At 76.5% G+C, this 54,105-nt stretch carries 54 protein-coding genes and 1 riboswitch (1 of these 55 cut by a window edge); of the genes, 19 read left to right on the top strand and 35 right to left on the bottom strand.

Going from position 1 to position 54,105, the window contains the following annotated elements; translation table 11 throughout:
- Both BMY88_RS17280 and BMY88_RS17275 read left to right on the top strand, forming a co-directional pair.
- Positions 1 to 192, top strand: a 192-nt coding sequence (locus tag BMY88_RS17280) for a hypothetical protein (protein WP_428978322.1), incomplete at its 5' end; no start/stop codon positions are given.
- Between the two features lie 162 nt (positions 193 to 354).
- Positions 355 to 801, top strand: a complete 447-nt coding sequence (locus BMY88_RS17275; RefSeq protein ID WP_211435697.1) for a rhodanese-like domain-containing protein — start codon at positions 355 to 357, stop codon at positions 799 to 801.
- Between the two features lie 43 nt (positions 802 to 844).
- Here BMY88_RS17275 and BMY88_RS17270 read toward each other — a convergent pair whose 3' ends face one another.
- From BMY88_RS17270 to BMY88_RS17245, 6 genes are all read right to left on the bottom strand, one after another.
- Entirely contained in the window at positions 845 to 1,357 is a 513-nt protein-coding gene (locus BMY88_RS17270; RefSeq protein WP_091946263.1) for a VOC family protein, read from the bottom strand.
- Positions 1,358 to 1,427: 70 nt separating this feature from the next.
- The gene (gene thiD / locus BMY88_RS17265) at positions 1,428 to 2,246 is read right to left on the bottom strand and encodes a bifunctional hydroxymethylpyrimidine kinase/phosphomethylpyrimidine kinase (RefSeq protein ID WP_091946260.1); all 819 of its coding nucleotides are present in this window, start codon (positions 2,244 to 2,246) and stop codon (positions 1,428 to 1,430) included.
- Positions 2,243 to 2,881, bottom strand: a complete 639-nt coding sequence (gene thiE, locus BMY88_RS17260; RefSeq protein ID WP_091946256.1) for a thiamine phosphate synthase — start codon at positions 2,879 to 2,881, stop codon at positions 2,243 to 2,245. The genes thiD and thiE overlap by 4 nt, the downstream gene beginning before the upstream one ends.
- 10 nt (positions 2,882 to 2,891) lie before the next feature.
- Positions 2,892 to 3,689: a hydroxyethylthiazole kinase gene (gene thiM / locus BMY88_RS17255; RefSeq protein ID WP_091946252.1), complete on the bottom strand. Its 798-nt coding sequence runs from the start codon at positions 3,687 to 3,689 to the stop codon at positions 2,892 to 2,894.
- Positions 3,682 to 3,775, bottom strand: a riboswitch (TPP riboswitch). (Overlaps the previous gene by 8 nt.)
- A gap of 24 nt (positions 3,776 to 3,799) precedes the next feature.
- On the bottom strand, positions 3,800 to 4,414 hold the full coding sequence (locus BMY88_RS17250) for a TenA family protein (RefSeq protein ID WP_091946249.1): 615 nt from the start codon (positions 4,412 to 4,414) through the stop codon (positions 3,800 to 3,802).
- Positions 4,411 to 5,034 carry a TenA family protein gene (locus tag BMY88_RS17245; protein WP_091946246.1) on the bottom strand — a complete coding sequence of 208 codons (624 nt, stop codon included), beginning with the start codon at positions 5,032 to 5,034 and terminating at the stop codon, positions 4,411 to 4,413. The genes BMY88_RS17250 and BMY88_RS17245 overlap by 4 nt, the downstream gene beginning before the upstream one ends.
- A 151-nt stretch (positions 5,035 to 5,185) precedes the next feature.
- On the opposite strand from BMY88_RS17245, the gene BMY88_RS17240 reads away from it, so the two are divergent.
- The 6 genes from BMY88_RS17240 to BMY88_RS17215 all read left to right on the top strand — a co-directional run bounded on the left by BMY88_RS17240 (position 5,186) and on the right by BMY88_RS17215 (position 9,728).
- Entirely contained in the window at positions 5,186 to 6,526 is a 1,341-nt protein-coding gene (locus BMY88_RS17240; RefSeq protein ID WP_091946243.1) for a purine-cytosine permease family protein, read from the top strand.
- Positions 6,523 to 7,638 (top strand): glycine oxidase ThiO, encoded by a 1,116-nt coding sequence (gene thiO / locus BMY88_RS17235; protein ID WP_091946240.1) that lies wholly within the window; start codon positions 6,523 to 6,525, stop codon positions 7,636 to 7,638. The genes BMY88_RS17240 and thiO overlap by 4 nt, the downstream gene beginning before the upstream one ends.
- A complete protein-coding gene (gene thiS / locus BMY88_RS17230; protein ID WP_091946237.1) occupies positions 7,629 to 7,841 on the top strand; it encodes a sulfur carrier protein ThiS in 213 nt (70 codons plus the stop codon). Before thiO ends, thiS begins: the two co-directional genes overlap by 10 nt.
- Before the next feature lies 1 nt (position 7,842).
- On the top strand, positions 7,843 to 8,619 hold the full coding sequence (locus BMY88_RS17225) for a thiazole synthase (RefSeq protein ID WP_091946233.1): 777 nt from the start codon (positions 7,843 to 7,845) through the stop codon (positions 8,617 to 8,619).
- Positions 8,616 to 9,209, top strand: a complete 594-nt coding sequence (locus BMY88_RS17220) for a thiamine phosphate synthase (protein ID WP_091946229.1) — start codon at positions 8,616 to 8,618, stop codon at positions 9,207 to 9,209. Before BMY88_RS17225 ends, BMY88_RS17220 begins: the two co-directional genes overlap by 4 nt.
- 96 nt (positions 9,210 to 9,305) lie before the next feature.
- On the top strand, positions 9,306 to 9,728 hold the full coding sequence (locus BMY88_RS17215; RefSeq protein ID WP_091946225.1) for an ATP-binding protein: 423 nt from the start codon (positions 9,306 to 9,308) through the stop codon (positions 9,726 to 9,728).
- On the opposite strand, the gene BMY88_RS17210 is transcribed toward BMY88_RS17215, so the two are convergent.
- Complete coding sequence (locus tag BMY88_RS17210; RefSeq protein WP_091946222.1) at positions 9,725 to 11,842, bottom strand: PP2C family protein-serine/threonine phosphatase; 2,118 nt, start codon at positions 11,840 to 11,842, stop codon at positions 9,725 to 9,727. The two genes, BMY88_RS17215 and BMY88_RS17210, sit on opposite strands and share 4 nt — an antisense overlap.
- A 1,845-nt stretch (positions 11,843 to 13,687) precedes the next feature.
- Between BMY88_RS17210 and BMY88_RS17200 the strand changes: the two genes are divergently transcribed.
- Positions 13,688 to 14,635, top strand: coding sequence for a nucleoside hydrolase (locus BMY88_RS17200; protein WP_091946216.1), 948 nt, complete (start codon positions 13,688 to 13,690; stop codon positions 14,633 to 14,635).
- 10 nt (positions 14,636 to 14,645) lie between these two features.
- Here BMY88_RS17200 and BMY88_RS17195 read toward each other — a convergent pair whose 3' ends face one another.
- A complete protein-coding gene (locus tag BMY88_RS17195) occupies positions 14,646 to 15,335 on the bottom strand; it encodes a GAF and ANTAR domain-containing protein (RefSeq protein ID WP_091946213.1) in 690 nt (229 codons plus the stop codon).
- A 138-nt stretch (positions 15,336 to 15,473) separates the two neighbouring features.
- Between BMY88_RS17195 and BMY88_RS17190 the strand changes: the two genes are divergently transcribed.
- On the top strand, positions 15,474 to 15,971 hold the full coding sequence (locus BMY88_RS17190) for an ATP-binding protein (protein WP_091946211.1): 498 nt from the start codon (positions 15,474 to 15,476) through the stop codon (positions 15,969 to 15,971).
- 12 nt (positions 15,972 to 15,983) lie between these two features.
- Here the strand turns inward: BMY88_RS17190 and BMY88_RS17185 are convergent, their stop codons facing one another.
- The 14 genes from BMY88_RS17185 to efeU all read right to left on the bottom strand — a co-directional run bounded on the left by BMY88_RS17185 (position 15,984) and on the right by efeU (position 34,756).
- Positions 15,984 to 17,600: a GTPase gene (locus tag BMY88_RS17185; protein WP_091946208.1), complete on the bottom strand. Its 1,617-nt coding sequence runs from the start codon at positions 17,598 to 17,600 to the stop codon at positions 15,984 to 15,986.
- A complete protein-coding gene (locus tag BMY88_RS17180) occupies positions 17,597 to 19,297 on the bottom strand; it encodes a P-loop NTPase family protein (RefSeq protein ID WP_091946205.1) in 1,701 nt (566 codons plus the stop codon). Before BMY88_RS17180 ends, BMY88_RS17185 begins: the two co-directional genes overlap by 4 nt.
- Positions 19,298 to 19,326: 29 nt before the next feature.
- Complete coding sequence (locus tag BMY88_RS17175; RefSeq protein ID WP_091946201.1) at positions 19,327 to 19,983, bottom strand: PilZ domain-containing protein; 657 nt, start codon at positions 19,981 to 19,983, stop codon at positions 19,327 to 19,329.
- Between the two features lie 133 nt (positions 19,984 to 20,116).
- Positions 20,117 to 21,370, bottom strand: a complete 1,254-nt coding sequence (locus tag BMY88_RS17170; RefSeq protein WP_091946198.1) for a GGDEF domain-containing protein — start codon at positions 21,368 to 21,370, stop codon at positions 20,117 to 20,119.
- A gap of 81 nt (positions 21,371 to 21,451) precedes the next feature.
- Complete coding sequence (locus BMY88_RS17165) at positions 21,452 to 22,153, bottom strand: NYN domain-containing protein (RefSeq protein WP_244524750.1); 702 nt, start codon at positions 22,151 to 22,153, stop codon at positions 21,452 to 21,454.
- 131 nt (positions 22,154 to 22,284) lie between these two features.
- Entirely contained in the window at positions 22,285 to 24,372 is a 2,088-nt protein-coding gene (locus tag BMY88_RS17160) for a putative bifunctional diguanylate cyclase/phosphodiesterase (RefSeq protein ID WP_244524749.1), read from the bottom strand.
- A gap of 141 nt (positions 24,373 to 24,513) precedes the next feature.
- Positions 24,514 to 26,133, bottom strand: a complete 1,620-nt coding sequence (locus BMY88_RS17155; protein WP_091946190.1) for an acyl-CoA dehydrogenase family protein — start codon at positions 26,131 to 26,133, stop codon at positions 24,514 to 24,516.
- Between the two features lie 50 nt (positions 26,134 to 26,183).
- Positions 26,184 to 26,570, bottom strand: coding sequence for an SRPBCC family protein (locus BMY88_RS17150; protein ID WP_091946188.1), 387 nt, complete (start codon positions 26,568 to 26,570; stop codon positions 26,184 to 26,186).
- A complete protein-coding gene (locus tag BMY88_RS17145; protein WP_091946185.1) occupies positions 26,567 to 27,850 on the bottom strand; it encodes a competence/damage-inducible protein A in 1,284 nt (427 codons plus the stop codon). Before BMY88_RS17145 ends, BMY88_RS17150 begins: the two co-directional genes overlap by 4 nt.
- A gap of 33 nt (positions 27,851 to 27,883) precedes the next feature.
- Entirely contained in the window at positions 27,884 to 29,404 is a 1,521-nt protein-coding gene (locus tag BMY88_RS17140) for a serine/threonine-protein kinase (protein WP_091946183.1), read from the bottom strand.
- 100 nt (positions 29,405 to 29,504) lie between these two features.
- Positions 29,505 to 31,103: a protein kinase domain-containing protein gene (locus BMY88_RS17135; protein WP_091946181.1), complete on the bottom strand. Its 1,599-nt coding sequence runs from the start codon at positions 31,101 to 31,103 to the stop codon at positions 29,505 to 29,507.
- Positions 31,104 to 31,249: 146 nt separating this feature from the next.
- On the bottom strand, positions 31,250 to 32,632 hold the full coding sequence (efeB, locus tag BMY88_RS17130) for an iron uptake transporter deferrochelatase/peroxidase subunit (RefSeq protein ID WP_091946178.1): 1,383 nt from the start codon (positions 32,630 to 32,632) through the stop codon (positions 31,250 to 31,252).
- The gene (gene efeO / locus BMY88_RS17125) at positions 32,632 to 33,786 is read right to left on the bottom strand and encodes an iron uptake system protein EfeO (RefSeq protein WP_091946176.1); all 1,155 of its coding nucleotides are present in this window, start codon (positions 33,784 to 33,786) and stop codon (positions 32,632 to 32,634) included. Before efeO ends, efeB begins: the two co-directional genes overlap by 1 nt.
- Positions 33,773 to 34,756 carry an iron uptake transporter permease EfeU gene (efeU, locus tag BMY88_RS17120; protein ID WP_091946173.1) on the bottom strand — a complete coding sequence of 328 codons (984 nt, stop codon included), beginning with the start codon at positions 34,754 to 34,756 and terminating at the stop codon, positions 33,773 to 33,775. The genes efeO and efeU overlap by 14 nt, the downstream gene beginning before the upstream one ends.
- Positions 34,757 to 34,926: 170 nt before the next feature.
- Here efeU and BMY88_RS17115 point away from each other — a divergent pair, with 170 nt between their 5' ends.
- The 3 genes from BMY88_RS17115 to BMY88_RS17105 all read left to right on the top strand — a co-directional run bounded on the left by BMY88_RS17115 (position 34,927) and on the right by BMY88_RS17105 (position 38,501).
- A complete protein-coding gene (locus BMY88_RS17115; RefSeq protein WP_244524748.1) occupies positions 34,927 to 35,919 on the top strand; it encodes a cyclase family protein in 993 nt (330 codons plus the stop codon).
- Positions 35,920 to 35,926: 7 nt separating this feature from the next.
- Complete coding sequence (locus BMY88_RS17110) at positions 35,927 to 37,582, top strand: AMP-binding protein (protein WP_091946166.1); 1,656 nt, start codon at positions 35,927 to 35,929, stop codon at positions 37,580 to 37,582.
- 142 nt (positions 37,583 to 37,724) lie between these two features.
- Entirely contained in the window at positions 37,725 to 38,501 is a 777-nt protein-coding gene (locus tag BMY88_RS17105) for an enoyl-CoA hydratase-related protein (protein ID WP_091946163.1), read from the top strand.
- A 90-nt stretch (positions 38,502 to 38,591) separates the two neighbouring features.
- On the opposite strand, the gene BMY88_RS17100 is transcribed toward BMY88_RS17105, so the two are convergent.
- Positions 38,592 to 38,816: a hypothetical protein gene (locus BMY88_RS17100; RefSeq protein ID WP_091946159.1), complete on the bottom strand. Its 225-nt coding sequence runs from the start codon at positions 38,814 to 38,816 to the stop codon at positions 38,592 to 38,594.
- Between the two features lie 115 nt (positions 38,817 to 38,931).
- Between BMY88_RS17100 and BMY88_RS17095 the strand changes: the two genes are divergently transcribed.
- Positions 38,932 to 39,570 carry an MBL fold metallo-hydrolase gene (locus BMY88_RS17095; protein WP_091946155.1) on the top strand — a complete coding sequence of 213 codons (639 nt, stop codon included), beginning with the start codon at positions 38,932 to 38,934 and terminating at the stop codon, positions 39,568 to 39,570.
- 21 nt (positions 39,571 to 39,591) lie between these two features.
- Here BMY88_RS17095 and BMY88_RS17090 read toward each other — a convergent pair whose 3' ends face one another.
- From BMY88_RS17090 to BMY88_RS17080, 3 genes are all read right to left on the bottom strand, one after another.
- Positions 39,592 to 39,873, bottom strand: a complete 282-nt coding sequence (locus BMY88_RS17090; protein ID WP_244524747.1) for a GlsB/YeaQ/YmgE family stress response membrane protein — start codon at positions 39,871 to 39,873, stop codon at positions 39,592 to 39,594.
- Between the two features lie 173 nt (positions 39,874 to 40,046).
- Complete coding sequence (locus tag BMY88_RS17085; RefSeq protein ID WP_091946152.1) at positions 40,047 to 40,514, bottom strand: SRPBCC family protein; 468 nt, start codon at positions 40,512 to 40,514, stop codon at positions 40,047 to 40,049.
- Positions 40,511 to 40,981 (bottom strand): MarR family winged helix-turn-helix transcriptional regulator, encoded by a 471-nt coding sequence (locus BMY88_RS17080; RefSeq protein ID WP_139220505.1) that lies wholly within the window; start codon positions 40,979 to 40,981, stop codon positions 40,511 to 40,513. The genes BMY88_RS17085 and BMY88_RS17080 overlap by 4 nt, the downstream gene beginning before the upstream one ends.
- Before the next feature lie 59 nt (positions 40,982 to 41,040).
- Here BMY88_RS17080 and BMY88_RS17075 point away from each other — a divergent pair, with 59 nt between their 5' ends.
- Together BMY88_RS17075 and BMY88_RS17070 are read left to right on the top strand one after the other, a co-directional pair.
- Positions 41,041 to 42,237 carry a phosphotransferase gene (locus BMY88_RS17075; protein ID WP_091946146.1) on the top strand — a complete coding sequence of 399 codons (1,197 nt, stop codon included), beginning with the start codon at positions 41,041 to 41,043 and terminating at the stop codon, positions 42,235 to 42,237.
- Between the two features lie 81 nt (positions 42,238 to 42,318).
- A complete protein-coding gene (locus BMY88_RS17070; protein WP_170861150.1) occupies positions 42,319 to 42,906 on the top strand; it encodes a TetR/AcrR family transcriptional regulator in 588 nt (195 codons plus the stop codon).
- Here BMY88_RS17070 and BMY88_RS17065 read toward each other — a convergent pair.
- Both BMY88_RS17065 and BMY88_RS17060 read right to left on the bottom strand, forming a co-directional pair.
- Positions 42,903 to 44,135: a metallophosphoesterase gene (locus BMY88_RS17065; RefSeq protein WP_244524746.1), complete on the bottom strand. Its 1,233-nt coding sequence runs from the start codon at positions 44,133 to 44,135 to the stop codon at positions 42,903 to 42,905. The genes BMY88_RS17070 and BMY88_RS17065 overlap by 4 nt on opposite strands.
- A gap of 44 nt (positions 44,136 to 44,179) precedes the next feature.
- A complete protein-coding gene (locus BMY88_RS17060) occupies positions 44,180 to 45,775 on the bottom strand; it encodes a CYTH and CHAD domain-containing protein (RefSeq protein WP_091946347.1) in 1,596 nt (531 codons plus the stop codon).
- A 197-nt stretch (positions 45,776 to 45,972) separates the two neighbouring features.
- Between BMY88_RS17060 and BMY88_RS24710 the strand changes: the two genes are divergently transcribed.
- Positions 45,973 to 46,941, top strand: coding sequence for a PRC and DUF2382 domain-containing protein (locus BMY88_RS24710; RefSeq protein ID WP_091946140.1), 969 nt, complete (start codon positions 45,973 to 45,975; stop codon positions 46,939 to 46,941).
- 42 nt (positions 46,942 to 46,983) lie between these two features.
- Here BMY88_RS24710 and BMY88_RS17050 read toward each other — a convergent pair whose 3' ends face one another.
- Positions 46,984 to 47,613, bottom strand: coding sequence for a TetR/AcrR family transcriptional regulator (locus BMY88_RS17050; RefSeq protein ID WP_091946137.1), 630 nt, complete (start codon positions 47,611 to 47,613; stop codon positions 46,984 to 46,986).
- A 74-nt stretch (positions 47,614 to 47,687) separates the two neighbouring features.
- Here BMY88_RS17050 and BMY88_RS17045 point away from each other — a divergent pair, with 74 nt between their 5' ends.
- Together BMY88_RS17045 and BMY88_RS17040 are read left to right on the top strand one after the other, a co-directional pair.
- Positions 47,688 to 48,053 (top strand): DsrE family protein, encoded by a 366-nt coding sequence (locus tag BMY88_RS17045; protein WP_091946134.1) that lies wholly within the window; start codon positions 47,688 to 47,690, stop codon positions 48,051 to 48,053.
- 81 nt (positions 48,054 to 48,134) lie between these two features.
- Complete coding sequence (locus tag BMY88_RS17040; protein ID WP_091946131.1) at positions 48,135 to 49,739, top strand: Na+/H+ antiporter; 1,605 nt, start codon at positions 48,135 to 48,137, stop codon at positions 49,737 to 49,739.
- Positions 49,740 to 49,758: 19 nt separating this feature from the next.
- Here BMY88_RS17040 and BMY88_RS17035 read toward each other — a convergent pair whose 3' ends face one another.
- The 6 genes from BMY88_RS17035 to BMY88_RS17010 form a co-directional block, all read right to left on the bottom strand.
- Complete coding sequence (locus BMY88_RS17035) at positions 49,759 to 50,520, bottom strand: nitrilase-related carbon-nitrogen hydrolase (protein WP_091946128.1); 762 nt, start codon at positions 50,518 to 50,520, stop codon at positions 49,759 to 49,761.
- 34 nt (positions 50,521 to 50,554) lie between these two features.
- On the bottom strand, positions 50,555 to 52,069 hold the full coding sequence (locus tag BMY88_RS17030) for an RNB domain-containing ribonuclease (protein ID WP_244524745.1): 1,515 nt from the start codon (positions 52,067 to 52,069) through the stop codon (positions 50,555 to 50,557).
- A 76-nt stretch (positions 52,070 to 52,145) separates the two neighbouring features.
- Positions 52,146 to 52,361 (bottom strand): RNA-binding S4 domain-containing protein, encoded by a 216-nt coding sequence (locus tag BMY88_RS17025; RefSeq protein WP_170861149.1) that lies wholly within the window; start codon positions 52,359 to 52,361, stop codon positions 52,146 to 52,148.
- Between the two features lie 5 nt (positions 52,362 to 52,366).
- Positions 52,367 to 53,101, bottom strand: coding sequence for an MOSC domain-containing protein (locus tag BMY88_RS17020; protein WP_244524744.1), 735 nt, complete (start codon positions 53,099 to 53,101; stop codon positions 52,367 to 52,369).
- Entirely contained in the window at positions 53,094 to 54,035 is a 942-nt protein-coding gene (locus BMY88_RS17015; protein WP_091946122.1) for an aldose 1-epimerase family protein, read from the bottom strand. The genes BMY88_RS17020 and BMY88_RS17015 overlap by 8 nt, the downstream gene beginning before the upstream one ends.
- Positions 54,036 to 54,082: 47 nt before the next feature.
- On the bottom strand, positions 54,083 to 54,105 hold the final stretch of the coding sequence (locus BMY88_RS17010) for a GNAT family N-acetyltransferase (RefSeq protein ID WP_244524743.1). It continues 454 nt past the right edge of the window; 23 of the gene's 477 nt are visible here — the last part of the coding sequence; its start codon lies off the right edge, out of view — the gene reads right to left on this strand; its stop codon occupies positions 54,083 to 54,085.

Raw genomic sequence — 54,105 nt, 5'->3', positions numbered from 1 at the left:
CTCACCGTCATCCCGCACGGCACCGTGACCCTCGGCCGGCACCTGATCCGCCTGGGCGCCGCCTACGGCGGCGCCCAGGTCACCGCCCTGGTCAACGGCCCCCAGGTCAGCTTCCACGCCCTCAGCGGCGACCTGATCGGCCAACTGACCCTGAACCCGGCCAAGCGTTACGCCACACTCTGCGCGGCCTAACCGAAGTGCGACACATGTCCTCAGACATCGCTGCGACAGAGGTCCGGAGACACGACAGCGAGGTTTCCTCGCTCCTCGCACTCCGTCGACCTGGCAGGAACGGTGCGGACGACGGCAGTCCGGCTCCTGTCCCGGCCGGCGCCGGTCGGCCACGCTCGGCCCGTGACCCTGGACTGGACGACCGCCCCCGCCGACGCCGCCGCGCACTTCGCCCGCCGGCTGGCGGTGGAGACCGACGTGAGCGACGTGCACGCGGCGCTGGAGTCCGGGGCCCCGGGCTTCGTGCTGCTCGACAGCCGCAGCGACGAGGCGTGGGCGCAGGGGCACGTGCCCGGGGCGGTGCACCTGCCGGGCCGGGAGATCGCCGCGCGGGCGCCGGCGGAGCTGGACCGGTCCGTCCCGGTCGTCGCCTACTGCTGGGGTCCTGGCTGCAACGGCGCCACGCGGGCCGCCCTCGCGCTGGCCTCCCTCGGCTTCCGGGTGCGGGAGATGATCGGCGGCTTCGAGTACTGGGCGCGCGAGGGCCTGCCGGTCGAGACGGCGGACGGCGTCTCCCGCCCCGCCGTCGACCCGCTCACGGCCCCGGCCGGCGTCGCCTGCGACTGCTGAGCGGAGTCGCTCGAGTGCGCTCTCCGCGCTCGCGCGACTCCGTTCACACGGGGATGGAGACGCCGACCCCGCCGCGGGTCCCGGCGCCGTAGCGGGCGATCTCGCCGGGCAGGTCCAGCCGCCCGATCCGGGCCCGGGCATCGAGCGCCTCGGGCGTGATCAGGTCCGCCGGGACCAGCCAGGAGACCTCGAACTCCAGCCCGTCGGGGTCCTGGGCGTAGAGCGCCTTGGTCGTGCCGTGGTCGGAGGCGCCGACGAGCGCGGCCGCCTCGAGCAGCGCGTCCTGGATCCGGGCCAGCTCGGCGAGCGTGTCGACCTCCCACGCCAGGTGGTACAGCCCGACGGTGCGCCGGCCGGCCTCGGAGGCCCCGGCGCGGTCGCCCAGGGCGAACAGCCCGAGGTCGTGGTCGTTGGTGGACCCCTCGGCCTGCAGGAACGCGGCCCGCCCCGGGATCTCCATCACCGCCCGGAAGCCGAGCACCTCGCGGTAGAAGGCGACGCTGCGGTCGACGTCGCGGACGTAGAGGACGGCGTGGTTCAGGCGCTGGACGGGCACGACGGGCTCCTCGGGTGGCGTGACCCCAGTGTGCGCCCGGATAGATGAAAGCTCAAGTACCTGCCGGGGATCAGCCGGCGGGCCACCAGCGGGCGAAGTGGTGCACCGGACCGTGGCCGGAGCCGATGCCGAGGAACCGGCCGGCCTCCAGCGCCTCCTGCAGGTAGTCGCGGGCGGACTCGACCACCGGTTCCCACGCTCCCGGGCCCCCCACCCCGCGCGCGACCAGGGCCGCGATCGCCGAGGAGAGCGTGCAGCCGGTGCCGTGCGTGGCCGTCGTCGCCACCCGCGGCCGCCGGGTGACGACGACGTCGCCGCCCGAGGCCAGGACGTCGACGCTGTCGGGCCCGCCCAGGTGCCCGCCCTTGAGCAGCACCGCCGCGGGGCCCAGCTCCAGCAGCGCCCGCGCCTGCTCGACCATCTCCTCCACCGACGTCGCCGCCGGCCCGTCCAGCAGCGCGGCCGCCTCCGGCACGTTCGGGGTGATCAGGTCGGTCAGCGGCAGCAGGTCGGCGCGGATGGCGTCGACGGCGTCGGCACCGACCAGCCGGTCGCCGCTCGTGGCCACCATGACCGGATCGCAGACCACCGGGCCGGGCCGCCGCTGCGCGAGCACCGCCGCCACCTCCCGGACGACGTCCGCGGTGCCGAGCATCCCGAGCTTGGTCGCGCCGACCCCGACGTCGTCCAGCAGCGTGCGCAGCTGCTCCCCCACGAACGCCGCCGGGACGGCGTGCACCCCGGTGACCCCGCGGGTGTTCTGCGCGGTCAGCGCCGTGAGCACCGCGGTGCCGTAGACGCCGAGCGCGCTGAAGGTCTTGAGGTCGGCCTGGATCCCGGCGCCGCCGCTGGGGTCGCTGCCGGCCACGGTCAGGGCGACGGCGGTCACCGGGCCACCACCGCGCGCAGCCCGCGGGCCGCCGCCGCGGGATCGGCCGCCGCGCAGATCGCCGACACCACGCAGACACCGTCGACGGCGCCGAGCGCGGCCGCGTTGCCGGCGTCGATGCCCCCGATCGCCACCGACACGAGCCCCGCGGCCCGCGCCCGCGCGCCCAGCGCCGCCACGCCGGCCGGCCCCAGCGCGGCACCGGCGTCGGGCTTGGTGGCGGTCGACCACACCGGCCCGATGCCGACGACGTCGACCGTTCCCGGCGGCAGCGCGAGCGCGGCCGCCATCTCCGCGGGGGAGCCCGCGGAGAGGCCGAGCAGCCGGTCCGGGCCGATCAGGGCGCGGACCTCGGCCGGGGGGAGGTCGTCCTGCCCCACGTGCACGCCGTCGGCGCCGGCCAGCAGGGCGACGTCGACGGCGTCGTTCACGAACAGGGCGACCCCGGGGGGCAGCACGGCCCGCACGGCGAGGGTCAGCTCGTACAGCTCGCGCCGGGAGGCGTCCTTGTCCCGCACCTGCACCGCGGTCACCCCGCCGGCGACCGCCGCGCGGACCACGTCGGGCACGGTGCGCGGGCGGGAGAGGGCGGTGTCGGTGACGAGGTAGAGCGTCGGGTCGAACGCGGACCTCACGGCGCCCTCCTCACGACGCGTCCCGGACGTCCGCCCGCCGCAGGTCGTCGGGGGTGACGGCGTCGAGGGCGTCCACCCACGCCGCCGCGAAGGTGCCCGGGCCGGAGCACACCGCCGCCGCGGCCTCGGCGGCCAGCGCCACGTGCGCGTGCGCCGCGACGGCACCGGTCAGCCGGTCCCCGGCCGCGGCGACGTACGCGGCGGTCAGCGCGCCGAGCGCGCACCCGGCGCCGGTCGTGCGGGTCAGCAGCGGGTTCCCGCCACCGACCCGGATCACCCGGGAGCCGTCGGTGACGACGTCGACGGGGCCGCTGACCGCCACCACCCCGCCGGTGCGCGCGCTCAGCGCGACGGCGGCCTCCAGCGCGTCGTCGGCGGACGCCGTGGAGTCCACGCCCCGCCCGCCGGCGCCGGTGCCGGCCAGCGCCATGACCTCCGACGCGTTGCCCCGCACCACGGCCGGCCGGCCCAGCGCCAGCTCGACGGCCAGGTCGGTGCGGAACCGCAGCCCGCCCACCGCGACCGGGTCGAGCACCCACGGCGTCCCGGCGGCGTCGGCGGAGCGGACGGCGATCCGCATCGCCTCGGCCGAGCGGCCGTGCACCGTGCCGACGTTCACCAGCAGCGCCGAGGCGACGGCGGCGAAATCCCCGGCCTCCTCGGGCGCCTCGACCATCGCCGGCGCGGCGCCGACCGCGAGCAGCACGTTGGCCGTCAGCGTCTGCACCACGGTGTTGGTGAGGCAGTGCACCAGCGGGCTGGTGCTGATCAGTGCGGCCCGTGCGGCCGCGAGCGCGTCGGCGTCCACGCCGTGACATCCCTTCGCCAGCATGACCTGGGCAGGTTCGACGGGTGTCCTCTCAGCCCGGCGCGCGGGCACCCCGTGTCGCCGACGAACCTAGCAAGCCGCCGGCGCGGTCAGTCCGCCCAGGCCGAGGCGAAGAAGGCCAGCTCCAGCTCCATCGCGCGCCGGTAGGCCCGCGCCACGGCCGGGGTGTCCCCGGCGTAGGTGTCCAGCAGCTGCTCCAGCGCGACCGCCAGCGCCTCGAAGCCGGGGTCGGCGTAGGCGGTGACCCACTCCTCGTAGGTGCCGGCCGCCCGGCCGGCCAGCGACTGCCCGAGGAAGGCGTAGAGCCGCATGCACGGCGTCATCGCCGCGCAGACCTCCCCCAGCCCGCCGGTGGCGGCGGTGGCCAGCAGGAAGTCGGTGTAGGCCGACGTGGCCGGCACCGGCGCCACGGCCGCCAGGTCGATGCCCCAGCGGGCGGCGTAGCCGTCGTGCAGCCGCAGCTCGTCGCGGACCCCGGCCAGCAGGCCGGCGAACGCATCCAGCCCGGCCCGGTCGGGGCTGCGGACGACGGCCATCGCGTAGCCGCGCGCGAAGGCCTGGAGGAAGAAGGCGTCCTGCGCCACGTAGCCGGCGAACCGCTCCCGCGGCAGCGACCCGTCGGCCAGGCCCCGCACGAACGGATGGGCGAGGGCGGCGTCGGCGAGATCGGCGGAGTCGGCCCAGAGCCGGCGGGCGAGGCTCATCGGGGCCCGGGCGGGATGGCGGGCACCGCGCCGTCCCCGAGCGCCATGTCCCAGAACGCGACCTCCGCGTCGAGGACCGCGAGGACGACGTCGTCGTGCCGGCCGCCCAGCGCGTCCGCGGCCGCCGCCAGCCCGTCGACGTACGCGGCGAACCCCGGCGTCGTCCAGTGCGCCACGTACTCGGCGTACTCCCGCGCGCCCGGGGCGGCGGCGGTCCACGCGTCCAGGTAGACCCGCTCCACCGCCCACAGCGCGGTGAGCGCCGCGGGGACGTCGGCGCCGTCGAGCCGGCGCAGCAGCTCGCCGTACGCGGTCGTCGCCGGGAGCCGGGGCGCGGTGAGGTCCAGGCCCCGGCGCCCGGCGAGCTCCGCGAACCAGTCCAGCTCCTCCACCAGGGCGACCGCGCCGGCCGCGAGCACCGCCTGCGCGGCGCGGGGCGCCCGGGCGAGCAGCCGGGCCTGGAAGGTGAGCAGGTCGGCGACGTAGTGCGCGTCCTGCACCAACCAGGTGTCGAACGCCCCCGGCGCCAGCGTGCCGTCACGGACCCCCAGCAGGAACGGGTGGCGGGTGGCGCGCTCCCACGGGCCGGGGTGGTCGCGGCGCAGGTCGGCGGTGGGCACGGCACGACACCGTACGGGTGCGGCTACAGTGGCCGCGCACGTGTGCGGGAGCTCGGGCGAACCGGGCTGAGAGGGCGGCTCCTCCCGATCGGGAGCACTGCGCCGCCGACCGCTGGAACCTGTCCGGGTAATGCCGGCGTAGGGAGCAGCCATGAGCGACACCGTCCGCACGCCCCCCACCGGCGGGGACGCCCCGCTGACCCTCACCGAGGCGCCCGGCCGGTCGCTCGGCCTCCGCGACTCCCTCGGCCTGTGGGGCAACCTCGGCGTCAGCCTGCTGCTGCCGGTGGCGGCGGTCTTCGTCGTGCTGCCGGGCCGGCCGCTGGCGCAGACGCTGGGCGCCGTCGTCGTCGGCGCGGTCGTCGGGGCGCTGCTGCTGGGCATCGGCGCGGCCGCCGGTGCCCGCGAGGGCGTGCCCGCGATGGTGCTGCTGCGCGGGCTGCTCGGCCGGCGCACGTCCTGGCTGCCGACGGCGTTCAACCTGGTGCAGTGCGTCGGCTGGGCGACGTTCGAGATCGTGATCATCGCCGAGGCGGCGTCGCGCGTCCTGGACGCCCCGCGCTGGCCCTTCGCGCTGGGCGCCGGCGTGCTGGCCACCCTCATGGCGCTGCGCCCGCTCGGCGTGGTCCGGCTGCTGGCCCGGTACGCGATCTGGGCGGCGGTCCTCGCGATCGGCTACCTGTACGTCGAGGTCCTGCTCGAGCCGCTGCCGGAGCTGACCGAGGGCGCCGCGCCGTCCTTCTGGACCGCCGCCGACATCGTGATCGCGCTGCCTGTCTCGTGGTTCCCGCTGGCCGCCGACTACACCCGGCACGTGCGCAGCGGCCGGGCCGCGTTCGCCGGCGCCGGCATCGGCTACGGGCTGGCCACCATCGTGATGTTCACGCTCGGCGTGCTGGCGCTGGCCGCCTACGGCAGCTCCGGGCTCGACGTCGTCGACGCGCTGCTGGCCGCGCCGCTGGGGGCCGTGGCGGTGCTGGTCCTGGTCGCCGTCGAGCTCGACGAGGCGTTCGCCAACCTGTACTCGACCGCGGTCTCGGCGCAGAACGTCGCCCCGCGGGCCGACCGCCGGGTGCTCGCCGTCGTCGTCGGCGCCGTCGCCACCGTCCTCGCCCTGACCTTCGACATCGCCGCCTACGAGCCGTTCCTCTTCCTCATCGGCGCGGTGTTCGTGCCGCTGGTCGGCGTCTTCGCCGTCGCCTACGGGGTCACGCCGCGCGGCGCGTGGGACACCTCCGACACCGCCCGCGCCCGCCCGCTGTTCCTGCTCCCGTGGGCGGCCGGGTTCGTGGCCTACCAGCTGACCCTGCCGACCTACTTCGGCGGCCCGGGCAGCGGCTGGACGGCGTGGTGGACGGCGCGCCAGGAGCAGCTGGGCATCGATCCGGCCAACGGCTGGTCGGCGTCGCTGATCGGCCTCGGCGTCGCCGCGGCGCTGACCGCGCTGCTGTGCCTGCCGTCCGTACTGGGCCGCCGGCGGTCCGCGCGGTGACGTGCGACGTGGCCGTCGCCGGCGGTGGGCTGGTCGGGCTGTCGGTGGCCTGGCACGCGGCCCGGCGGGGGCTGTCGGTGACCGTCGTCGACGACGCCCCCGGCAGCGGCGCCTCGCGCGCCGCTGCCGGCATGCTCGCGCCGGTCTCCGAGGCCGGCTACGGCGAGGAGGCGCTGCTGCGGCTCTGCCTGGCCTCGCTGGAGCGCTACCCCGCGTTCCTCGACGCGCTCGCCGCGGCCACCGGCGTGCGGGTGCCGCTGCGGACCGCGGGCACGCTGGTCGTCGGCTTCGACGACGACGACGTGCGCGCGCTGGCCGACCTCCAGCGGTTCCACGGCGAGCTCGGGCTGGAGGTGCACCGGCTGCCGGGCCGGGAGGCGCGGCGCCGCGAGCCCGGGCTGAGCCCTCGGGTGCGCGGCGCGCTGCACGTCGCCGGCGACCTCTCCGTCGACCCGCGGGAGCTGCATCCGGCGCTGCTCGCGGCCGCCGAGGCGGCCGGGGTCCGGGTGGTGCGCGCCCGCGCCGCCGGGCTGCTGCGCGACGGCGGCCGGGCGTGCGGGCTCGCGCTGGACGGCGGTGGGGAGGTCCGTGCCGGCGCCGTCGTCCTGGCCCTGGGCGCGCACAGCGGCCACCTGCCGGGCGCGCCCGCGCTGCCGGTGCGCCCGGTCAAGGGGCAGATCCTGCGGCTGCGCGGCGCCGCGGGGCTGCTCGACGGCACGGTCCGCGCGCTGGTCCGCGGCCGCTCGGTGTACCTGGTGCCGCAGGGCGAGGACGGCCTCGTCGTCGGCGCCACCGTGGAGGAGCGGGGCTTCGACGCCGCGGTGACCGCCGGCGGCGTGCACGACCTGCTGCACGACGCGATCGACGTGGTCCCCGGCGTCAGCGAGCTCGAGCTGACCGAGACCCTCGCGCGCTGGCGCCCGGGCACCCCGGACAACGCCCCGCTGCTGGGCCCGTCGGGGGTGCCGGGCCTCGTGCTCGCGACCGGCCACCACCGCAACGGGGTGCTGCTCACCCCGCTGACCGGCGAGCTGCTGGCCGAGCTGCTGGTGGCCGGCGAGCGGCCCGGGCTCGCCGCCCCCTTCGGCGTGGAGAGGTTCGGATGCAGCTGACCGTGAACGGAGCCGGGACCGACGTGCCGGACGGCGCGACGGTCGCCGCCGTGGTCGAGGGGCTGGTCGCCGGCCGGGCGACGGGGCACGGCCGGGTGGCGGTCGCGCGCAACGGCGACGTGGTCCCGCGCAGCGCGTGGGAGACGACCCGGCTGACCGCGGGGGACGTCCTCGAGGTGCTGGCCCCGACGGCAGGAGGCTGAGATGACGGGAACCGATCCGTGGATCGTCGCCGGGGAGGCGTTCTCCTCGCGGCTGGTCCTGGGCACCGGCGGCATCTCCAGCATGGAGGTCCTCGAGCGGACGGTGCGCGCCTCCGGCACCCAGCTCGTCACCGTCGCGCTGCGCCGCATCGAGGCGTCGGCGGACGCGGCGATGATGCGGGTGCTGGACCGCTGCGGCGTCCGGCTGCTGCCCAACACCGCCGGCTGCCGGACGGCGCGGGAGGCGGTGCTCACCGCCCGGCTCGGCCGCGAGGCCTTCGGCACCGACTGGGTCAAGCTCGAGGTGATCGGGGACGAGCGCACGCTGCTGCCCGACGCGGTGGAGCTGCTGGACGCCGCCGAGCACCTGGTGGACGACGGCTTCCGGGTGCTCGCGTACACCACCGACGACGCGGTCCTGGGCCGCCGGCTGGCCGACGCGGGCTGCGCCGCCGTCATGCCGCTGGGCTCCCCGATCGGCAGCGGCCTGGGCATCCGCAACCCGCACGCCATCGCCCTGCTGCGGGAGGCCGTGGACGTGCCGGTGGTGCTCGACGCCGGGATCGGCACGGCGTCGGACGCGGCGCTGGCCATGGAGCTCGGCTGCGACGCGGTGCTGCTGGCCTCCGCCGTCACCCGCGCCCGCGATCCCGAGCGGATGGCGCGGGCGATGCGCTCCGCGGTGGAGGCCGGCCGGCTCGCCCGGTCGGCGGGGCGGATCCCCCGCCGCTGGCACGCCGAGGCCTCGACGCAGTTCGAGGGGCTGCCGCAGCTGTGAGCGGCGTCCTGCCCGGGCTGCTCGTGCTGACCGACCGCACCCAGGCGGCCGCACCGCTGCCGGAGGTGGTCGCCGCCGCCGTGGACGCCGGGGCGCGGGCGGTGGTGCTGCGCGAGAAGGACCTGCCGCCGCCCGAGCGGGCGGCCCTCGCCGACGCGCTCGCCGCCGTCCTGGCGCCGGTCGGGGGGCTGCTGGTCGTCGCGGGTCCGCCCGGCCCCGCGGGGCGGACGGCGGTGCACCTCGCGGCGGCCGACCCCTTCCCGCGTCCGCGCCCGGCGCTGGTCGGGCGCTCCTGCCACTCCGCCGACGAGGTCGACCGCGCGGCCGCGGAGGGGTGCGACTGGGTCCTCGTCTCCCCGGTCTTCCCCACGCCGTCCAAACCGGGCTACGGGCCGGCGCTCGGCCCGGCCGGGCTCGCCCGCCTGGTGCGGGGCGCCCCGCCGGTCCACGCCCTCGGCGGGGTCACGCCCGGGGACGTCGCCGACTGCCTGCGGGCCGGTGCCGCGGGGGTGGCCGTCATGGGGCCGGTCATGCGCGACCCGGGGCGCGTGTCGGAGTACCTGGCCGCTCTCGGGGAACCGACCCGGTGACACCCGTCACGAAGAGGTTTGGACGGCGCTCCAGACGCGCATACGCGAGTGTTCGGTCAAACCTCGGCCGGCGCGACATTGTGAGGTAGCACGGGCGTGACACGGGAGTCGGCCGGGTCCCTCTGGCCCTCGGCGACCCCGCCCCCTGCCTCGGGGGGCCGCTCCTGGGAGCTCTCCACCATCGCCCAGCTGCCCGGCGTCCGGGCCGAGGTCCGCGCCCTGCTCCGCGACAGCACCGACGCCGAGCCGCGCGACCGCGTCGTGCTCGCCCTCGACGAGATGGCCTCCAACGCGCTGCGGCACGGGCGCGGCGGCGTGCGGGCCGCGCTGCGGCGCACCGACTCCGCCTGGCTCCTGGAGGTCTCCGACCGGGCGGTCGACGCACCGCCGACCCCGGCGGTGGGGCGGGACCCGAGCCAGGGGGGCCTCGGCCTCTACCTGATCGCGGAGCTGTCCAGCGCGCACGGCTGGTACGTGCAGGACGGCACCAAGCACGTCTGGGCCGTCCTCCCGAGCTAGGCCCCGGGCACCGGGGGGACGTGCCGGGGGCCGGCCTCCGGCGGGCGCGGGCGGTCCTCGGCGTGCAGCCGGACGGCGACCAGAGCGACGTCGTCGGCCACCCCGTGCGGGCGCAGCCGGGCCAGCAGCCCGTCGCAGAGCTCGGCCAGCGGCAGGTCCGCGAGGTCGGCCAGAGCCTCGCGCAGCGCCGCGATGCCGTCGTCCAGCTCCTGGTCGCGGGCCTCGACCAGGCCGTCGGTGTAGAGCAGCACGGTCGCCGGACGGTCGACGGTGACCGTCGAGTCGGTGCGGCGGGCGGTCGGGTCGACCCCGAGCATCAGCTCCGCGCGCGGCCCCGACAGCTCCTCCACCCGCCCGTCGGCGTGCATCAGCAGGGGCGGCGGGTGCCCGGCGTTGGACCAGCGCAGCGTCGTCGTCCCCGCGGCCCGCTGCTCGGGGCTCTGCTCGATCCGGGCGACGATCGCGGTCGCCATGGTGTCCATCTCCAGGCCGCGGACGGCGACGTCGAGGTCGGTGAGCACCGTCGAGGGGTCCGCCCCCTCGCGGAACGCGATGCCGCGCACGAGCCCGCGCAGCTGCCCCATGGCCGCGGCCGCGGCGATGTCGTGGCCGACGACATCGCCGATCACCAGCACCATCGCGCCGCCGGGCTGGAGGAAGGCGTCGTACCAGTCCCCGCCGACCTGCGCGGCCTCCACCGCCGGGAGGTAGCGGACGACGACCTCGGCGTGGTCGGGCCGGGGCGGCGCGGTGAGCATGCTGCGCTGCAGCTCCTCGGCCAGCCGGCGCTGCTGCTCGTGCAGCCGGGCGTTGTCCAGGGCGAGGGCGACCCGCTCGGCCACCTCGCGCGCCGCGGCGACGTCGTCGGCGTCGGCCGGCCGGCCGCTGTCGGAGCGGTACAGGCTCAGCGCGCCCAGCGTCTTCCCGTGCGCGGCCAGGGGCAGGGTGAGCGCGGTGCGCGGGGCGAGCCGGTCGAAGACCTCGACGACCTCGCCCGGCGGCAAGGTGGGGCGGATGACGGCCGGGACGTCGTCGACGGTCAGGGTCTGCCCCGAGCGCAGCGCACGCAGCACCGGGGCGTCGTCGGCGATGGCGGCGAGCCGCAGGGCGGCGTAGCGGGCCGTGGTCGCGCGCAGCGCCGGATCGGTGTGCCAGCTGGCGACGTCGCGCATCCGGCCGTCCGCGTCGACGAGCGTGCCGATGGCCCAGTCGGCGAACACCGGCACGACCGCCTCGGTCACGCGCTGCAGCGCCGCCCGCTCGTCCTGGACCCGGCCCAGCTGGTCGACCATCGCGCTGCTGATCTCGGCGATCGCCCGGAGCCGGGCCGCGGCCTCGCGCGCCGCCGTCTCCGCGCGACGGCGCTCGGTGACGTCGAGGAAGTACACCGACAGCCCGTCGGGCGTGGGCCAGGCCCGCACCTCGAACCAGGCGTCCAGGGGCTCGGGGTAGTAGGCCTCGAAGACCCGCTCCTGGCCGGAGGCGACCGCGCCGCGGTAGTTCGTCTCGAAGTCGCTGTCCACGGCATGCGGGAACAGCGACCAGATCTCCCCGCCGACCAGGTCGGGGCGGGAGCGGTCCAGCACCTGCTCGGCCCGGCGGTTGACGTAGGAGAACCGCCAGTCGCGGTCCAGGGAGAAGAAGGCCTCGTTCATGGCCTCCAGCACCCGGGCGACGTGCAGGTCGGCGGCGCGGGCGCTGGTGGTGTCGTACGCGGCCCCCAGGAGCCGGACGGCGATGCCCCCCTCGTCGCCCAGCGCGCGCCCGCGGCCGCGCACCCAGCGGGTCTCGCCCGACGGGAGGACGACGCGGTACTCGGCGTCGTAGGCGCCGCAGCCGTCGATGGCGTGCTGGAGGGCCGCCGTCGTGGCCTCGACGTCGTCGGGGTGCAGCCGGGCGTTGAAGGCCTGGATCGACCCGGCCCACTCCTCGCGGGTGTAGCCGAACAGCTCCAGCAGCCGGTCGTCCCAGTCCAGCCGGCCGGTGACGAGGTCCCAGTCGAAGCTGCCGATGCCGGCGGCCTCGACGGCGAGTTCGAGACGCAGGCTGTGCACCGCGTCGACGGCCTCCGCCGGGCCCTGCTCGGGGGCCGGACGCGGCGGGGGCGGCTTCACCGCGTCGCGTGCTCCCGGTTCATCCAGTCCTTTGTCCCACACCGGGCGGCCCGCGGCCACCGGTGTGGGGGAGGACACCGCCGGGCCGGGCGGCCCCCGGAACGCGAGAGGCGGGCGCCGCCCGGGGGTCCCGATCGCCGGCGGAGCGATCGGGACCCCGGGCGAACGCCCGCCTGGGGGTGCGGGTGCGGACCGGGGTCCGCGGGCCGGGGCCGGGGCGCCGTTCCCGCCTCGCACCCTGCGACCGGTCTGCGGCGACTCCGCGCTCCGCGGTCCGGGAGCCGGCGCCGCGTCGGCCAGGTGCGGCAGCCGGTCAGATACCCGTCCACGGGTACCGGCTGGACCTGTCGTCCATTCCGCGGACGGCCCCGGGTCGCCCCGTCGAGCGCTCCGCCGGCCGTCTGCGCCTCCCTGGAGGGTCCGCGCGCCGCTGCTCGAGGCAGGGCCGGCGGGGGGTCGAGGCGCGTACGTGGTGCGGTGCGGTCGAGGAGGCGGTGCGGGGGGTGCACCGTCGGGAGTGGGCCGGGGGCGCCTGGCGTGCGGGCCAGGGGAGGGAGGAGTCGGCGACCAGGGTCGTCGGTCGCGGCCGCGGAGTGCGACCGGTCGCGGCGGGGGCGGTGCCGGGAGGACGGCGGCCGGGTGGCCGGAGGTGCTGTCGGGAGGACCGGGCTAGGGAGGGGATCCCCGGATCCGGCACGGGGCCGGGTCGCCGCGCGTCCGGGCGCGGACGGGGCTCCGGGTGCCGGCCCGCGGGCCGGGAGCCTCCCGGATCGGCCAGCCGGACGGCGCTGGCAGTGCGGGGCAGGGCTCCGGTCGGACGGCAGGCCATCCGGTGGGCTCCGATGCCCGAGGCTGCGACGCCCGGGGTGGCCGGGCGGGAGCCCGGAGGAGGTGCGACCCGGCCGCCCGAGGGCGGGGGACCGGGAGAAGCGCCGCGGCGGGGGAAGACGCCGCGGGCTCGTTCGGGGGGATGCCGGGCAGCCCGGCCGCCGCGGTGGCGGGGAGGGGCGGCAGCCGGAGGCTGTAGACCCGCGGCTGGGGCGGCACGTTCCAGGCCAGGTGGGCGCCGGTGGGACCGGCGCCCCAGAGGGCGAGCCGGCGGACGCCGCGCCGCAGCCGGGCGCGCAGGGGCGCCGACGGCACGGGCTCGGGAACCGGCGCCGGAGCGGGCCGGTTCCACGCCAGGTGGGCGCCGCCGGGTCCCGCGCCCCACAGGGCGAGCCGCCGGGCCAGGCCGGAACGGCGCTGCGGCGTGGGAGCGGCCGGCCGGTCCGGGCTCCCCGCCGGCCGCCACATGGCGGACGCGGGGGTGCTGCCGGCACCGGCCGGGGGGACGGCGGCGGGCGCCGGCGGCCGCGGGCGGAGCTGCGGAACCGGCCGGGCCGCGGGGAGCGCCCGGCGGCCACGCGCGCTCGCCGCGGAGTGCACGACCGCGCGGCGCGGACGCGGCCGCCCCGCCGGCGGGCGGGCCTCGGCCCGCTCGAGGACCGCGAGCAGGCCGCTCGGCGAGTGCTCGCCGGAGGACGGCGAGGAGCTGGACCCGGGGGTCCGTCCGATCGCCATGGGTCCTCCTGAAGTAGTGACCGCGACAGGGGGGGAAGGTGCCGCGGACAAGGAGAAAGGTAGGCAGCGCAGGCCCTCCGGAGGGCCTGCCGGGACACCTCCCGGCGGGCGCGTGACCGAACCGTTGCGACGGGCTCCCGGAGGGGCCGACGACCCCGCTCCCGGACCGGTTCCTTGTCGACTCCCGACGCCCTCCCGAGCGTGGACGCCCGGATCGGGGACGTCGGTCATCCCGGGACACGGCCGGTCGCCCCCGGCGTGTCGACCGGTCAGGATGGGCGGGTGGAGCCGACCCCCCTGGTGATCGACACCGACCCCGGCATCGACGACGCGGTGGCGATCCTGCTGGCAGTGGCCAGCCCGGAGGTCGACCTCCGCCTGGTGACCACGACGCACGGGAACGTGGACCTGGCGCAGACCACGGAGAACGCGCTGCGGGTGCTGCACCTGGCCGGCCGCGCCGACGTGCCCGTGGCCGCGGGTGCCCGGGCCCCGCTGGTGCACCCGATGGCCGAGCGCGCCGGGCACGTGCACGGCGCCGCGGGGCTGGGCGGGGTCGAGCTGCCCCGCTCCCCCGCCGCGGTCGACCCGCGGCCCGCGGTCGTCGCGCTGGCCGACCTGCTGCTGGCCTCGCCGCGGCCGGTCACCGTGGCGGCCATCGGGCCCCTGACGAACATCGCGCTGCTGCTGGCCGTGCACCCCGAGGCCGCCGCGCGGATCGGCCGGCTGGTCGTCATGGGCGGCTCGGCCGGCGCCGGGGGCAACGTCACCGCGGCGGCGGAGTTCAACGCGTGGGCCGACCCCGAGGCGGCGCAGGCGGTGTTCTCCTCGACCGTGCCCACGGTGATGGTGGGCCTGGACGTCACGCTGCCGACCGTGCTCGGCGAGTCCGGCGTGGCCCGGTTCGCGGCGGCCGGCCCGCTCGGGGCGACGACGGCGGCGATCCTGCGGCAGTACATGGACGTCTCCCGGCGCCGCTACGGAGTGGACGGCGTGGTGGTGCACGACGCCCTGGCGCTGACCGAGGCGATCGTGCCGGGGACGCTCACCACGGCGCCGCGCGACGTCGTCGTCGACACCGGGCTCGGCGTCACCCGGGGGCAGACGCTGGTGGACCGCCGGGACCCCTCGGGCTCCCCGACCGCGGTGCACGTCGCCGAGCGCGTGGACAGCGCGGCGGCCGTCGAGTTCCTCGTGTCCCGCCTCGCGGCCCTGGCCGCGCGGAGCTAGTCGTGCGGAGCTAGTCGCGCCGCTGGGTGGAGGCGACGACCCCCACCGCGATGTCGCGCAGCTTGCGGTTGCCCCGCTGGGAGGCGGCGCGCAGGATCTCGAACGCCTGCTCGGCGTCGACGCCCTGCTGCGCCATGAGCACGCCCTTGGCCTGCTCGATCACCGCCCGGGACTCCATCGCGATGCGCATGTTGCGGGCCTGCTCGCCGAGCTCGTGGTGCGCCTCGGCGTTGGCGACGGCGACCGCGATCGCCTCGGCGACGTCGGTGGCGACCGACAGCGACTCCGGCGAGGCGAAGGCGGCCGGCTCCGCCGAGTAGTTGTTCAGCGCCCCGATGACGCCGCCCTGGTAGGGCAGCGGGATCGACAGCGAGCTGCGGACCCCGATCGCGGCCGTGCGCACCACGTAGTCGGGCCAGCGCTGCTCGGTGAGCATGTCGTCGATGCGCAGCACGACCCCACCCCGGCCGGCGTCCAGGCACGGGCCGTAGCCCTCCTCGTACTGCAGCTCGTCCGCGGCCAGCGCCACCTTGCCGGAGAAGGCCGCCGTGTAGGGCTGGTCGCCGCGGACGAGGGTGATCGACGACGCGTCCGCGCCCGGGATGCCGCGCCGGGCGATCCCCGTGATCTGCTCCAGCGTCTCGCCGAGCGCGCGCTCGGCCAGGACCACCCGGGTCAGCTCCCGCAGAACGTCCTCCACGGCGCAGAGTGTGCCCCAGACGGGCGGTCTCGACGGCCGGATCGGTGCCCGCCGCTGCGAGACCGGCCCGCGTCGGTCAGGATGGGATCCCGGCCGGTACCGGGAATCGGGGCCCGGGATCAGACGCGAGGGGGAGCGATGGGGCAGGAGGCGTGGCCGCAGGCGTCCGTCCCCTCCGTCGCCGGCGACGTCTGGCACTGGCAGCTGGAGGCCATGCACGTCGTCTCCCGCGTCCGGTCGGACCTGCGGGCCCGCGTCGCGCACCCGTCGGTGAGCTCCACCTCCACCGAGGATGCCCGCGACGGCCTGCTGCTGGTCTTCGAGGAGCTGGCCTCCAACGCGCTGCGCCACGGCGGCGGCGCCGTCCGCGCCCTGGTGGTGGCCAACGACGAGGGCTGGCTGCTCGACCTCAGCGACGAGGCCCCCGACTCCCCGCCGATCCCGGCCGTGGACCGCGACCCGTCGATGGGCGGCATGGGCCTGCACCTGGTGGCGCAGCTGTCGGTCGACTACGGCTGGGAGTGCCGCCCCGGCCGCAAGCACGTCTGGGCACGGCTCCCCTCCGGATTGCGCGCCGTGCAGACCCCGCAGGACCAGGTGCCCGCGCCCCGCTCCCCCCGCATCCCGCGCAACTGAGCGCAGCGCCGCTCAGCCGGCGCGGGCCAGGGCGGCGGCGAAGCGGTCGTGGTCGGCGCGGACGTCGGCCATCGGCGCCAGCAGCTCCTCCTCCCCCACCGCGGCGACCGCCGCCCGCAGCCGGAGCTCGGCCCGCCGACGCCGGCGCCGGGCCCGGACGCGCACCAGCGGCCGCGCGAGCAGGGCGAGCAGCGCGCCGGCCAGCAGCCCGCCGCCCAGCAGCAGCGTGGGCAGCGGGATCCCCTCGACCCGGGGCAGCGGCACGACGTCGTCCAGCTGGAGCAGGCCCAGGCCGACCAGCGCCAGCAGCCACAGCACCCCGACGAGGGCGACGGCGGCCAGCAGCCACTGCAGGCCGCCGGTGGCGCGCTGCCACAGCGGCGTCCGGCGGGAGCCCAGGTCCGTGCCGGCGACGGCGGCGTCGAGCCGGTCGGCCAGCCGTTCCTCGGACACCTCCACCTCGCGGCGCAGCGCGTCGGCCCACGGGCGGGGCAGGCCGGCGCCCGCGGTCTCCCGCGCGGCGCGGACCGCGGTGGAGAGCGCTGCCCGCTGCACGGCGCCGGCCGGGGGCAGGGACGTGCGCGCCGGCGGGGCTGCGGGACCGGCGCCGGCCGGGGCGTCGTCGAGGTGCAGCCGCCGCAGCGGGTCCGGTCGCAGCTTCCGGCCCCACCGCACCAGCGGCCACCCGGTCACCGCGGCGCCGTCCCGGCGGACCGACCGCTCGACGGCGGCGGCCACCACGGGCACCCCGGCCGCGCCCGCGAGCGCATCGGTCAGCCGTTCCCGCTCGGCCCGCCCGGTGCCGGCGGCGCCCCCGCGGTCGCCGGCGCAGCAGCGGCGCAGCTCGGTGGCCGCGGCGGTGACGTCGGCGCCCAGCCGCTCGGTGGCGGCCTTGCGCGCGGCGACCCGGCCGACCAGGTCGTGGCGCAGGTCGCCCAGACCCGCGCCGGTGCGCGCCGACACCGCGAGCAGGGGGGTGCCGGCCAGGCCCTCGCGGTCCAGCAGCCCGCGCAGGTCGGTGACGCAGGCGCGCGCGGCCTCGGGGTCGAGCCGGTCGATCTGGTTGAGGACGACGAGCAGCACGCCGGCGTGCCCGGCCAGCGGCCGCAGGTATCGCTCGTGCACGGCGGCGTCGGCGTACTTCTCCGGATCGAGCACCCAGACCAGCACGTCGACCAGCCCGACCAGCCGGTCGACCTCCAGCCGGTTCTCCAGCCGCACGCTGTCGTGGTCGGGGAGGTCGAGCAGGACCAGTCCGTCCAGGGCGGGGTCGGGTGGGTGCCGGTGCCGCCGGGGCACCTCGAGCCAGTCGAGCAGCCGGTCCTGCGGCTCGTCGCCCCACACCGTGGCGTGGGCGACGCCGGTGGTCGGCCGGCGCACGCCCGGGCTGCTCACCTCGGCCCCGGAGAGGGCGTTGAACAGCGTCGACTTGCCGCTGCCCGTCGCGCCGGCCAGGGCCACCACGGTCGCCTCCCCTAGCGCCGTCCGCGCGCCGGCCTTGGCGAGCAGGGACCGGGCGCGGCCCAGGGCCGCGACCTCCTCCGGGCCCTCCAGCCGCTCGGCGGCCACGTCCACCGCCTCGCGCAGGCCCGCCAGCCGGTCGGCCAGGGGCGCCTCACGTCTCCTCACCGGCCCGCCCGCACGGCCCCGGCCAGCCCGGCGGCCGCGGACCGGAGCCCGGCGGCCGCGTCCTCGGCGGGCGCGGCGTCGGCGATCCGCAGGTCGAAGCGCTCCTGCTCCGACCGCAGCAGGCCCGCGGCCCGCCCGCGCAGGTCCTCCCGGGCCCGGTCGGCCAGCGCGCGCACGGCGGCGTCGCCGAGCACCGCCTCGAGCAGCCGCTGACCCACCGCCGTCGTCCCCCCGGCGACGGCGACCTCCCCACCGGTCAGCCCGCCGGTGGAGGCGAAGACGGCCACCATGACCACCGCGCCGGCGCCGTTGACCCCCCACGACAGCAGCCGGGCGCGGGTGCGCCGGTCGGCGCCCTGGTCGCGCACGAGGTCCAGCACGCCCCCCTGCCAGTCCCGCACCTGCGCCGCGGCGGCCTCGGGGAAGTCGGGGGAGACGCGGGACAGCGCGTCGGCGTCCTCGGCGAGCAGCGCGGCCCCGCCCGGCAGGGCCCGCCACGCGCCGACGGTGCGCTCGGCGGCCCGGTCGGCCTCGGCCCGCAGCAGCGCCGCGATGCCGGTCTCCAGCGCGCCCGTGAGGTCCTCGGTCGGGCTCGGGCGGCCGGTGAGGGCGGCCGCCAGCCGGTCGCGCAGCCGGCCCACGCGGGTCTGCAGGCTCCGCATCCACTCCCCGGCGCCCACGAACTCCTGCCAGCGCGCGAGCACCTCCCCGCGCAGCAGGGTGCCGCTCTCCACGCCCTCGTCGACCGCCTCGCAGGCGCCGGTGTACGCCGCCTCCGCCGCGGCGTGCAGCTCCCGGCCGGCGGTGCGCTGCTCCTCGACCGCGGCGGCGATCCGGGCCACCCGCTCCTCGAGGCTGGCCAGCGCCCCGGTCAGCGTCTGCCGGACGACGGCGGCGCGCTGCTCCCGGTCCGCCGCCAGCGCGTGCAGCCAGTCGCGCAGCGGGGCCACCTGCTCCTCCGACAGCAGGCCGCCGGACGGCGCCCGCTCCTCGACGACGAACAGCCGGGCGGCCGCCAGCCCGGCCCTGCCGAGCATGCCGCTGAGGTCGGTCGCGACCTCCGCGACGGCCTCGGGGGGCACGCGGTCCAGCACGATGGCCAGGGCGGTGCCGCGCTCCTGCGCCGTCCGCAGCACGTCCCAGGGGACGGCGTCGGCGTAGCGCGCCGCGGTGGTGACGAACACCCACAGGTCGGCGGCGCCCAGCAGCTGGGCGGCGAGGTCGCGGTTGGCGGTGACGACGGAGTCGACGTCGGGCGCGTCGAGCAGCGCCAGCCCCGCCGGCACCGCCGGGTGCGCCACGAGCTCCAGCGTCCCGGGGCCGCCCGGCCCGCCGGTGACCCGCGCCAGGCCGGGCAGCACCCGGTCGCCGGCGAAGGCGGCGGCATCGGCGGGCGAGCAGACGAGGACCGGTGAGCGCGTGGTCGGGCGCAGCACCCCCGACGCCGTGACCGGGGCGCCGACCAGGCTGTTGACCAGCGTGGACTTGCCCGCGCCCGTGGAGCCGCCGACCACCGTGAGCAGCGGGGCGTCGAGGTCGCGCAGCCGCGGCAGCAGGTAGTCGTCGATCTGGTCGACCACCGCGCGGGCGGCGCGGCGGGCCTCGTCGCGGCCGGCCGTGGCCAGGCCGAGCGGGGCGGTGGCGACCCGGTCGCGCACCTCGCGGAGCGCGTCGGGCAGCGGGGCGGGGGACGTCACCGGTGCGGGATGCCCCGAACCGGCGCCGGCTACCCGCCGGAGGGTCGGTCGACGGCGCTGCGGGCGCGCTCCTCGCGCAGCCCCTGGAACACCCGGCGGCGCAGCCGGTCCTGGTCGCGCTCGGCCGGGTCGAGGAAACGCAGGCTCATCAGCCACTCGCCGGTCCGGCCGCGCGCCCGGACGACCTCGCCGCGGTACCGCGCGACGCCGTCCTCCAGGTGCACGGTCACGCCGAGCCGGGTGCCCGGCTCGGGCGGGGTGCTGCCGTGGCCGTCGACGAGGACCTGGAGGCCCGCCTCGCTGAGGTCCCGCGACTCGCCGCTGAGGTCCAGGCCGCGCAGCGAGACGGTCACCGGCACGCTGACCCGGCAGCGGACGGCCGTGCGGCGCTGCTTGTCGATCGCCGGACCGCCGACCGCCAGGTGCCAGCGGGGGGCGGCGCCGTACTCGACGCGGGTGACCACGGCGGGCAGCGCCCGTCCACCGGCCGGGCCATGCCAGAAGACCTCGACCGTCTCGCCGACGGCCACCACGTCCTGCCCGACGTAGTCGCCGACCGACGGGCGCACCACGATCGCGTGCTCGCCGGCGCCCTCCACCCGGGCGTTGACCGACAGGCCTCGGCCCACCGACGTCACGTCGGCGGCGCTGTCGGCCACGGGGTGGTCGACGCCGGGTTCGGTCATGGCTGCTTCCTGGTCGTGAGGGGCGCGGGCGGGCCGCTGCGGCGGGAACGGGCGCGGAGGCTCCGCAGACAGGAACCGTATCCCGTGCGGAACGACTCCGTCCGGTACCCCTGGGGCTTCTCACCCCGGGGGGTCAGCGGGTCGCGTCGACCTGCTCGGCCGGCGCTCGCGGGCCGGGCAGCGGGGAGCCGACGGCGTTGCGCGTGGCCTTCGCGGCGTAGAGCCGCTCGTCGGCCCGACTCGTCAGCTGCTCGGGGGTGAGCCCGGCACCGGCGGCCACGCCGAGGGACAGGGTGAGCTCGCCCCGGTCGAAGCCGGGGAGCTCCAGGGCCGCGACGGCGACGCGCAGCTCCTCGGCCAGGTCCGCGGCCCGGTCGGCGTCGGCTCCCGGCAGGAGGACGGCGAGCTCGTCGCCGCCCAGCCGCGCCACGAGGTCACCCGCGCGGACGCGGTCCATCAGCAGCCGGGCCACCTCCTGCAGCGCCGCGTCGCCACCGGCGTGCCCGTGCCGGTCGTTGACCTGCTTGAAGTGGTCCACGTCGATCACGACGACCGCCACCGGGTCCCCGCCCTCGGGCGCCGCGGCGCAGGCGGCGGCGAGCTCGGCGTCCCAGCGCCGGCGGTTGGCCAGGCCGGTGAGCGGGTCCTCCAGGCTCAGCCGCTCCAGGCGGTCGAGCAGCGCCCGCGTGCGCTCCCGCTCGCGCAGCAGGCTGACCCGGGTGGTGAGCTCGCGGGAGCCGAGCGCATGGCGGACGGCGTGGGTGACGGTGGCCACCACCGAGGCCGTGGTCAGCCAGAACACCACCGCGACGACGTCGACGTCCGGGATCCCCCGGGGGGCGAGGAGCACGGCGCCGCCCAGGCCGAGCCACGTGACGGCGGTCAGCATCCCGGTCCAGCGCACGGAGGCGGCCAGCACGCCCCCGCAGCCGTAGATCGCCAGCGACAGGCCCGAGGCGTAGGACTCGGTGTTGTCGACCTGCGCGACCATCCAGCAGATGGCGACCTGCACGGCGACGAGGATCAGCAGGGTCAGCAGCTCGGGGCGCCGGCGGCCGAGCGGCGAGCGCCAGAGCAGGTAGAGGCAGCCGAGCATCGGCACCAGCGCCAGGAGCCGCACGAGGAGGAACTGCGGCGCCAGGCCCGGCTCCAGGTAGCGGTCCAGCAGCGTCCAGGCCGGGAAGACCAGCACCGCGACGACGCCGATGACGAGGCCGGACGCCCGTGCCCGCTGCTGCATGATGCCGGCGACCTCGGCGACCTCGGCGACCTCGGCGACCTCCGCCGCCTCGCGGCCGTCGTCGTCGGGGTCGCGCCCGCCGTCGGCCGCCGGCTCGTCGCCGGCGAGCAGCGCGCCCAGGAGGCGACGGCGGGCGGACTCGGGCACACCCGTCCATCGGCACCGGCCGGTACCCCGCTTGAGGCACGGCCGGGGGCACACCCCCTCGCGGGGGTGAGGCCCGGCCGGTCAGCTGCTGCGGCGGGCGGTGTAGCTCGCGACGAACTCGCGCAGGTTCTTGGTCGGCCGCAGCCAGGCACCGTCCGGCGGGAGGGCGTCGAGGCGGACCCGGTCCAGCGGCACCGCGAACGCGCCCGGCACGTCCTCGATGTCGATGAACCGGAGCAGCTCCGAGCCGATCGCGTAGCCGGCCACCTCGCTGAAGGCGACGACGACGACCTCGGTGCCGGCCCGGACGAGCTCCTCGAGCGGCTCGGCGAAGTTGCGGCCGTCACCGGAGAAGACGACCAGCCGCCGCAGCCGGTGGCTGTGCGCCCGGACCTCGATGTGGTCGAGCATGTCCTGGTCGATGTCGTCGTCGGACTGGATCTTCGGCCGGGCGAAGACGGAGTAGCCGAAGCCGCGCAGCGCCTCGACCCAGCCGCGCATGCTGCCGACGACGGGCGGGATGTTGGCGAAGACGCAGGCCTCGACCTCCGGCGCGTCCGGCGCTCCGTCAGCCCCGCCGACCCCGTTCGCGCCGTCCACGAACCACGCCGCTATCGCGTCGAACCGCGGGCGCGAGGCCGCCGTCGGCCGCGCCCCGATCACCGTCGACAGGGTCATGTCGATGTTCGGCGCGTCCCAGATGAGCAGGTCGAGCGCGGGGCGGGGCCGCTCGTCCGGGAACTGGGCCGGCGCGGCCTCCACCGGCGCGGAGAGATCGGTCACGGGGGCAGTGTGCCCCGTCGGCGTCTCCGGCGGCGCGCCCCCCGGGGAGCGCGCCCGCCGCCGCGCCACCGGTCCGGCCCCCGTGCCGGGGCCCGCCGCGAGTCCGGGAGGGGTGGGGAGCACGGGAGCCTCTATCGCAGGGACCCCGACAGTGCCAGCGCGCAGGAGTCGCCCCCGGCGGCCTCCACCCGCCCGACCCATCCCCAGATCTCGCTCGCCGGCATGGGCCGGGCCAGCAGGTAGCCCTGGGCCAGGTCGCAGCCCGCGTCGCGCACCATCTGCAGGTGCTCGGCGGTCTCCACGCCCTCGGCCACCGACCGGATGCCGAGGGTGCGGGTGAGGGCCACGATCGCGGCCAGGACCGCGCCCTGGCCGCCGGAGGCCAGGCGCTGCGCGGCGGTCAGCAGCGACCGGTCGATCTTCAGCGTGCCGATCGGCAGCGCCATGAGCTGCGCCAGCGACGACCAGCCGGTGCCGAAGTCGTCGATGGCCACCCGGACGCCGGAGTTGCGCAGCACGGAGAGCTGGTCCTCGGCGCGGGTCGGGTCCTCGGCGACGCTGGTCTCGGTGAGCTCGAGGATCAGCTGGTCGGGCGCCAGACCCGAGTCGTGCAGCGCGACCCGGACGTCGCGCACCAGCGTCTCCGCGGAGAAGTGCCGGGCGCTGATGTTGACCGACATCCGCAGGGCCAGCCCGCGCGACGCCCACTCCGCGGCCTGACGCGTCGTCTCCCCCAGCAGCCACCGGGTGATCGGGATGAGCTGACCGGTCTCCTCGGCCACGGAGAGGAACGCGTCCGGGCTGAGCAGCCCGCGCTCGGGGTGCTGCCAGCGCAGCAGCGCCTCGACGCCGTCGATGGCGCCGGTGTCCATGCGCACGACCGGCTGGTAGTGGACGACGAGCTGGTCCTGCGCGCCGTCGCGCAGGGCGTTGGCCACCTCCAGCCGCCAGCGAGCGGCGTCCCGGAGCCCGGGCGAGAACAGGTGGATGCGGTCCCGGCCCGAGCCCTTGGCGGCGTACGCCGCGGCATCGGCGTCGCTGAGCAGCTGGTGCGCCTGGCGCTGCCCGCGCTGCCCGACGGCGACGCCGATGCTGGCCGACAGCGGCACCGAGATGCCCTCGGCCACGAAGGGCGCGGCGAACGACTGCTGCAGCCGGAAGGCCAGCGCGGCGGCCTCGGACATGTCGCACTCGCGGGCGAGCACCAGGAACTGGTCGCCGCCCAGCCGGCCCACCGCGTCGTCCGGGCGGACCTGGGCGGCGAGCCGGGTGCCCACCTCGCGCAGCAGCTCGTCGCCGACCTCGTGCCCGAGGGAGTCGTTGACCGTCTTGAACCCGTCGAGGTCGAGGAAGAGCAGCGCCGTCTGCATGGGGTCCTCGGCGAGCGCCGCCGCGGTCAGCTCGAGCAGGTGACCGCGGTTGGGCAGGCCCGTGAGGTCGTCGTGGGTGGCCCGCCAGGCCAGCTCCTCGAGGTGCCCCATCCGCTCGGTGATGTCGGTGTTGGCCATCACGACCTGCCCGGTGGGCTCCACGCGCGCGGCCTGGAGGCGCAGCCACACCGTCCGGCCGCCCACGGGGTGCGGGAAGTCATAGGTGAACACGGGCGCGGGACCGGCGAGCAGGCCACCCACGCCGGCCGCGATGGCCTGGCGGTCGCTGTCGCGCAGCCCCTGGCTCATCAGGTCCAGGTAGTGGTCGCCGACCTTGCCGCCGTACGCGCCGGACTCCCGCAGCCCCTTCGCGCTGCTGGTCCAGACCCGGTTCATGGTCAGGATCCGCCCGTCGGTGTCGAGCAGCGCCGTGGGCGAGGGCAGCGCGTCGAGGACGGCCGTCAGCAGCCGCAGTTCCTCGGCCTGCTCGGTGCGGGCCCGGCGGTCGGCGTCGACGTCCCGGAAGAAGATCGACAGGCCGAGCGGGTCGGCGAAGGCGCGCACCTCGAACCAGCGGTTCGCCGGCTCGTAGCGGAACTCGAAGCTCCGCGGTTCCCCGTCGGCGAGGACCGCCGACAGCCGGCGTTCCAGCTCGCTGCCGCGCAGCGCGGGGAAGGCGTCGAAGAGGTGCCGGCCCAGCAGATCCTCGGCCCGGCGCTCCACGAGCTCCTCGACCGCGGCGTTCAGGTAGGTGATCTGCCACCCGCGGTCGAGGTGGTAGACGGCATCGGGGACCGTCGCCAAGAGATCGCCCTGCGCGGGCGGAACCACGCCGTCGTCTCGGTGCACTCGCCCGCTTCCTTCTCCCCCTGCGGAGCTCGGTCCCCGTGCTCCGGGCCCGCCGTGCCCGAACGACGGAGGCCCACGACGGCACGGAGTCCGACGCATCTCCGAGAGTAGTGGCACGCCGACGTCCCGGGGCAGGGCGAGTCAGCCGGGCGCGACCACGGCCCGCTCGACGATCCGCCCGACCGGCGTCCCCGCGGGGAGAGTGCCCAGCACGGCGCCCCAGTCGCCGCCCAGCCGGGTGGCGCAGAACGTGCCGGCGACCTCGTCGGGCGCGTACCGCAGCAGCAGCGACGCCTGCAGGCACAGCGCCAGCTGCCCGGCCACCCGCCGGGCCCGCAGGTCCAGGCCGTCGCGGTCGCCGAGCTCCCCCCGGAGCCGCTCCACGGCCGCGTCGTAGCGCGCGTCGGCGCCGCGGGCGAGCTCGAGCTCCGCCGTCACCGCGGCCAGCGACTCGCCGGAGCGGCCCAGTGCCCGGAGCACGTCGAGCGCGATGACGTTGCCCGAGCCCTCCCAGATCGAGTTCAGCGGCGCCTGCCGGTAGAGCCGCGGCATGCCCGACTCCTCCACGTAGCCGTTGCCCCCGAGGACCTCGAGGGCCTCGGCGACGACGCCCGGCGCGCGCTTGCACACCCAGAACTTCGCCGCCGCCCCCGCGAGGCGCAGGAACGCCGACTCGCCGCCGTCGACCGCGGCGGCCAGCCGGATCGCCAGCGCCGTCGCCGCCTCGCTCTCCACGGCGAGGTCGGCCAGCACGTTCTGCATCAGCGGCTGGTCCACCAGCAGGGCGCCGAAGGCGCGCCGGTGCCGCGCGTGGTGCAGCGCCTGCGTGAGCGCGGCCCGGACCGTGGCGGCCGACCCCAGCACGCAGTCCAGCCGGGTCGTGTTGACCATCTCGATGATCGTGGGGACGCCGCGGCCGGCCTCCCCCACCAGCCAGCCCGTCGTCCCGTCGAACTCCACCTCGCTGGAGGCGTTGGCCCGGTCGCCCAGCTTGTCCTTGAGCCGCTGCAGCCGGAACACGTTGCGGCTGCCGTCGGGGAGCACCCGCGGCACCAGGAAGCAGGAGACGCCCTCGGGCAGCTGCGCCAGGACGAGGAACAGGTCGCTCATCGGCGCGGAGGTGAACCACTTGTGGCCGGTCAACGCGTACGTGTCGTCGGCGCACGGCACGGCGCGGGTGGTGTTGGACCGGACGTCGGAGCCGCCCTGCTTCTCGGTCATGCCCATGCCCGCCACCAGCCCCGGCTTGGCCGCCGGCGCGGTGAGGCCGAACGCGTAGCCCGTGCCGGTCAGCCCCGGCTCGTAGACGGCGGCGAGCTCCGGGGTCGCGCGCAGCGCCGGAACGGCCGCGTAGGTCATCGTCACCGGGCAGCCGTGGCCCATCTCGACCTGCGTCCAGCCGAGGTAGCCGGCGGCGCGGCGGACGTGGGCGTGCGGGTCCTGGTCGGCCCAGGGCGCGCCCGCCAGGCCGGAGGCGAACGCCGTCCGCATCAGCTCGTGCCAGGCCGGGTGGAACTCGACCTCGTCGATGCGCGTGCCGTACCGGTCGTGGGTGCGCAGCACCGGCCGGTTCTCGTCGGCCAGCCGGCCCCACTCGCGGGCCTGCTCGCTGCCGGCGACCGCCCCCAGCTCGGCCAGCGACGCGAGGGTGGCGGCGTCCGCGTGCCGCACGCAGGCCTCGGCGAGGGCGGCGTCCCCGGCGATCGGGTCGTGCCCGGCCAGCGGCGGCACCTGGTTGGTGACCTCGTGGGTGGCGCTCATGCGAGCACGGTAGGACGGCGCGGCGTTCCACGTGGAACCCGCGCGCCGGGTCAGCGCACCAGCCGGCGCAGCGCCCAGGACGCCGCCGGGGCGTACCCCAGCACCAGGGGCGCCGGCCCGGACGTGCGCAGCCCGGCGGTCGTGCCGCCCCCCGGGCCGTCGGCGACCCAGTGGTGCAGGTGCAGCCGGAGCGGGCCCACGGCGACCGTCCACGACCACGAGCGGGCGCGCGGGTCGACCGCCTCGATCGTGAAGGGCAGCCGCACGCCCAGCGGCGCGCGCACCCGGCCCCGCGCGCCGGCGGTCAGCACCCGCTCGGCGCAGTCGACGCCCGTGATCTGCGGAGCCCACGCCGGCCAGCGGTCCAGGAACAGGTAGCGGTCCCACACCTGGGCCGGGCCGAGCGGGCCGGTCGCGTGGAGGGTCGTCGTCGTCACGCCGGCGGGCCGCCCAGCAGGAGCTCGCGCAGCATCTGCATCGCCAGGACGACGGAGCGCTCGCGCACCGCCGACCGCGAGCCGGGCAGGCGCACCGACCGCGCCACGACGGCGTCGGGTCCCACGGCGCACAGGTGCACGGTGCCCACGGGCTTGTCGGCCGAGCCGCCACCCGGGCCGGCGACGCCCGTGATGCCCACCCCGACGTCGGCGCCGAACCGGGCCCGCGCGCCGTCGGCGAGGGCCCGGGCCACCTGCGGGCTGACGGCGCCGTGCTCGGCCAGCATCGCCGTCGGGACGTCGACCATCGCCTCCTTCGCCGAGTTGGCGTAGGAGCAGACCCCGCCCAGCACCCACGCCGAGGAGCCGGGGCGCTCGGTGAGCCGGGCGACCAGGAGACCCCCGGTGCACGACTCGGCGGTGGCGATCGTCAGGCCCCGGCTCTCCAGCGCGCCGGCGACCAGGTCGTCGACGGTCGGTCCGGTCGAGTAGAGGGTGTCCCCGTACTCCGCGGTCAGCAGCGCCGCCAGCTCGTCGTACGCCGGCTGGGCGTCCGGCCCGAAGCGGGTGACGATCTCCAGCTCGCCGTCCCGCAGGCAGGTGGTGATCTCCAGGCCGGCGAGCTCGGGCTCGGCGTCGCGCAGGGTGGCCGCCAGCTGGGCCTCCAGCGTGCCCCACAGGCGCACCGTCTCCTGCCGCAGCTCCGCGCCGCCGGCGAGCACCCCGGCCACCGGCGCGGCGGCCAGGGCTGCCGGCCACATGCCCTGCAGCTCCGGCGGCGGCCCGGGGAGGACCACGACCGGCGGGCCGCTGCGCCCCTCGGCGGGCGGCACCACGAGCCCGGGCGCCGTGCCGACCGGTTCGAGCACGGTGGCGCCGGCGGGCACCCGCGCCTGCTTGGCGACGCCCGCGGCCTGGGCGGCCGGGTCGACCCGCCAGCCGCGCCGGGCGGTCAGCCGGGCCACGATCGCGGCGACCCGCGACTCGAGCTCCGGATCGACCTCCGACGGGCGCCCGTGCCAGTCGCCGACCACCTGGGCGGTGAGGTCGTCGGCGGTGGGGCCGAGGCCGCCGGTGGTGATCAGCAGGTCGGCGCCGGAGCCGGCGAGGAAGTCCAGCGCGGCCTGCAGGTCCTCCGGGCGGTCACCGACCACCACGACCGCGGCGACGTCCAGCCCCCGCCGGCGCAGCTGCTCGGCCAGCCACGGCCCGTTGCGGTCGGTCACCCGACCGGTGAGCACCTCGGTGCCGGTGACGACGATGCCCGCGCGCGTACCCACGCGACGACCTTAGGCAGCCGGTGGACGCGCTGCTCAGCCGTTCCCGTTCCCGTTCCCGTTCCCGTTCCCGTTGCCCCGCCCGGCATTGCCGTTGCCGCCCGCGTTCCCGTTCCCGTTGCCGTTGCCGTTGCCGTTCCCGCCCGCGTTGCCGTTGCCTTTGCCGCCCGCGTTCCCGTTCCCGTTGTTCCCGCCGGTGCCCGGCACCGTGGCGGGCACCGGCGGCGCTGCCGACGTCGCCGGCGCGGGGGCCGGGGGGACGGCGGCGACCGTCCCCACCGTGCCGTCCGCGGCGGGCGGCGCCTCGGTCGCGGGCGGCGGCGCTGCCGCGACGGTGAGCGTGACCAGCGTGCCGGGCGCGAGCCGGCCCGTCGGGCCGACCGCCGTCACCAGCCCCGGCGCCGCATCCGTCGTCGTCCCGGTCACGCGCGCCACCTGCAGGCCGAGGCCCACCAGCTCCGCCGCCACGTCGTCGGCGGGACGGCCGACGAACGCGGCAGCGAGCACCTCCACACCCGCGGGCGTGCCGGGCGACACCTCGCTCTCCGCGGCCGCCGCGGGCGGGACGACGGCGGCGGGCCCCCCGACCAGTTGCAGCGCCCCGACGCCGATCCCCGCACCGACGAGCAGGGTGGCCACCGGCAGCAGGCGACGGCGCCGGCGGGCGGGTCCGCCGGTCGCCGGGAGGCGCTGCGTCGGGGGCCGGGGCAGCGGGTCCAGCGGGCGGCCGGCCCGGACGTCGGCGACGGCGGCCCGCACCGCCGCGCCGTCCGAGAAGCGCTCGGCGGGGTCCTTGACGAGCGCGCGGTCCACCAGCCGGCGGACGTTCTCCGGCACGTCGTCGGGCAGGGGCGCCGGAACGTCCCGGATCTGCCGCAACGCGATCTGCACCGGGTTGTCCCCGTCGAAGGCGCGCCGACCGGCCAGGCACTCGTAGGCGACCATGCCGAGGGCGTAGACGTCGCTCGCCGGGGAGGCCTTCCGGCCCTCGGCCTGCTCCGGCGAGAGGTAGGCGGCTGTTCCCACGACCTGCCCGGTGCCGGTGAGCGGGACGCTCGTCGCCGACCAGGCGATGCCGAAGTCGGTGATGCGGATGACCCCGTCGGCGCCGAGCAGCACGTTGCCCGGCTTGACGTCGCGGTGCACCACCCCGGCGGCGTGTGCCGCGGCCAGCGCGGTGGCGGTCTGGTCGACCACGTCGAGCACCAGCTCCAGCGGCGGTCGCGGCTCCCGCGCCAGCCGGGCGGCCAGCGACTCCCCCGCGACGAGCTCCATCACGAGGAAGGCGCAGACCTCGCCGTCGGGGCCCGGGGCCTCGCCGTAGTCGTGCAGCGCGGCGATGTTGGGGTGGTCCAGCCGGGCCGAGACCTGGGCCTCGGCCCGGAAGCGCGCCAGGGACACCGGGTCGTCGGTGTACTCGCTGCGCAGCACCTTGAGCGCGACGGCGCGGCCCAGCCGCAGGTCGCGGGCGTGCCAGACCCGGCCCATGCCGCCGGTGGCCAGCAGCTCGACCAGCTCGTAGCGGTCGCCGAGAACGCGACGAACCGGTCTCCCCACGCGCTGTCCTCCGTCCACCACCCCCGTGCGCTGGGAGGAGTGCCACCGGACGGCCCCGGGGAAACGCCCGATCGGGCCACAGGGGCCCGAACCGCCCGATCTAGGGAACGGCGTCGACCTCCGTGCTCGGCGTGGTCTCCCCCGCCGTCGTGGTGGGCGTGGCGGTCGCGGTGGCGGTGGGCGTCGCGGTGCCCGTGGGCTCCGCGGGCGTCGACGTACCCGTCGGCCCGGCGGGCGCGGAGGTGGCCGTGCCGGACGCGGTCGTCGTGCTCGCGGTGGGGCCGGCGGTCGTGCTCGGCGGCGCGGGCTGGTCGTTCCCCGGCGGGAGCGGCTGGTCGTCGCCGACCACGGCCACCCCGCCGTCGCCCGCGTCGTCCCCGCCGGTGGGGCGGCTCGGGCGCTCACGGGTCGGGACCGCGTAGAAGACGTCGACGTCGTCGCCCGGGTCGAGCCGGCGGCCCGTCGGGTCCAGCCGCGTCACGGCGCCGAACGGGGCGGCGTCGGTGAACTCCGGGTGGCGGTACACGCTCAGGCCGAGCGCCGACAGCTCGGCGGCGACGTCGTCGACGGGCCGGCCCACGTGGTCGGCCGCGGTGAGCACCACCGTCGCGACCTCCTGCGTCTGCCCGGCGGAGACCGGCGAGGGGGGCGGCTGCTCGGACACCGCGAGGAACACGCCCGCGGCGGCCGCCGCGCCGAGGAGCAGGGCGACGACGGGGACCAGCAGCGAGCTCGCGCGCCGGCGGCCCGGGGGCGGGCTGCGGCGCGCACCGGGCGGGTTCCCGGCAGGATCGCGGTCGCCGGAGGGCGGCGGCCCGAGCGGTACCGCGCGCAGCCCGGTGTCCTCCGCCGGGTCCGGCAGCGGCCGCCCGGCCCGGGTGGCGACGACCGCCGCCTCGAACGCGGCCCCGTCGGGCATCCGGGCCGCGGGGTCCTTCGCCAGCGCCCGGATGATCATCGTGCGGACGCCGCTCGGCAGCTCCGCCGACAGCGGCTCCGGATCCTCGCGGAGCTGCTTGAGGGCGATGCTGACCGCGTTGTCGCCGTCGAAGGCCGGACGGCCGGCCAGGCACTCGTAGCCGACCAGACCGAGCGCGTAGACGTCGCTGGCCGGCGTGGCCAGCCGCCCTTCGGCCTGCTCCGGGGAGAGGTACTGCGGGGTGCCGATGACCTGGCCGGTGCGGGTCAGCGGAACGCTGCCGGCCGACCAGGCGATGCCGAAGTCGGTGATCTTCACGCTGCCGTCGGGGCAGACGAGGATGTTGCCCGGCTTGACGTCGCGGTGGACCAGCCCGACCCGGTGCGCCTCGGCCAGCGCGGCGGCGGTCTGCTGCAGCACCGAGAGGGTGGTGTCGGCGTCCAGCCGGCCCTCGCGCCGCAGCATCGCCGACAGCGGCTCGCCCTCGACGAGCTCCATGACCAGGTAGGCCAGGGTCTCGCCGTACTCGGACTCGGTCTCGCCGTAGTCGAAGACCGCGGCGATGTTGGGGTGCGACAACGCCGCGGCGTGCTGGGCCTCCGCGCGGAACCGGGCGAGGAACGTCGGGTCCCCGGTGTACTCGCTGCGCAGGACCTTGACGGCGACCGGCCGGCCCAGCAGCACGTCGGTGCCGCGCCAGACCTGGCCCATCCCGCCGGAGGCGATCAGCCGGCCGAGCTCGTACCGCTCGCCGACGTCCCGCCGCCCCGGCTCCACCACCGTGGTCCCCCTTGCCCCGTGCCCGTGCAGGATCGAGCGGCGCCGTGCCCGGTACCCCGGTGTCCTGCCGCCCGTCCCGGGGACATCCTCCCAGGCGCGGGCCCGCGGCGATACGGGTGTCGCGGGTCTCACCGGCGTGGCGGTGCTCAGCCCTCGAACAGGGCGCGTCCCCACCAGTCGGCGTCGTCGCGCACCCCGGGCGGGCAGGCGAAGACCGCCGAGGAGGTGTGCCGGACGTACTCGTTCATCGCGTCGGTCCGCAGGTTCCGCTGGACCTGCACGAACCCGGTCGCCGGGTCGCGCTGGAACGCGATGAAGAACAGGCCGGCGTCCAGCCGCCCCAGCCCGTCGGTGCCGTCGACGAAGCTGTAGCCGCGGCGCAGGATCGCCGTCCCCGCGTTGGTCGGGTGGGCGAGGAAGACGTGGCTGGTCTCGGGGATGGCGAACTCGCCGTCGACGCGGGCGGTGAAGTCGACGGGGTCGAACTCCTCGCGCTGCCCCAGCGGCGCGCCGCTGCCCTTCGCCCGGCCGATCGTGGCCTCCTGCTCGTTCAGCGTGGAGGAGTCCCACGGCTCGATGAGCATCCGGATCCGCCGGGCGACCAGGTAGCTGCCGCCGCGCAGCCAGGCGGCCCGGCCCCCCTCGGCGTCCTCGTCGCCCACCCAGACGAACCGCTCCAGCGTGCTGGCGTTCTCCGCCTTGAGGTTGTCGGTGCCGTCCTTGAACCCGAACAGGTTGCGCGGGGTCGCCTGGCCGGTGCTGGTGGACGACGTCCGCCCGAAGCCCAGCTGCGACCAGCGGACGCTCACCACCCCGGCGCCGAGCCGGACGAGGTTGCGGATGGCGTGCACCGCCACCTGCGGGTCGTTGGCGCAGGCCTGGATGCACAGGTCGCCGCCGCTGATCGCCGGGTCGATCTGGTCGCCCGGGAACGCGGGCAGCTCGACGAGCGGGCCCGGCCGGCGCGCGGCCAGCCCGAACCGGTCGACGCCGTCGGCGCTCGTGAACAGCGTCGGCCCGAAGCCCACGGTGATCGTCAGTCCGGCCGGCGGGAGCCCGATCGCCTCGCCCGTGTCCTGGGGGACGTCGTAGGCGCCGTCGGGGACCGCTCCGCCCGGGCCCGCGTCCTGCCCTGCGGTCATCCGGCGGGCGGCCGCGGTCCAGTCGCGCAGGAGCTGGATCAGCTCGTCGCGGCTGTCGGTGGTGACGTCGAGCGCGACGAAGTGCAGGCGGTCCTGCGCGGGGGTGACGATCCCGGCCTGGTGCTCGCCGGTGAAGGGCACCGGGTCCGTGGCCGCCGCGGGAGCGCCGGCGGGCGCGGGGTCGGCGGTGGCCCGGCCCAGCGCGCCCCCGGCCGCCCCGCCGGCCAGCACACCCGCCGTGCCGATGCCGAGGGCGCCGAGCAGCCGCCGGCGGGAGAACCCCGCCGCCGGCTGCTCGTTCGACCCGGTCGGGTGACGCCTCGGCTCGGCTCCGTCCGGAGGCTCGCCCCGAGCCTGCGAGGGGTGCGGGGGGACGGGGCCGTCCATCAGCGGTCGGCGACGACGGAGGCGACCTGGCCCACGGACTCCGACAGGGCGGTGATGCTGTCGCTCAGGCCCTGCAGCTGGTCCTCGGTGAGCTGGTCGTGCAGCGTCCACCCGTCGCCCGACCGGTACTGCTCCAGCTCCGCCTCGGCGGCGGCGAAGCGCTCGTCGATCTCGGCGACCAGGTCGGGCTCGGCCTCCTCCAGGAACGGCCGCAGCGCCTGGACGGCGGCCTCGGAGCCCTCGAGGTTGGCCGCGAAGTCCCACAGGTCGGTGTGCGAGTAGCGGTCCTCCTCGCCGGTGATCTTGCCGGTGGCGATCTCGTCGAGCAGGGCCTTCGCGCCGTTGGCCAGCTGCAGCGGGTCGAGCGTCTCCTCGTTCGCCAGCTCGACGATCTCGTTCACGTCCGCCAGCAGCTGGTCGGCGTAGGGGCCCATGTCGGAGACGTCGCCGGCCACCCACAGCGCCTGCTCGATCCGGTGGAAGCCGGTGAAGTCCTGGCCCTCCTCCTGGTCGCCCTCGCGGCCGTCGATCAGCGGGTCGAGGTCACCGAAGATCTCGGCGACGGGCTCGATGCGCTCCCAGTAGGTGCGCGCGACCGGGAACAGCGCCTTGGCGCCCTCGATGTCGCCGGCCTTCACGGCGTCGACGAACGCCGTCGTCCGCTCCAGCAGCGCACCCGTCTGGCTCCGCACGTAGCGCTGGTAGTCCGCGCCGGCCTGGGCGAGGGTCTCGTCCTCGTCCAGCTGCGCGACCTCGCCGGTGACGGTGAGGTCGGCGCGGATGCCGTCGCCGACCATGCCCGGCTTGCACGCGGTCTCGTAGTCACCCGCGGGCAGCTCCACCAGCAGCGGGCGGGTCAGGCCGGGCGCGATGTTCTCCACCTCGCCCATCACCCGGTCGCCCTCGGCGTAGACGTAGAACTCGGTGACCTGCGAGCCCCCGTTGGTGATCTCGAACTCGTGCGTGCCCGCCGACAGCTCGGCGACGTCGACCTCGCAGGCGTCGTCGGAGGCGGCCACCGCGATGGTGTCCGACGCGCCACCGGAGGCGCCGCCGGAGTCGCCGCCGTCGTCGGAGGAGCAGGCGGCCGCGGTCAGCGCGGTGAGGACGCCGACGGCGAGGAGGGGAAGGCGGGCACGGTCACGCACGGACATCTCGGGGGCTCTCCGACTGGGTGGTGGGATCCGGCTGGGCGCCGGGGGTCTGGTGGGCGGCGCCGACCGGCTCGGGCGCGGCAGCGGGCGCCGGGGCACCCGGTGTCGTGCGGACGGCGGGGCCGGGGGTCGTGCGGGCGGCGGGGCCGGCCGGCGGGCGGGCCGGCCAGAGGAAGAGCGCGAGCACGGGCACGAGGTAGGCCAGGTAGGCGACCATCTCGAGCACGGTGGGCGTCGCGGTGATGTTGAACATCCCGGCGATCGCCGCGCCGTACCAGGAGTTGGGGTCCAGAACGCCGGAGATGTCGAACGCGTGGTCGTTCAGGCCGGGCAGGACGTCGGCCTCCTGGAAGTCGTGCACGCCGTACTTCAGGATCCCGGCCGCGACGAAGACCAGCAGCACGCCGCTGACGGTGAAGAACCTCGACAGGTTCACCCGGATGGCCCCGGCGTAGAGGCCGACGCCGATGACGACGGCGGTGGCCACGCCGGCGGAGATCGCGATCAGCGGCTCGGTGTTCGTGTCGGCGCTCTGGGCGGCCGCGTAGAACAGCAGCGTCGTCTCCAGGCCCTCCCGGACCACCGACAGGAACGCGACCCCGGCGACGGCGAGGGCGCCCAGGCCCAGGGCGGTCTCCAGCCGGCCGGTGAGCTCGCCCTTCAGCTTCCGGGCGGTGCGGCGCATCCAGAAGATCATCCAGGTGACCAGGACGACGGCCAGGACCGAGGCGATGGCCTCGAACAGCTCCCGGGACCGGTAGTCGGCCAGCAGGCTCGTCTCGGTGTAGGTCAGCAGGGCGCCGAACACCACGGAGAGGGCGACGGCGGCGGCGACGCCGGCCCACAGGGGCAGCAGCTGGCGGCGCCGGCCGGCCTTGACCAGGTACGCGACCAGGATGCTGACGACCAGGGTGGCCTCCAGGCCCTCCCGGAGGCCGATCAGGAAGCTGGCGAGGAACGCCTGGTCCATGGAGAGTCCGTCCGCGTCGATCAGGGTGCGCCCTACCGACCGGCTGAGGGCAGGCACACCTTACTCACGATCGGTGGCGGCCGACCGGCTGTCGCACGATCGACTCACGCGGGGCTGCGATGCGGACCCGGGGACCGGGCCACTTGCCGAGCCGGGCGCCCACTGTGACGGTGAGCACATCCTGTTCCCTCGACGACGAGGAGACCGACGTGCCCGACGCGCCCGACATGACCGAGGTCCTGGCCGATGCCCCCACCAACTGGGGGAAGTGGGGCGAGGACGACGAGGTCGGCTCCCTGAACTACCTCACGCCCGACGAGGTGCTCCGCGGGATCCGGCACGTCCGGCAGGGGAAGGTGTTCCCCCTGCAGCGACTGATCGGCGATCCGAAGGGCGACCCGGTGTGGCCCGGACGGACCCCGGCCGAGCGGACCCAGGTGCTCGACGAGTCGAGCTGGGACGCCGACGGGGCCCCGCAGTTCCCCGGCGGCCTGCACTACGCCGACGACAAGATCAACGCCTACCTCCAGGGCTCCACGCAGTACGACGCCCTCGGCCACGTCTGGTACGGCGGCAAGATCTGGAACGGCTACGACGCCCGCACCACCGTCGGCGGCATGGACCGCGCCAGCGTCGAGCCGATCGCGCGGCGCGGCGTGGTGGGGCGCGGCATCCTGCTGGACATGGCCCGCTTCCGCGGGAAGCCGACGCTGGACAAGGGCGAGACGTTCACCCACGAGGACCTCGTGGCCTGCGCGCAGGCGCAGGGCGTGACCATCGAGAATTGCGACGTCCTCGTCGTCCGGACCAACTTCCTGCAGCTGTTCCACGAGCAGGGCGACGCGTTCTACGAGGGCTTCAACGAGCCCGGCCTGGTCTACAGCCCGGAGCTGGTGCGCTGGTTCCAGGACATGGAGATCCCCAACCTGGCCACCGACACGATCGCCAACGAGGTCACCTACGACCCCAACAACGGCACCGCCCTGCCCCTGCACTGCGCGCTGATGCGCAACCTCGGCATCGCGCTGACCGAGATCTGCGACCTGGAGGAGCTGGCCGCCGACTGCGCCGAGGACGGCCAGTACACGTTCCTGTGGGCCGCCGCGCCGCTGAAGATCCACCTGGCCGCCGGGTCGCCGGCCAACCCCCTGGCCATCAAGTAGGCCCGGCGTGAGCGCCTACGACGACCGCCCCTGGCTGGGCCGCTACGGCGACCAGCCGGCCGACTACGAGATCGAGTTCCCGGACGCGCTGGCCATGTTCCGCGCCGGCGTCGAGCGCGACCCCGACGGCGTCGCCCTGCAGTACTTCGACGGCAGCGTCTCCCGGCGGGAGCTCGACGAGCTCAGCGACGCCCTCGCCGTCGGCCTGCTGGCGTCGGGCTTCTCGGCCGGGGACCGCCTCGCCGTCTACGTGCAGAACGTGCCCCAGTTCGTCATCGCGATGGTGGCCACCTGGAAGGCCGGCGGCGTCATGGTGTCGATCAACCCGATGAGCCGGACGCGGGAGCTGTCGTACCTGCTGAAGGACTCCGGCGCGACGGTCCTGCTCTCCCTGGAGTCGCTGTACGGCGACGTGGCCCGCGAGGTGGTGCCGGACACCGACGTCCGGCTCGTCCTGACCACCAGCGAGCTGGACTTCCAGACCCGCGACGACGAGCGGCTGTTCGCCGGCACCGTGCGGCAGCGGCACGAGGGGACCGAGGACCTGCTGGAGTTCGCCGGCCGGTACCGCGGGCAGTTCCCGCCGCCCGTCGACCTGGGGCCGGACGACGTGGCGTTCCTGACGTACACCTCGGGCACCACCGGCGTGCCCAAGGGCGCGATGAACACGCACCGGAACGTCGTGTTCACGGCGCAGGCCTACCGGGACTGGGTGCACGCCGGACGGGACGGGCCGATCTTCGGCGTCGCTCCGCTGTTCCACATCACCGGGCTGATCGGGCACATCGCCGTGAGCCTGCTCGTGCCGGCGCCGCTCGTGCTCGCCTACCGGTTCGAGCCGCAGGTGGTGCTCGACGCCCTCCTGGAACACCGGCCGACGTTCACCATCGGGGCGATCACCGCGCTCAACGCCCTGCTGGACGCACCGGGCTTCACCCGCGACCATTTCTCCTCGTTCACCTCGGTCTACTCCGGGGGCGCCGCGATCTCCCCCACCGCGGAGAAGGCGTTCCGGGACGCGACGGGCATCCAGGTGCACGTCGCCTACGGGCTCACCGAGACGACGTCGCCGATGACGCTGACCCCGTTCGGCTCGCCGTCGCCGGTGGACCCGACCTCCGGGGCGCTGTCGGTGGGCACGCCGACGCCCAACACCGTCGTCCGCATCCAGGACGACGACGGGCAGGACCTGCCGCTGGGCGAGGTGGGCGAGATCGTCGCCGAGGGCCCGCAGGTCGTGGCCGGCTACTGGGGCAAGCCGGAGGAGACCGCCGCCAACCTCCCCGGTGGGGCGCTGCGCAGCGGGGACGTCGGCTTCATGGACCCGGACGGCTGGGTGTACATCGTCGACCGCAAGAAGGACATGATCAACGCGTCGGGCTACAAGGTCTGGCCGCGGGAGGTCGAGGACGTGCTGGCCGAGCACCCGGCGGTACGGGAGGCCGCAGTCGTCGGCGTCCCGGACGCCAAGCGGGGCGAGACCGTGAAGGCCTACGTCAGCCTGCGGGCCGGCACGGAGGTGACCCCGGAGGAGCTCATCGCGCACTGCAAGGAGCGGATGGCCGCCTACAAGTACCCGCGGCAGGTCGAGATCATCGACGAGCTGCCCAAGACGGTGACCGGCAAGATCCTCCGCCGGGAACTCCGGGATCAGGTCCCCTGATCCCGCAGCGTCCTCCCTCACGGTCTGCGGTGGGGGAGGACGCGCTGCGGTGAGGGAGGACGGCGTCGGGCCCGCACCGGGGGCGTGGCAGGGTGTCGGCCGGACCGCGGCGGGCGCGGTCCAACGCGGAAGGCGGACGACGATGGCGGACACGGTGTCGCGGCAGGACGCGGACGGCGTCGCGACGATCACCCTCCTGCGGCCCGGGCTGACCTCCGCCCTGCGCCGGGAGCTGCTGGGCGTCGTCACCGAGGTGGCCGCCGACGAGTCGGTCCGGGCGGTGCTGCTCACCGGGTCCGGCCGGGCCTTCTGCGTCGGCCAGGACCTCGCCGAGCACGTGGAGTCGCTGCGCGGCAACGCCGCGACGTCGCTGCGGATCGTCGAGGAGGAGTACAACCCGCTGGTCCTGGCCCTGTCGGGGCTGCGGGTGCCGGTCGTGGTGGGCATGAACGGCGCGTGCGCCGGAGCCGGGCTGGGGATCGCGCTGTCGGGCGACATCCGGGTGGCCGCCGCGGGCGCCAAGTTCACGACGGCGTTCACCGGCATCGGGCTGTCCAGCGACTCCGCGCTGGCGTCGCGGCTGGTCCACTGCGTCGGGGGCTCGCGGGCCGCCCAGCTGCTGCTGCTGCCCGAGCCCTTCCCGGCCGAGACCGCCGAGCAGTGGGGCTTGGTGCACCGCGTCGTGCCCGCCGAGCAGGTGGTCGAGGAGGCTCGCGGGCTGGCGGTGCGGCTGGCCGGCGGGCCGACCGCTGCCTACCGCGCGGTGAAGACGGTGCTGGCCACCGCGGCCACCGACTCGCTGGAGGAGACGCTGGCGCTGGAGGCGCGGCTGCAGAGCCCGCTGGGCACCAGCGCGGACCACCTGGAGGCGGTCGAGGCCTTCCTCGCCAAGCGGCCGGCGGTCTTCACCGGCCGGTAGGGCCCAGGAGGCACGAAGACCTGTGGGGACGGCCCCGGTGCAGGGGCCCGCCGCGAGCTCGCGGGCGGCGGGGGGCACCGGGGTCGGTCATCAGGAGGACAGGACGACGCAGGAGACGCAGACGTCGCGCTCGGCGACCGGCCAGGCCTGCTCGACGGTGACGCGGGCCAGGGAGCCGCACAGGGTCAGCTCGCAGGCGCCGTCGACCTCGGCGGGGTCGCGGTGCACCTCGACCGCGTGCCAGAGGGCGGCCGTGGGGCCGTGGGCGCGGCTGCGGGCGGCGACGTGGGTGGTGCGCGCGATCGCGGTGGTCATGACACCAAGGTCGGCCGATGGTGGCGTCGGGCACAGTCCATCGACGCCCGTCTCACCCCACGGGGTGACCCGACCGCCCCCGGCGGTGTCGTGCCGGGCGGGGCAGGATGCGGCCATGGAGCTGACCAAGCACGGCCACGCCTGCGTCGTCCTGAGCGAGGGGGACCGCCGGCTGGTCCTCGACCCGGGCGGCTTCACCGACCCGGCCGTCCTGCGGGGCGCCACCGCGGTGCTCGTCACCCACGAGCACCCCGACCACTTCGCGCCCGAGCCGCTGCGGGCTGCGCTGGCGGCCGACCCGGCGCTCGAGGTGTGGACCAACGGCGCGGTGGCCGGCCTGCTGGACGGCCCGGCGGGCCGGGTGCACGTGGTGGGTGACGGCGACGCGGTCACCGTGGCCGGCATCGACGTCACGGTGCACGGCGAGCTGCACGAGATCATCCACCCGGACATCCCCCGGGTGGGCAACGTGGGGTTCCTGGTGGGCGGGTCCGTCTTCCACCCCGGGGACGCCTTGACGGTGCCGGGGGAGCCGGTCGGCACGCTGCTGCTGCCGGTGCACGCGCCCTGGTCGAAGATGTGGGAAGTGATCGACTACGTGCGTGCGGTGGACGCCGACCAGGCGTTCGCGGTGCACGACGGGCTGCTCAACGAGACCGGGCTGGGCCTGGTGGGAGGCCTGCTCGGCGAGCGGGGGCCCGGGACCCCGACGCCGTACAGCCGGCTGGCGCCGGGGGACTCGATCGAGCTCTGAGTCCCCCGGCGGCCGGTGGGGTCAGCGGACGGCGCGGTTGCGGCTGCCCGACGAGAGCCGCTCGGCGATGCCGACCAGCAGGACGGCCGCGATCACGGCGAAGATGAACCCGAGGACGTTGAGCTCGAACGGGCTGGTGCTGTCGTTCAGCAGGCCGCCGAGGAAGCCTCCGATGAACGCGCCGACGACACCCAGCGCCAACGTGGCGAGGATGCTCATGTGCTGCTTGCCCGGCGTGATCAGGCGAGCGAGGGCCCCGATGATGAGCCCGACGACGATGAGCCCGATGATCTGACCAATCACAGCTGTCTCCTCTAGTCCGTCCGGCCGCGGCGTTCCGGCGGTCGCCGGGTGCCCGTTGCCGGTCTCCCTGAGGCGCCGTCACCCCCGATCGGGCGCCTGGTGGCCGCTCCATACCCGCAGGGAGCCCGCTGATGCACGGGCGTCACCCGTCCGGGGGGAGAAAGATCTCGCCGTCAGCCCGGTGAGACCTGCGCCACGTGGTCGGAGACCTTCGCCAGCTCGCCGTCGACCGTGGTCTGCACCAGGCGCCGCATGCTGCGCCGGAGCAGGCGGTCGACCAGGCGGTTCCGCTCCCGGGGCTCGTGGTCGACGGTGATCGTGACCCGGGTGCCCCCCGCGGCGGCGTCGTCGAGCTCGATGCGCGTCGTCCAGGTCTCGGGGGTGAGCTCCAGCCGGGTCGTCACCGCGCGGCGCGGGCGCCACTCGACGATCTCCCCCTCCGGCGCGCCCGGGAGGGGCTCCTCACCCTCGGCGAGGCGACCGGGGACGCAGACGAAGCGAGTGCCGCGGCCGGCCGCGGACCTGCCGGGCACGACGTAGGAGACGTCGCAGACAGGGCAGTAGGGCTCGAGGACCGCCAGCGCGCGCCACACGACGTCCCGCGGCTGGGGCACCTCGCGGCTGCCGGACGCCGTCGTCACCGCTCCTCCCCGCTCCGGTCACGCAGATCGGCCAGCACGGCGCGCGCGGCCGCCCACCGATCGGCCCCGACCCGCTCGGCCCAGCCGCGCTCGGCCGCCGCGAGGGTTCCCCGCACCGTGTCGTTGACCCGGCGGCCGAGGTCGGTCAGCGCCACGATGCGCGCCCGGCCGTCGCTCGGGTCGGGCAGCACCTCCACGTACCCGCCGGCCTCCAGCGGCGCGAGGGCCTGGGCGAGCGCCTGCTTGGTCAGGCCGGCGTCGGCCCCCATGCGGGTCAGCCGCTCGCCCCCCGGCGGGACGAACGACAGGAGCCGGTAGTGCCGCACCCGCAACCCCGGGAACTCCCGGTCGCTCAGCCGGTAGAGCTCCCCCCGGAGTTCGTGCATGGCGAACTCCAGCAGCGTCGTCACCAGCGGCTCGGGGCGGACGCCGGAACCCTCGGGCCGGACGTTGACAGAGATCGTCAAGCTGCTTCACCATCTACGAGTCAGACAAGCGGCTTGACCATCCTCGCACGGAGTTCGCGATGCCGACCCTGCCCAGCGCCTTCCCGACCGGAGACGCCCCCGCCGCCCTCCCCGGCGGCACGACGCCGGCCGAGCTGCTCGCCGCGCTGCGCCGCCGGACCGGCCGGCCGGACCTGCGCATCGAGGCGCTCGAGTGCAGTCCGCTGCCGCACCGGATCTCCGCGCCGACGACGCGGGCCCTCACCCGGGTGCGGGTGCGGGCCCGCGACGGCGAGGGGCCGACGACGATCCGGCTGGTGGCCAAGGAGCTGCAGGCCGCCCGTCACGGGCTGCCGCCGCAGATGCCGCCGGCGGAGCGGGAGCGGCTGGACGCGGTCATCCCGTGGCGGCTCGAGGCCGACGTCCTCGCCTCGGGGGTGGCGGGCCTGATGCCGCCGGGGATGCGCGCACCCGACGTCGTCGCCACGACCGGGGACGACGAGGACCGGCTCACCCTGTGGCTGGCCGACGTGGATGCCCTCGACACCCCCTGGACGGCGGAGGACACCGTCCGTGCCGCCACGAGCCTGGGCCGGCTGGCCGCCCGCCGGGCGGGCACGCCCGCCCCACTCCTGCCCGGCGGCGACTTCCTCGACGGCTACCTGCGCGACCAGCTGGGGGCCTGGGCGGTGCCGTGGCTGCTGGACGACGCCACGTGGGCGCACCCGGCCTTCCTCCTTCCCGAGGTCGCCGGCCTCCGCGCGGAGGTGTGCGCGCTCGCCCGCGACGTGGCCCGCATCCATGCCCGGCTGGACGGGCTCCCGGTCCTCCCGGCCCACGGCGACGCGACGCCGATGAACCTGCTCCGACCGCGCTCCGCGCCCGGGGAGCTCGTCCTCATCGACTGGGGCATGGCCACGCCGGCCCCGGTCGGCTACGACCTGCTCCCGCTGGTGTTCGGACGCGCCGAGGCCGGCCTGGCCTCCCCCGCCGAGCTGCCACGGCTGCTCGACCTGGCCCTGACGGCCTACCGGTCCGGCCTGGCCGCCGAGGGCCTGGAGGTGCCCGCGGGCGTGCTGGCGACCGCCGTGCTCGCGGCGATCGCCCTCCGCTACCCGTGCACGACCATGCCCCTGCCCGCGCTGGTCGAGCCCGTCGGCGACGCGGCCCTGGCGCGGGCGGCGGAGCGCGGTGGCTTCGTCCGGGCGGTCCTGGACCTGCTCGCCGCGCGCGCGCCGGAGCTCGCGCACCGGGCATCGGGGGGGTTACTGCACTGAGGCGTCCGTCACGTCGCGATGATGGTCCCCCGGGGGGCGTCGGTTCCCCCTGACGAGCCCGTGACGTGGGAGGTTTCCGCCGTGAGCCAGGATCCGCGCAACCGACGCGCCTCGACGAACAGGCGCATCTACGAGGTGGCCATACGGCTGTTCCTCGAGCGGGGATATGACGCCGTCAGCGTCGGGGAGATCGCCGCGGCGGCCGGGGTGTCGGTGCCGACCTTCTACGCGCACTTCACCAACAAGGAGAACGTCGTCCTGCCGCTGCCCGACCGCCCGGCCGTGCAGGCGGCGCTGGCGGGCCGGACGTTCGGGGTGAACGTCTTCCCGGAGCTGCGCGACGCGATCCTCGACTGGCTGGCGTCCTACCAGGGCCGCGACCTCGAGGACCTGCTCGAGCGCTGGCAGATCGTCATCGCGACCCCCGGCCTGCGGCTGCGGGCAGCCGAGTACGAGCGCGCGACCGCGACGATCGTGCTGGAGGCGATGCCACCCGCCAGCGTCGCGCCGGGGCAGCTGCTGGCCACGGAGCTCGTGGTCATCGCACTCTTCTCGTCCTACACGCTGACCCTGCTCCGGTGGGCGGAGGAGGGCGGCACGCGGACGCTGGTCGACGTCGCCGACGAGGTGCTCACGACCCTGCGCGACCTGGGCGGCCCGCCCGGCTAGGCCTCGGGGGCGCGCAGCTCCACGACGGTGATCTCGGGCCGCGCGCCGATCCGCATCGGCGGCCCCCAGTACCCCGCCCCCGAGGTGACGTACAGCTGGGTGTCCCCGTGCCGGGAGAGCCCCTCGACCGACGGCTGGTCGAGCCGGATCGCGTAGTCGAACGGCCACAGCTGCCCGCCGTGGGTGTGGCCGGACAGCTGGAGGTCCACCCCGGCCGCCTGCGCCTGCTCGACCATGACCGGCTGGTGCGCGAGCAGCACGACCGGAACGCCGTCGTCCCGGCCGTCGAGCGCCGCGTCGAGGTCGGCGCCGTGCCCCGCGAGCCCCGAGCTCGCCGCCGTCCGGTCGTCGATGCCCGCGAGGTCGACCGTCGCCGTCCCCCGGCGGATCGCCACCCGCTCGTTGCGCAGCACGTCCACCCCGAGGGTGGGCAGGTGGCGCAGCCACGCGGTCGTGTCCACGAAGTACTCGTGGTTGCCCGTCACGAAGAACACGCCCTGCTCGCTGACCAGGTCGGCCAGCGGTGCCGCCTCCCGCCCGAGCTCGTCGACGTCGCCGTCGACCAGGTCACCGACGATCGCGACGACGTCGGGCCGCTGGGCGTTGACCGTCTCCACGAGGCGCTCGAACCGCCGTCCGCCGTAGGTGGCCGACAGGTGACCGTCGGAGAAGGTGACGATCCGGAGGCCGTCCAGCGCCGGGTCCAGGCCGCGCAGCGTCACCGGCACACGGCGCACCACCGGTGCGGCGTTGGCCAGGTACACGCCCGTGCCGGCCGTCCCCAGCGCGACGGCCCCCGCCGTGACGGCGAGGCCGCGGGCGAGGAACAGCCGCCGGGAGGGGTCCGGCACCGGCGGAACCGCGGCCTCCGGCACCTCGACGGCCGGCGCCCCGGCCCCGGGACCCGCGACTGCCGGAACCTCGGCTGCCGGCGTGGCTTCCGGGGCCAGACGGGACCGCCGCCCCAGCAGCAGCCGCACCGGTTCCAGCACCAGCAGGACCAGGAACAGGTAGAACGCCGTGCCCAGCCAGGTGTAGGCCAGCCAGTCCAGCGGCGTGGCGGCGGCGAGCGGGAGCGTGCGCCGCAGGAGCAGCGCCGCCACGGGCAGGACCGCCAGCACGGTGAGGACGACGGTCAGCCGGCGGCGGGTGCGGCCGGGCCGGGTCGTGCTGCGCACCAGCCGGAACCACAGGTAGGCGTGCAGCAGCGCCATGGCCAGCAGCACCACCGTGGCGAAGCCGAGCAGCGCGACGAGGGACAGCGGGCCCTCGCCTACGTCGTCGCGGCGGCGCGCAGCACCGGGCGCAGCCCGGGCTCCAGCCGCCAGAAGGCCGCGGCACAGGCGGCCGCGCGCCCCTCCTCGAGCGCGTGGATCCGGCCCCAGGTCCAGGTCGACTCCCCCGCCGCGCCGGCGGCGCGGCCCAGCCGCAGGCACCGGTCGCGGGTGGCCACCGTGTCCTGCGCGGCGCCGAGCACCTCCTGGACGCCCTCCATCGCCGTCATGAGCGCGCGGGCGGGGTCGCCCAGAACCGGGACGGCGACCTCGGCGGTGTACCGGACCCGCTTGGCCGCCTTGCGCACCTCGTGCAGCGCGGAGTCCTCGTGCGGGATCTCCTCCTCGTCGGCGCGGGCGGCAGCGATCCGCTCGGCCAGCCGCTTTCCGGAGCCCCGGATCGCGCGGGCGAGCACCGGACCCGCGGGCTCCCCCGCCGCCGCGGCCAGGGGCGGTTCCGCGAGCAGGGCGTCGAGCGCGTCCAGCACGGCGAGGTAGCGCCGGTCGGCCAGCGTGCGCAGCGCCTTCCGGCGGCCGGCCTCGGCATCCTGGACGGCGGCCGTCTGCAGGCGCGCCACGACCGGTCCGCGCACCTGCTCCAGGGGCTGCGCGTCGACGAGGGCCCGCAGGTGGGCCAGGGCGACCTCGCCGTCGCGTGCCGCCGACAGGGCCGCGCCGACCCAGCGGAGCTCCTCGCGCAGCGGGTCGGTGGCCTCGCGCTCGAGCACCGGCCGGAACGCCGCCAGGATGCTGCGGATCCGCCGGCAGGCGACGCGCAGGTCGTGCACGCCGTCCGGGTGCCCGGTGCGGACCAGCAGATCGGCCGCCTGCAGGGCCTCGACCTGCGCGCGCAGCGCGGTCAGCACCACGTCGGCAGCGGTGGAGGCGGCGGAGGCGGAGGCGGCTGCCTTCGCCTTCTTCTTCCCGCCCTTCTTCGCGCGCTTGCCGCTCTCCTTCGCCGTGGCGGAGGGAGAGAGGGCGGGCAGCCGGTCGGCGAGCACGCGGGCGAGCTTGGACGGCGAGTCCGACGGCTCGGCTCCGGCATCGACCACGGCGGCGACGAGGGCGTCCAGCAACGCCTCGTCGCCGTCGACCAGTTCGACCTCGACCTCGCGCCAGGAGGTCACGGTCGCGGCGCCCTCGGGGTCGGCGGGAAGCGCGGTGCCGACGACCGTGTCGTCGGCGACCTCGGCCAGCACCCGGCCGTCCTCCCCGAGGACCGTCGTGACCACCCGGGTCGTGTCCAGGGTCGCCACCGCGCCCACCGGAACGCTGCGGACGATCCCCAGCACCGGCTCCAGGACCGCCTTGGGCGGCAGGGCGCGGCGGGGGCCGAGCGGGTGGTGGCGCTCCTGGCGGGCGAAGCCCTCGGCGGGGAGCTTCAGGTGCCAGCCGGCGTCGGTGCCCCCGGTACGCCGGCGCAGCGTGATCCGCGCGCGGGCCAGCCGCAGGTCGGCGGTGTCGAAGTAGGTGGCCGCCAGGTGGTGCTCGACCGGTTCCCCCACCGCCGACACGCCCTCGACGGTGCTGAGGTCGGGGAGCACGAAGCCCGGCCCCGGCTCGACCTTCCGCTCGATCTCCACGTGCCCGACCACCGCGTCGTCCTCCTCGCTGCGCCGGGTCCGCAGGCGCCGGTTGTCGCCCGCGCGTCGTCCCGGTGCGCCGGTCTGGGCCGACGGTAGGCCACCCGGGGCGACGGCGTCCCCCTCCCGGATGTTCACTCCACCCGGCCGGTGGGCACGCTCCCTCCGAGAACCGTCCGCGGGGCGGTACGCCAGAGGGGAGCCCACCCATGTTGAGCGAGCGCGAGGTGTCGGCCGCCATCGGTAGCCCGGCCTACGGCCCCGACGGCGAGAGGATCGGCACGGTCGAGCACTTCTTCGTCGACGACCGCACCGGCGCCCCCACCTGGGCGGCGGTCACGACGGGCCTGTTCGGCACGCGGCACTCCATCGTCCCGGCGGTCGACGCCGCCTACGCCGACGGCGGGCTGCGGCTGCACGTGACCAAGGACGCCGTCCGGGCGGCGCCGCACCTGACCGGCGACCACCTGGACCCGACGGACGAGGCCGCGCTGCGCCGGCACTACGGCCTGGACACCGCCCTGCCGGCCACCCCCGAGACGGCCCCCCGGACCGACCCGGGCCGGCCGGCGGCGGCCGCGACCCCCTCGGCACCCGCTGCCGCCGTGCCGGCAGCGGCCGCGGTCGCACCCGGGGCACCGGCGGAGGCGGCCACCTCGGAGCCGGACACCGCCGAGACCCCGATCGTCGCGGCCGCACCCCCGCCCCCGCCGCCCCCGCCGCAGCCCACGCCGGCGGCCGGACAGCCCCCGCACGACGGCGGGATGGTGCGCAGCGAGGAGCAGCTCCGGGTCGCCACCGAGCGCGCGCCCGCCACCCGCGCGCGGCTCGTCAAGTACGTGGTGACCGAGGAGGTCCAGATCACCGTGCCCCTGCGGCGGGAGGAGTTCCGGATCGAGGAGGTCCCGATCGACGCGCCCGACCCCGGTCCGGGGGAGTCCCTCGATGCGGGCGAGGCACCCGACGGCGGCCCGTCCACCGCGCCGATCCCGGCCGTGGGCGGCGGCCTGCCCGCGGAGATCGTGCTGCACGCCGAGCGGCCGGTCGTCTCGATCGAGGTCGTGCCGGTGGAGCGGGTGCGGCTGCGCACCGAGGTCGTGACCGGCACCGAGCGGGTCACCGAGCAGGTGCAGCGCGAGCAGATCGTCGTCGACCGGAGCGGCTCCCCGGCCCGCTGACCGGGGGAGATCCGTGCCCGTGACGGGCGCGGATCTCCCCCGTCACGCGGGCGGGCGCAGGCGGCGGCGGACGACGCGGCGGGCGACCTCGAGCGCGTGCGGATCGTCGTGCAGGACGAAGTTCGTGTGCGCGGCGAGGATCACGCCGTTGAGCTCGAAGGCCAACTGCTCCGGGTCCTCGTCCGCGGCGAGCTCGCCGCGGGCCACGGCCTCCGCGGCGACCTCGCGCAGCAACTGCACGAACCCGCGCTGGAACGCGGCCACCCGCTCCTTGACCGGGCCGGGCCGGGTGCCCATCTCCAGGGCCGCCCCGGCGAAGAAGCAGCCGCCGGGGAACGTGCGCCGCGCCAGGTGGTCGAAGAACGCCTCGCACACCGCGACCAGCCGCGCCACGCCGGGCGGGGCGGCCAGCGCCGGGCCCACCACCTCCGTCGAGAAGACCCGGCCGGCCTCCTCGACGGTGGCCAGCTGCAGCGCCTCCTTCGACCCGAAGTGCGCGTACAGGCCGCTCTTGCTCATGCCCAGCGCGCCCGCAAGGTCGCCGATGGACAGCCCGTCCAGCCCCGAGACGGTGGCGAGGGACACCGCCTCGCGGAGGATCGCGTTGCGTGTGCGCTCGCCGTCGGCGCGTGCCCGGCGCGCAGGGGCCGCGCCATCCCCGACCAGAACCATGCTGACAACTTAGCACGACCGTTCGTACTCTCTCCGCCAGCACGACCGACGTGCTGAATCCGAGAGGAGAGGTCATGGCAGACAAGGCGGTCATCAGCCTGACGACGGGGATGGAGGACCCGGAGAAGGTCACCGTCGCCTTCCTGGTCTCGGTCGGAGCGGCCGAGCAGGGGCGCGAGACGCTCATGTTCCTGACCAAGGAGGCGGTCCGGCTGGCGACCGACGGCTTCGCCACCGGCACGGCGTGCGAGGGCTGCCCACCGCTGCGCTCGCTGCTGGAGCGCTACGCCGCGGCGGGCGGCCGCTACCTCGTCTGCCCGATCTGCTTCGACGCCCGCGGCCTGGACAAGGGCGTGCTGCTGCCGAACGCCGAGCTCGGCGGCACGGTCCCGATGTGGCAGTGGATCGGCGAGGACCACGCGGTCACCTTCAGCTACTGAGGCGCGCCGACCGGAGGGGATCCGATCGGGATCTCCTCCGGTCCGGTACCGCCGTGGGGTGCCGACCGGCACGATCCCCCCGTGCGCGGACTCGAGATCGTGGTGCTCGTCGGCGTCCTGGTCTTCGTCGGCGGCGTGCTCGGCCCGCGCCTGCGGGTACCCGCGCCGCTGGTGCAACTGGCGCTCGGGGTGGTCGTCGGCTTCGTCCCGGGCCTGGGCGACGTCGAACTGCCGCCCGAGGTCGTGCTCTTCCTGTTCCTCCCCGCGCTCCTGTACTGGGAGTCGCTCAACACCTCGCTGCGCGAGGCGCGGGCCAACATGCGCGTCATCACGCTGCAGGCCGTCGGCCTGGTGCTGGTCACGACCGCGACGGTCGCGGTCGCCGCGCACTGGCTGGGCCTGAGCTGGCCGATGGCCTGGGTGCTCGGCGCCGTCCTCGCCCCCACCGACGCCACCGCCGTGGCCGCGGTGGCCGGCCGCCTGCCGCGCCGGGTCTCGACGATGCTGCGGGCCGAGAGCCTCATCAACGACGGAACGGCGCTGGCCCTCTACGCGGTGGCGGTCGGCATCGCCGTGGGCGAGCTCGAGATCGGTCCCGGCGGGGTGGCGCTGCGGCTGCTCTTCTCCTACGCCGGCGGGATCGCGGTCGGCCTGGCGGTCGCGGGGCTCGTCGTCCTGGTCCGCCGCCGCCTGCACGACGTGCGCCTGGAGAACGTGCTCGGCGTCCTCACACCCTTCCTCGCCTACCTGCCCGCCGAGCAGCTGCACGCCTCCGGCGTGGTGTCGGTCGTGGTCTGCGGCCTCGCGCTCACCCAGGTGCCCGCCACGCTGATCCGGGCGCACACGCGGGTGCAGTCCCGGGCGTTCTGGGGCCTGACCAGCTACCTGCTCAACGGGTCGCTCTTCGTGCTGGTGGGGCTCCAGCTGCACGTGGTCGTCGACGGCCGGACCGGCGCCGAGCTGCTGTCGGGCACCCGCGCGGCGCTGCTGGTCGCCCTCGTCGTGATCCTCACCCGGCTGGCCTGGGGGAACACCACGCCCTACGTCATCCGGGCGCTGGACCGCCGGCCCGCCCAGCGGCTGCGCCGGGTCGGGTTCCGCCAGCGCCAGCCGTTGGCCTGGGCCGGGTTCCGCGGCGCGGTGTCGCTCGCGGCGGCCCTGGCCATCCCGGCGACCGACGCCGAGGGGGAGCCGCTGGCCGGCCGCGATCTGGTCCTCCTGGTCACCTTCGGAGTCATCGTGGTCACCCTCGTCGTCCAGGGTCTGAGCCTGCCGGCCGTCGTCCGCTGGGCGCGGCTGCCCGACGACCCCGGCGAGGGCCAGGAGCACCGGCTGGCCCAGCAGGAGGCGGCGCTCGCGGCGCTGGCGGCGCTGGAGACGCGCGCCGCCGAGCTCCGGGTGCCCGACACCGTCGTGGCCCGGCTGCGCGCGGACTTCGACGACCGGCTGCACTCCCTCGAGGTGGCGGGCCACCTGCTCGACGGCGCCGAGGAGGACGGCGACCGCGACGCCGTCGAGGCCGCGGCCACGGAGCGGCGGCTGCGGCTGGCGCTGCTGCAGGACAAGCGGCGGGCCGTGTCGCGGCTGCGCCGGGAGCACCGGATCGACGACCTCGTGCTGGTGCGGATCCAGAGCCAGCTGGACGCCGAGGAGGTCCGGCTCAGCGGCGTGGTCGAGGAGGACTGATGAAAGGCCGGCTGCAGCACTAGGCGCGGCGGTCGGGGAGGAAGCGCAGCCGGTCGCGGGTGGCGGCGACCTCGGCGGCGTCGACGTCGGCCAGCACGATCGTCTCGACCCCCGCCGCGGTGGCCAGCAGCTCGCCCATCGGGTCCACGATCCGGCTGTCCCCGGCGTGCGCGGAGCCGTCGCCGGCCGCGCCCACGCGGTTGCAGCCGACGACGTAGGCCTGGTTCTCGATCGCCCGCGCCTGCAGCAGGGCCTGCCAGTGCAACCGGCGCGCGGCCGGCCAGTTCGCCGTCACCAAGTAGACGTCGGTCTCGGGCGCGGCCCGCCAGAAGACGTCGGCGAAGCGCAGGTCGTAGCAGATGAACGGGGTGATCCGCAGGCCGCCGATCTCGACGGTCACCGGAGCCGAGCCCGCCCGGAACCGCTCGTGCTCCCCGGCGTGGGTGAACGGGTGCAGCTTGCGATAGCGGTGGACCGTTCCGTCCGGTCCCGCGAGCACGAGCGCGTTGAACGGCAGCTCTCCGTCGGGGGCGATCTCCGGGCAGCTCCCCGCCACCCACACCCCGAGCGCGGCGGCCTGCTCGCGCAGGAACGCCGACGACGGGCCGTCCTCGGGCTCGCCGATACCCGGCGTCATGGAGAAGCCCGTGGAGAAGGTCTCGCTGAGCAGCACCAGCTCCGCGCCGGCCGCCGCGGCCCGCGCCACCTGCGGGGCCAGCCGGGCGAAGTTCGCCGTCCGGTCCTCCCAGACGATGTCGTGCTGCACGGCCGCGATCCTCATGGCCCCATCCTCCCCGACGGGAGGTGCCCGGAGGTCACGCCACCAGCTCGAACCGCACCGACCGGCGCTCCACGTCGGCCTCCACCAGCCGCACCCGCACGGCGGTGCCCGGCGTCAGGGGCCCGCTGCAGCGGGCCCGGATCGCAGGCTCGGGGAGGACGACGGTGCCGCGCGTCCCCTCGGCGTCGACGGCGACGGCGTCGAAGACCTCGCCGACCCGGTGCCGCAGCAGCTCGGCCTCCGTGGCGTCGACCACCGCCCGCTCGACCGTCCGGATCCGCCGGTCGGAGGCGGCCATCAGCGCGGGGAGCTCCGGCAGGGCGGCGCGCACCGCGGGCTCGGGCGCCCGGCCGGCCGCGAGCGCCAGGCACACCTCGGTGCCGAACCGGTCGACCAGCCGCCGCAGCGGGGCGGTGACGTGGGCGTACGGCGCCCCGACGCCACCGTGGCCGCTCTGGGCCGGGGCCGATCCGTCGAAGGGGGTGTAGGCCGCGCCGCGCAGCAGGGTGGCCGCCTCCTCCAGGAACGCCGCGTGCGCCGGGCGGTCGGGATCGAGGGCCGCGACGACCGCACCGGGGGTCGCCCCGTCCCGCCAGTCGACACCGAGCGGCCCGGCCAGCCGGCGCAGCGCTTCGACCGCCTCCGGAGCCGGCGGCGGGAGCGTGCGCAGCAGCCCGACACCGCCGTCGAGCATCAGCCGGGCGGCGGCCCGGCCGGTCAGCAGCGAGATCTGGGCGTTCCACCCCTCCACGGGCAGGTCGCCGCGCACGGTGATCGTCCAGCCGCCGTCCGGGCCGTGCTCGACCTGCTGCTCCGGGGTGCCCAGCTCGATCGCCCCGCGCCCGCCGGCCCGCGCCTGCAGCAGCCGGCCGAGCTCGGGCAGCAGCGCGATGGCCTCCGGCAGCCCGCCGGAGTCGGCCTGGCCCTGCACATCGGGATAGGCGAGCTGGTCTCGGCTGCGGACCCGGGCCCGGCGGACGTCGATCGCGCGGACGTCGCCGTCGCCATCGAGCCGGATCGTCCACAGCGCCGCCGCCCGCACCTCGTCGGGCAGCAGGCTGGCCGCACCCTCGGAGAGCACCGGCGGGTACAGCGGCACGCGCCGGTCGGGGGTGTACAGCGTCGAGCCGCGGCGGCGGGCCTCGGCATCGAGGGCGCTCCCCGGACGGACGACGGCACCGACGTCGGCGATCGCGTAGCTGACCAGGTACCCCGCGCCCTCTCGCCGCAGGTGCACCGCCTGGTCCAGGTCGCGGCTGCCCACCGGGTCGACGGTGACCAGCGGGAGATCGGTGGCGTCGACGTCCGGCAGCGGCGGGGCGGCGGCCATCGCCTCCGCCTCGGCCAGCACGTCGGCGGGGAACGACTCCGCGACGTCGAACTCCGCCCGGATCGCCGAGAAGTCCGGCCCGCCGGGCAGGTCCGCGGGCCAGCGCGGCGACCGCCATCCCGCGGTCCCGGCCGGGTTCCACGTGGAACCGCTGGTGCGAGGACTCCGGCCGGTCCGCTCCTCGCTCGTTCCTCGCTGCGATGCTCCCGGAGCTGTCACCCGACCCACCCCCCGGTCGGGTTCCGCGCCCCGGTCCGCTCCTCGCTCGTTCCTCGCTGCGATGCTCCCGGAGCTGTCACCCGACGGTCACGTCCTCGATGCCCTCGATGCTCACCACGTCCCCCCGCCGCACCTGCCGCCCGCGCCGGTCCTCCGGCTCGCCGTTCACGCGGACGACGCCGGTGACCAGCACGTCCTTGACCTGGGCGCCGGTCGGCACGGCGTCGACGAGCTTGAGGAGCTGGCCGAGCCGGATGGACTCCTCGCCGGGGCGGAGGGAGACGGTGCGCATGCCGGTCATCCTCCCCCCAGGTCGATCAGCGCGTCCCCGACGGCCACCGGACCCGGTCGGGCGACCAGCGCGGCGACCGCGAGGTTCCCGCCGCGCTCGCGGTGGACGGTCTTGAGCACCCCGGTGTCCCGGCCGATGCCCCCGGGCTGGGGGCGGGTCACCATCACGCAGCGGGAGACGCGCTTGACGACGTCGAGCTCGGCGCCGCCCAGCCCGACCCGGTGACCCACCAGCTCGTCCTCCCCCGCACCGGCCAGCACGACGTTGGACCGGAACCGTCGCCGATCCCAGTCGCCGAGCGTGGCCGCGGAGACCAGCGAGACCCGCGTGCGGCTGCTGTCGTGGAACGCCCCGCGCGCGCCGTCGAAGGAGTCCCAGGCGTACTCGCCGTCGTCCCGGACGTCCTTCGGGTTCTCGTAGCGTCGCCGGCCGGGCACGTCGCCCGCGGCCCGCAGGCCCACAGCCCGGCCGAGCCACGCGGAGAGGACGGCGTCCTCGCTGGTGACGGTGCCGTCGGGCAGCACCACCTGGACCCCGCCGTCGGGGGCCAGCCGCCCGGTGGCGAACAGCAGGTCGGGCTCCCGGCGGGCGGTGAGCCCGATCCCGGTCGAGCTGTCGAACAGCGCCCACCCGCGGTCGCCGGCCAGCCCCTCCGTGCCGACCTCGGCGACCTCCAGGCGCTCCCCCTGCAGGGACTTCACCGGATAGCGCCAGAGCTCGGCGACCCGCAGCTCAGCCACCCGGCGTCCAGGTCAGCGTCCACGTGCCCGCCCAGGTGGCGGCGGGCTCGAGGACGACGAGGTCGACGCCGTCGGCCAGGGCGTTGGGCGGGCAGGTCATCGGCTCGACCGCGACGCTGCGCCGGCGCTGGCCGGGGGGCAGCGTGTCGCCGGTGTAGACCTGCAGCCACGGCCAGGAGCGGTCGACGGCGAGCTCGACCGCACCTGCCGGGCCGCTCAGCCGGACCCGCGCCCAGCCGTCCGGATCGCGGTCGAGGTCGGTGAGCGGGGTGTCGATCGACCGCTCCCCGATCCGGCCGACGGCGCCGTCGAACGGGGTGCGCTCGCCGGTGGGCAGGCCGCCGTCGGTGACCAGCGCCGTCCGGGCCGGCACGGTGAGCTCGGCGTCGGCCACGGCCCCGTCGAGGGCGCCGTCGGCAGCGCCGCCGACCGCCAGGTACGGGTGCATCCCGGCGCCGAAGGGCGCGGGCTCGGCCGAGGCGTTGCGGACCCGCACGGTCACCGACAGCCGCTGCGGCGACAGCGCGTAGTCCAGGGCGACGAGCAGCCGGAACGGATAGCCGGGGCGGGGCTCGACCGTCGTGCCGACCGTGACCGCGTCGGAGAAGCGGCCGAGCACGACGAACGGCTGCCAGGAGAGCAGCCCGTGCGCGGCGTTCGGCTTGTCGGCCGAGGCGACGTCGAGCTGCAGGTCCCGGCCGGCCCAGCTCCAGCGGCCGTCGCGCAGCCGGTTCGGCCAGGGCAGCAGCACGCCGCCGCGACGTCCGGCCGGGATCGCACCCGACGGATAGCCGTCGACGACGTCCCAGCCGCCCGCGGACAGCGCCCGGATGCCGCCGCCGCGCAGGTCGACGGCCAGCCGGGCGTTCCCGCTGACGAGCTCGACGTCGACCGGCTCGATCGGGGGCCACGGGGTGTGCGGCGGCACGCTCATGGCCGCCAGCCCACCACATCCGGGCGTGCTCGGTCAGGTGGCGGGGATCAGGGGGCGAGCACGCGCTCGA

Origin of the sequence: Trujillonella endophytica (assembly GCF_900110555.1) — a bacterium.
GTDB lineage: Bacteria > Actinomycetota > Actinomycetes > Mycobacteriales > Geodermatophilaceae > Trujillonella > Trujillonella endophytica.
Note: the sequence above shows the minus strand (reverse complement) of the source record. Positions and strands in the feature narration are given on the sequence as shown.

Coding starts and splice junctions, on each gene's coding strand:
- efeB (WP_091946178.1), bottom strand. CDS start 32,632: ATGGACGGCCCCGTCCCCCCGCACCCCTCGCAGGCTCGGGGCGAGCCT.
- BMY88_RS17035 (WP_091946128.1), bottom strand. CDS start 50,520: ATGAGGATCGCGGCCGTGCAGCACGACATCGTCTGGGAGGACCGGACG.
- BMY88_RS17250 (WP_091946249.1), bottom strand. CDS start 4,414: ATGAGCCTCGCCCGCCGGCTCTGGGCCGACTCCGCCGATCTCGCCGAC.
- BMY88_RS17100 (WP_091946159.1), bottom strand. CDS start 38,816: ATGACCACCGCGATCGCGCGCACCACCCACGTCGCCGCCCGCAGCCGC.
- BMY88_RS17190 (WP_091946211.1), top strand. CDS start 15,474: ATGGGGCAGGAGGCGTGGCCGCAGGCGTCCGTCCCCTCCGTCGCCGGC.
- BMY88_RS17025 (WP_170861149.1), bottom strand. CDS start 52,361: ATGCGCACCGTCTCCCTCCGCCCCGGCGAGGAGTCCATCCGGCTCGGC.
- BMY88_RS17015 (WP_091946122.1), bottom strand. CDS start 54,035: ATGAGCGTGCCGCCGCACACCCCGTGGCCCCCGATCGAGCCGGTCGAC.
- BMY88_RS17240 (WP_091946243.1), top strand. CDS start 5,186: ATGAGCGACACCGTCCGCACGCCCCCCACCGGCGGGGACGCCCCGCTG.
- BMY88_RS24710 (WP_091946140.1), top strand. CDS start 45,973: ATGTTGAGCGAGCGCGAGGTGTCGGCCGCCATCGGTAGCCCGGCCTAC.
- efeO (WP_091946176.1), bottom strand. CDS start 33,786: ATGTCCGTGCGTGACCGTGCCCGCCTTCCCCTCCTCGCCGTCGGCGTC.
- BMY88_RS17105 (WP_091946163.1), top strand. CDS start 37,725: ATGGCGGACACGGTGTCGCGGCAGGACGCGGACGGCGTCGCGACGATC.
- thiS (WP_091946237.1), top strand. CDS start 7,629: ATGCAGCTGACCGTGAACGGAGCCGGGACCGACGTGCCGGACGGCGCG.
- BMY88_RS17175 (WP_091946201.1), bottom strand. CDS start 19,983: ATGACCGAACCCGGCGTCGACCACCCCGTGGCCGACAGCGCCGCCGAC.
- BMY88_RS17225 (WP_091946233.1), top strand. CDS start 7,843: ATGACGGGAACCGATCCGTGGATCGTCGCCGGGGAGGCGTTCTCCTCG.
- BMY88_RS17050 (WP_091946137.1), bottom strand. CDS start 47,613: ATGGTTCTGGTCGGGGATGGCGCGGCCCCTGCGCGCCGGGCACGCGCC.
- BMY88_RS17095 (WP_091946155.1), top strand. CDS start 38,932: ATGGAGCTGACCAAGCACGGCCACGCCTGCGTCGTCCTGAGCGAGGGG.
- BMY88_RS17155 (WP_091946190.1), bottom strand. CDS start 26,133: ATGAGCGCCACCCACGAGGTCACCAACCAGGTGCCGCCGCTGGCCGGG.
- BMY88_RS17045 (WP_091946134.1), top strand. CDS start 47,688: ATGGCAGACAAGGCGGTCATCAGCCTGACGACGGGGATGGAGGACCCG.
- efeU (WP_091946173.1), bottom strand. CDS start 34,756: ATGGACCAGGCGTTCCTCGCCAGCTTCCTGATCGGCCTCCGGGAGGGC.
- BMY88_RS17075 (WP_091946146.1), top strand. CDS start 41,041: ATGCCGACCCTGCCCAGCGCCTTCCCGACCGGAGACGCCCCCGCCGCC.